The organism is Nocardia sp. NPDC051463, assembly GCF_040681975.1.
In the GTDB taxonomy this organism is placed as follows: Bacteria; Actinomycetota; Actinomycetes; order Mycobacteriales; family Mycobacteriaceae; genus Nocardia.
Genome location: NZ_JBFBAB010000040.1, coordinates 1 through 46,817 on the forward strand (window position 1 = coordinate 1; position 46,817 = coordinate 46,817).

Below are 46,817 nucleotides of genomic sequence, written 5' to 3' on the forward strand. Positions count from 1 at the left end.
GTGACTGCGTTCCTAGACAGCTCGCATCTCACTCGGAGGTCTTCGCCATGTCAGCTCGCCACGCCGTCACCAACGTCCATGGTCAGTACAGCTAGCCAACACCGGGACCAGATCCACCGTAATCGGACACTCCCGTACGCGTGCGTCAGGGAGCTGGCTCCGCACTTTCTCGAGCCGGTCGCGGCTTCGGGATGCCGACCGTGTGCTGGTCGCGGCCCGCGCTCGAGGCCCTCGACTAGCATTCGAGTCATGAGTGATGACGGGGGGACGCCCACTTCTGGCCAAAACCTTTCGGTGGTGCCCGAGAAGGTGCGCGAGGTCGGCAAGTATGTCTTCGAGCTGTCCGAAGCACTACGCAATGCACTGGACTCTGCTGCGAAGGAGGTCGCCTCGCTGACCGATGGCAGCTGGACCGGCGATGCGGCAACGGAGTTCTCCGAAGGCTGGACCGATGTCCGTGACGGCGGTACCCAGATCATGAGCGCCCTGACCGGGATGGCGGAAAAGCTGGGCGTCACAGCCGACAGCTACCAGGCCCGTGACGAGTCCAACGCCGCCGGACTGGATACCTCGAGTTTGGATCTACCATGAGCTCAGAGTTCACCGTCGACCTGGACCATCTCGACGAGATAGTGGCGAAGCTGTCTGGGCTGGCCGGGTTCATCGGAGAGCATCTCGATGAAATCGACGACCGCGTCACCGCCCTGACCGACACTGGATGGCAAGGTGTCGCCGCGCAGGCATATGCCGAAGCCCACACCCAATGGGTCACCGGTGCACGCGAATTCGTCGAAGGCGTGAAAGACATGAGCGACGCCGCCAAGGCCGCGCATACTCGCTACACGCGCGCGGTCGATACCAACTACAAAATGTTCAACCAGGGGTAAGCGGCATGGGCGAACTGGCCATCAACTGGCAGATCTACTAGGACGCAGCCACGAAATGCCACGCCCTCGCCGCCGATCTCCGCACCGCCGACAAACCGGTCCACGATGCACTCAAAGGCGAGTGCGCGGGCATGGCCGGTGACACCGCGGGCTGCGAGAGTTGGGGCAAGGAGTACGACCGAGCAGTTCAGGGAACGTTGCAGACCTGCACGAATCTGGCTGACGCACTGACCAATTTCGGCTATATGCTTTCGGCCGCCGGATACAACTGGGCGCTGTCCAACAAGTCCAACCCGATGCCCGACCGCCCCACCGTGACCGCGATGACCGAGTACAAGGTGTTGTTGCCGACCTCGGTCGGCAACAACGGTGACGGCATCACCGAAGGTGACAACAGCGTCCCTGGCTTCTATGACGCCCTGGTTGGGAAGATCCAGGAAGAATTCGGAAGCAAGCTGCCGAATGGCCACAAAGAAGATCTCGCCAAGGCCGCGTCCGTCTGGAGAACCTTCTCCGAACACGCCACCATCAAGGGCGCCCCGGGCAGGATCACTGAGATCAGCAACCTGTTCGCCGACATCAAGGACAAGAAAGGAGGCCTCGACGGACTCCTTGGACACCTGACTACCTTGAACGGCGGCGCCACTCAACTTGTGGCCGCATCGGCGAACATCGCCGCACCGGTGGCGGCATACAGCGAAGGCACTTCCGAAGTCCGCGACAAATTCAAGGAAGCGGTCACCAACGCTTTGATCGCGGCGGGAGCGACCGTCGTCATCGGCATCGCCGCCGCCTGGATCACCGCCGCCCTCAGCACGGCCGCCGCCGGGGCCGGCGTCGTAGTCATCGCCGGCAACACCGCCCGCGTACTCAAGACCACCTACGACATCAGCAAGCTCTACCGAATCATCGGTGCGGCAGCGGCCGTAGCGGGCGCCGGTGCCGCCGCGATCACCGCGTTCAAAGACGTGGACCTCACCCAAGAAGCCCTCAAGCTCGGCGTCATCATCATCGCGAAGATCTTCCTCGACGCCGATGACGCGGAGGACATCAACTCGAGCAGCCCGAGTGGTGCGTTTACATCTGCGTCGCTTACGACCAAGGTGAACAAGATCGCTAGCCATTACGGGGTTCCTGCGCAGGAAGTGAGAGAAGCCATCCACAAGATCAAGGCACAGGGGGCCTGGCGCGGGGATGGCGCCAACAAGAACCCAGATGTCGTCGTGGACTTGGATACTGGCGAGGTGTATGTGAAGCTCCCCGGTGGTGAAGTGTCCGAAGACAGCCTCGGAAACATTCTCGACGAGTTGGATGAGTGACGTGGACAAAAATCGGCGAGAGACGATAAAGGAGTACGAGGACAGGTGGATCATGCAGCCTCTGCGTGGAAGCCGTGTCGTTCGTACGACTTGGCTGCCCGAAGAGGTCGAATTCGAGACGGACACGCCATTCCGGATAGTTGTCGGATACGGAGCAGAGATGGCGCCACGCTCGATCGCCGAAGACTCGCCTGAACGTCACATGATCAGCCACTGGACAAGAGCCGAAGTCGAACGCAATGTCTCCGCGCCGATTCTCTCGCCGGTATTTTTCAAGTCTGGAAGCCTGCGGCTCGGATTAGGGAACGGATGGAACCTGTTCGTCTCCAACCGGCACCCTCAGGTGACAGCCACTGTCTTCTTCGGTGACATCCTGATGTGGAATCGATCCGGCATGCTCTCCCCGGCAGGATTTTCCGTGGTCACGCTCGACCCGTGGACCGGACAGCGAATCGACGCTCCACCGTGGCCGTCACGTCCAGAAGATCTCGACATCGACACAGACTCAGATGACATCAACGGGTGAACGATCCGGGTCGAACATCTTGAAACGCCTGCTCACCGAATCCGAAGTTGGACCGACGAACTCGCGCGACTGGACCTGGCCGTGACTTTCATAATTGCAAACGTGTCGCCAGGACTGGGTGGCACCCCCACCGGCCAATACAAAGTGGTGGCCTACCGATTCGGGGCGTCATCACCATGTATCCGATCCCTCAAAGGAGGATCAGTGGGAATTACCGTATTTATTCAGACCAAATCCATGAACAAGTTACGGAAGCTGTCGGATATGCGTCGAAGACGCTTGACGAGGTTATTTCGCACGCCCCGATAGGTTCATTGACGCGGGGAATAAACAAACACGCAGACACAATGTTCAACACCACCCAGCTCAATTCATTTATCGACGAAATTCCTCCTTGACGCCCAAGAACGACAGCGAGCGCGAACTGTTCACCGTCTTACGCGACGCCGCCGAATCCGCGATCCGGCAACGCGGATACCTGTGGTTCAGTGGAGACTGAGGGCCCCACGGTCCAGCTTCCAATGTCGCGCGCATCCTCCACGGTTCACCCGCTGCGGGCGGTCGCGTTGGGCCTCGACAGCGACATCTCGATCGCCTCGCAGATTCCGCTCAACTACCGAGGTGAGGGTGCGACAAAGATGAAAACCAACATCTTCGCCTACGGCTTCTCCGGCGGGCGCGCGGTGAGCTTCGGCGCCTCCCGCAAGGGACGGGTGTGGAGCCACGAGCAGGCCGACGATCTCCACCACTGGGTGCGTTGGGTGCGCCAGGTCGGGCCCGCGATCACCGACGAGTCGGTGACACTGGAGTCGGTTATGTCGGGATTCCTGCTACCCGAACCCGCCACGGCCCGGCCTCCGTATGTGCCCCTGGCCGTCGAATGGCCTCATCAAATCCTCGCCACCCTCAGCGAACGACATACGCTCGCCTACCAGGACGAGCAGTACACAATGCTGGACACCGAGTTCCGGCTCACCTGCCACGAGGCCGAGGGTCCGCTGCGCTTCGAAGTCGTGACGCCGTCGTGGAGCCTCCAGTTCGAATTCGCCTTCGATATCGAGTCCCCGCCCACAATCCGATCTGTAGCAGAGGACGGGCAACTGGTGAGTTCTGCCGGGACCACCAGCCTGGCACAGTTTCTGACCGACACCGGGTTGCTGGTGAGCTTCACCGATGAAGTTGTCCTGCTCGAGCAAGGTCTGATCCTTCGACCGGCCCGCGAGCGGCACCTGTTCGAGCTCGAATCGATCGAGGTGTTCGACTGGACCGGCATCAATCTGCGCCGCGAGTCGCGCAAATCCGACGACGACACCACCGCCATCGCACACCGGGTGATCGAGACTATCGCCGCCGAAGCCGAGTGGGAGGTCGCTATCGATGACGACGGTGCCGGTGAACTCGCGGATCTGGTATTTATGCGCCGGATCGGCGAGCAACTCGAAGTGCTACTGGTGCACTGCAAATACTCCAGCCAGTCGACCCCCGGCAAACGCATCGACGACCTCTACGACGTGTGCGGACAGGCGATGAAGATGAATCGAGCCAAGTCGATGCCCGAACTGCTGACCCGACGCCTGCTGCGCCGGGCACACAACCGCCAAGCAAAGGGCCGGACCGGGATCATTCACGGCAACCTGACGCTGCTGGCATCGATCGTCGAGCAAGCCCGGTTCCGGGAACTGCGCGTGCAGGTCGCGATCGTGCAGCCAGGAATGTCGCGGGCAATCGTCAGCACCGAGATGCGGGCCCTGCTGGGAGCGGTGCAACGATTCCTGATCGAAACCTACGCCATACCGTTGCGTGTCATCGCTAGCCCTTGACCGAAGTCGATGTGCACTCGCCTCGGCTGAGCAAGTCTCACAATGCATTCGAGGGCCCACCAAAACTGTCTCGGGGTGGACGGCCAACCTTGGCCGCCGCCGGCCGGGCCGACCAACACCGACCAGTGTGAGGCAACAGCGAGGCCTTGCCGGGCGAGACAGGTATCGCACAGCCCCGCGCACGGCGGAGGGCGTTCGCGACGATGTTATGCCAGTGCGGGGAAGGTACGACAGCTGGATTCAACCGGTCGTCGCAACACCTTGACCGTGGAGGTATTGGGTGGGAATTGGCAACCAGCAGAGGAACGTTCGTAAGTTCTGGGGCCGGGCATCCAAATCGACTGCGGTGCAAAAGATCTCGATCAACGCAGGGATCAGCATCGCTTTCATGTGCGCCGCGCTTTGCCTCGAGCGGTGTTCAATTGCTGTTGCAGCAGGGTGCGGTCTGCCCCTGACACATCAGGGTGCAGACACCTTGTGAAGGCTTTGAAGACGGACTCGCGCAGAGCTGGCCCGACAGCGACGAACAGCATTTCTGCCCAGCCACGTAGGCGGACAGGGTGGGGTGCAGATAGCGCAGGCCCTGGAAGTGGATGCCGTCGCGGTGTATGACACGCGGTGTGGCGACCTGGACCAGCAGCAGGTCGAGTTGATCGAGACCCTCGGGCCTACGCGGCAGCCACCCGTCGGCGACCCAGGCTTTGTGGGGTGAGACGCCGATTTCGGAATGGATGCGCCGGTGGTAGGCGGTGGTGATGAACTCCCCGATCGCCTCGTCGAGCTGTCGCAGCGACAACACCGGTACAGTGACCGGCTTGCCACCGACGAGGTGGCCGGGCAGTTCGGTGAGCAGTTCGGTGTTGATGGTGCCGAAGAACCGCTCGATCTTGCCGCGGCCTTGGGGTCGCGCCACGGTGGAGTGCACGATCTGAAATTTCAGGTCGGCGGCGACCTGGGCGACGTGGTCGCTGGTGAAGTCGCTGCCGTGGTCGACGTAAAGAATCTCGGGTATCCCACACATCGGCCACGCCGGATCGGATTTGGTCCAGATCGCCTGCCGTAACGCCAGCGAGGTGTTCAACGCCGATGGCGCACCCAGGTTGATGGTGTAGCCGGGCACCGCCCGCGAGCAGTCGTCGAGCACCACCGTCAACCAGGGCCGGCGTGCATTTCCGCCATCGAGCACCAGGATGTCGAGCTGGGTGTGGTCGACTTGCCACATCGCGTTCGGACGTTCGGCGCGGCGGCGGTAGACCAGTTCGTAGGTGTCGCGCAAGGCGACGGCACCGTCGTACGCCAGCGTGAGCATGGCCGGATCGAGCGCGGTGACGATAGCACGAACGGTGTTGTAGGACAACGGAATCCACCCTTGTTCGGTGGCGACGCGGGTGGTGCGGCGGGTGATCGCCGCCAGCGACGGACGGGGGGCGGCGCAACGCCATACCCTCGATCAGCTTCACCAAGTCCGGGTTGGTGCGTCGGCCGGTCGACCGGCGGCGGGCCGGGGCGAGCCCTGCCAGACCGGAGGTTCGGTAGCGGTGTAGCCGGCGTTGCGCGGTCCGCAACGGCACACCCGCCTGTGCCGCAGCGCGGGCTAGTGGCACTTCGTCATCGAGATGAGGCCGCAGCACTTCGAAGCGGCTCATCGCCTGGCGGCGGGCCGCGTCGGTCAATCCGGTCAGTCCGACGGCCGTCACGCCTCCATTTTCGCTGTGGCAGCGGACAGATGTCGGTGCCGCGCCAACTGCACCTGCCGCGGGCCGAGTTTGGGCTTCTGCCCGCCGGTGCGGCCACGGGCACGAGCCGCGGCGAGACCGTCACGGGTGCGCTCCGACATTAGGGCATGCTCGAATTCCGCGATTGAGCCCGGGATTTGGAAGAACATGCGGCCGACGGCGGTGGAGGTGTCGATGCCCTGGTCTAGGACCACCAGGTCCACGCCACGGTCGTGAAGCGTCTTCGACAGGTCGATCAGGTGCTCGAGGGAACGGCCGAGCCGGTCGAGCTTGGTCACCACCAGTTGGTCTTTGGGCCGGTTGGCCACCAGCAGCGCCTTGCTCAACTCCGGGCGGGAGGCGAGCTTGCCGGAGGCCTTGTCGATGAAGATCTCCTCACATCCGGCCGCGGTGAGCGCGTCGTGTTGGGCTTCGGGATGCTGGTCGCGGGTGGAGACCCGTCCGTAGCCGATTCGCATGGCGCGGAGTGGATTGCGAACCCCCGACAAGTGGACATTGGCGCGTACACGGCAAGCATTACAGAGGCGACCTGTGGGAACTCTCTTCGCCACAGAGTGTCTCGCGAACGTTCGTTTCTGATCCACGATGCCGCGCGGCCATGCGGCATTACCGGGTGTCTCGGGCCGCGTTTTGCACTGTTCGGTCACACACCCAGCCGCGAATCGCAGAACGTCCTGGTCCCCGGAGGTTCACGCGTCCTCGGGAAGTCATGGGTCCGTGCCGAGTGAAGGCCGTTCGCTGCCAGGAGGGTAGATCGGCTCCAGGCGGGTTCCGAGCAAGTAGTCGCGGAAGGCTCGCAGGTACTCCTCCAGGTCCCGCTGATCGGCGAATCTGGTTCCGGTCGGGTCGAACCATTCCTCCGGTGTCGGGCGCCACGCGATCATATGGTCGAGGGCTTCGCTCACCAGGACCCCGTAGGTCGGATCCTCGACGCAGGTGCCGCGCAGCTGCGCGGCGTGATGCCGTATTCCGCCGCCGTGCTCGGCTCTGTGCATATCCACCAGCGGCCACAGCAGAGCATCGATATGCGGGATTTCGTCCCACCAACCGGTTTTCGTGTACAGGGTCTGGCTGGCCCGCACCCGGCGCCGTGATGCTGTGACAGGTGTCGGATAGTCGCACGGCGCACCCCTTCGGTCGATACCGCGAATCGGGCCGGTTCGCAGGTTCACCGGTGGATACCAGACGCCGCGCCACACCGGGACCCCGAGATGACGAGGATTCAACGGCAGTGGCTCGGCCAGTGAGATGTCGGCCGTGATCCGGCGCACGGGCGGCAACAGTCCGTCGGGGACCAGATCCGCCACCATCGACAAGCAGTCCCGCACGTCGAACCCGGTCACGCCGACACCCTGCCCGAACCATGCCGCGTGCGGGTCGAACTCGATCCAGAACCGCCGCATCGTGGCCATTTACGATCTCCTCTCAGCGGCGCCGATGTCGACCGCCGACCCATGATCCCAGAGCTGACCGGTGCCAACCATTCGATAATTGCTACCGGACATTTCAAAAACTGCGACTCCAGGCCCGCGTTCGGTCTCATCAGCGCCACCTGGTGGTGCGAGAACACCGCCATCTACCGCTGCGAGTCACACCCCACTCCAACTCGATGTACGCACGCTCGAAGCCGTCCACGATCAGCCTCGCGTCGTCCCACGCCTCAACCACGCATATGCTGGCTGGGATTCGGACGGTGGGGCGACGCGCCAGGACTTCAGATTCCACCAGCGCCGGTGTCCCCTGATCGGTTATCCGACAAGCGTTTCCGCGACCGTCGCTCAGGAGTGGGGACATTCGATTCACCAAAAACCCGTACTACCGCTGGACGCTCGGACCGACGCGGTCAACGCGTGGGCTCACACTCCTAGTTCGTCACAGAGGTCGACGTAACGTTCGAGGTAGTCGGGTGTCGATCTGTGGTCCGGTAGTCCAGTTGTGTCGAATTCGTCTGATCCCGGTGCAGCGATGATTCCGATCGCGCGTAGCGCCTCGTTGATGGTGTTTACCGAGCGGACGGCTCTTCCGTCGTTGGACACAGCTGCCCACTGTTCTCCGACACCTCCGAAGTAGTCGGTGAACACCAAGGCGAACGTGGGATCGGTTCGAGCGGAAAGATCAGCTGCGATCGTTGCGATGACGCCTTCGCTGGGGAAGAGCCCCGGCGCCTGTCGCGGGAGATCGAAACGGTCCGTAACTCCATGTGCCGCTTGCCAATACGCGGTGTAGTAATGCGTCAGATGGAACAGTGTCAGGCCGTTGTTCAGCGGCACGGGTACCAGGTCCCACGTGTGGACCGCATCGGTATCGATAGCGCCCGGCAGAATGAGCGCGGTGATGGCATGTGGCACGCCAGAAGCCTATCGACGTGTCGACACAGCCTCCACCAGTGCCGGACGCCGACGCGCGATGGCGGCCCCTCAACGCACTGTCATGCCGCTGGGCGCGCGTTGGTCGATCGTCCAGATCTGTTGGTCGACATGGCTTCCCAGCGCGCGCAAATGCCGATGATCGTGCGGGTTCTTTGACCGTCCCAGGGCGGCTAGTTGTACTGACCACGGACGTTGGTAACGGCGTGGCGAGCTGACATGGCGAAGACCTCCGAGTGAGATGCGAGCTGTCTAGGAACGCAGTCACCTTCCGGAGGTCTTCGTGTCTCACCGTAATGCCCCGCTGTCGGAGTTGCCCGTAGCCGGTGCCCAACATTGCCCAGGCCCGACTCGCGTTGCTGCGCTGCATACGAGGCACCATTGTCGACCCTTTCGGGTATGCGCATGTTCGCAAGACCGAGAGAGCGCTCGTTGCAGAGTTCATAGAAGTCGTGCTCGAAGCAGTTTCGCAGGTCAACAATGACAACCACGTACTAGTATCGGCGATCGTTGCTCTGCCGGAGGAGATTCGGGGCTACGAGGAAGTCAAGCTTCGGAATGTAGCGACTTATCGGAAACGACTCGCCGAGTTGTCCTCAACGTTGCCACACTAGCTCGGCCATTCACCGCAATTCGTGACCAACAGGGCGCTGAAATGTCGAAAGGTGCTCTGACCTGTAAAAATTCGATTTGTCTAGGATCGAATGGCTGCAGTGTAGGAGCACTTTTCTGGTTGGCAGGTCTAGTGCCTCGTCCAAGTAGGGTTGCCTCGGTAACCGGGTGTCGGGTTGATCGTGTGGGTGTGGTCGGTGATGCTGCCCGGTGGAGATGGTGCCGGTGGCCCGGAAGCCGGACGTGTTTGTGCGGGTGGTGACCCTGGAGGAGGGTCGTCGGTTGCAGAAGATCACGAAGACGAGCAGACAACCGATGGGGATTCGCCGCGCGATCGTGGTGATGGCCTCGGCGCAGCGGCGGCCGGTTCCCGCGATCGCCCGGTTGATGCAGGTCAGCGCCGCTTATGTGCGGCAGGTGATCCACTAGTTCAACGAACGGGGGTTCGAGGCGTTGGACCCAAAGTGCGGCGGGGGCAGGCCGAAGAAGGTGGATCGGGCGACGTGTGAACACATCACCTGTATCGCCCGGTGCTGCCCCCGCGAACTGGGCTGGCCGTTCTCGGTGTCGAGTCTGTCGAAACTTCGAGAAGTACTGCGCAGCAACGAGATCGCCGATATCAGCCGAGAGACACTGCGCAAGATCCTCAAAGCCGAGGCGGTGTCGTGGCAGGCGACCAAAACGTGGAAAGCCAGTGCCGACCCCGAGTTCGCCGCCAAGCTGAACCGCATCCTCGATCTCTATGATCATCCACCCGCCGATGGGCGTGTGGTCTGTGTGGATGAGTTCGGGCCGCTGAACATGCAACCCTGCCCCAGCCGCGGCTGGTTCCCGCGGCGAAACCCGAAGCGGTTGCGGGCGACCTACAGGACTCTAATACCTGGCAGTCCCATTCATTGGGGACGGGCCACGGCCAACACGAACTACGTGGCGCCGAGCGCCTGGTGGAGTTCGGCGGCGGCGCGGCGAATCTGAAGCCAGAGCGTTGGGTACTGCTCGAAACGGCCAGAGGCCTCGTCCAACAGTGGCTGTTGGGGCAGCGTCTCCACGCTGCCGTTTGCGTGAGTAACGCTGAGCACATGGACCGCGTGCAGATGGCTGTACCAGCGTGCTGTTATGCCGTCGACGCGAGTGGTGTGTATTCCGGTCATGTGTAACCCCCGTGTCGTCGGAGGGTGTCACGGTCATAGGTGATGGTGGTGTTGCCAAGAGCGACTCTGCGGCACGGATGTCGGCACGTGTTGGGCGAGAGTGGTCTCGTGTCCGCCATGTTCAGCAGCCGCCGCATTCCGGCCAGTCGGCGACCACCTCGGCCACGGTCTGTCTGTGGCTGCTCATCGCGGGGTTCGCGGCCGGTGTCGACGACGTGGTTCATTGCGCACCTCCTACCGCCGTCGGTGCGGGTCTTCCAGTTGCGCCCACGCCTGTCGTGCGGCGGTAGGGGCGTGCTCCCACTCGGCGCGGATGGTGTCGACGCGGTCCAGCGTCGCATGCAGTTCGGCGGGGGTGAGGTCGTGCTCGGACGCGGCGGCGGTGAGCTGGGTGGCGAGCTGCCGGACGCGGGCAAAATCCGCGTGCAGGCGCGCCTCCCATGCCTGGGGGATGGTCTGATTGGTGATCATTGGGTACCTCCTGGGATCTGGTTACACGGATGGTCGTCGAGCTTTCGGCCCGTGACGTTCGGGCTGCGATCATTCCACTCCTCCTTGGCGGGGTCAGCGCGGCGTGCAATGGAATGAGCTGCGGTTTTGCCCCGCAGGACTGTGCGTGGCAGGCCATGCGGGTCTGCATAACCTTGCGGGTTGGCCGATGCCGTTGGGCCAGGCGACCGGGGCGCGTGTGTGATGCTGTTGCGGACTTGGTGCCGGGCGAAGGTTGCAATATCGTGGATGGCATTGCGGGCTTCGGGGAGTAGGTCTGAGGCGGCTTGGAATACGTGTGGTGCGCGGTCCCAGATTTGCAGCGTGCAAGGCACGTTGGCTTCAGCGCAACGTTGCGCGAGCCGTTCGGCGTCCGACAGCAGAGTTTCGGTGGAGCCGACTTGGATCAGTACCGGTGGCAGATCGGTGAAGTCGCCGTTGATCGGTGACCAGCTCGGGTCGAGTGTGTTGTTACGTTGAAATCCCCAGCGTGCAATCACGCCGAGAGCCTCCGTCGGGATGTAGGCATCGCGTCCGGCGTTGGGGTGGGTAAGCCGGTGGGTGTTATCGAGGTCGGCGAATGGTGACAGAGCGACGATTCCTGCGGGCATCGGCAGGCCGTGTTGTCGTGCGGTCATTGCCGTCAGTAGCGTGAGTCCGCCGCCCGCCGAGTCGCCTGCCAGGATAATTCTGTCAGCGGGAAAGCCTTTGTCGAGTAGGTAGCGATAGGCCCTGACACAGTCGTCGATGGTGTCGGTGATATGCGCGTGGGGCAGTTGCCGGTAGGCGATATTGAGCACGGGCATGTCGGCGGCTCGGCCGATTTTGGCGGCGAGTCTGCGGTGGGTGTTGAGGCCGCAGGTGATGAATGCGCCGCCGTGGATGTAAAGGATCGCTGACGCGGCTTCCCGTATGGTTTCGGGATTTTGATCATGCCATAGCCATTCGCCATGGAATTGGTCCTCGAATGTGACGGGTGTCCGTTGGGTGCCGCGTGGTGGTGCCAGCGGTGCGGCGTAGCCGTCGGTGTAGCCGGTGACTGTGAATACCCGCCTGGTGGTGATCGGGCTGAGCTTGCCCGCGACAGTGAGCGCGGTCAGTGCCCACCGAAACGGGGTCAGGGCGGTGGGAGCGAGCCGAGTTGCCAGACTCGCTGTGCTGAGTGACTCGATCCGTACCGAACACTCGATCGAATGGCTACTTGCGACTGGGGCGTTCTTCGTTGAACTCCGGAGTGCCGAACGGCTAGCACACTGCCTGGGATGAACGGGCCGCTCGGGGCCGGCATCTGTCACACCAGGTATTCCCGAGTGGTGCTCGAGCTGGGCCGGGTTCGTAGGCGCCGAGTCGGTCGGCGCGGCGAGGTCGCCCGACATCGCCACTTCGGCAGGCCGGCGCGCCTGCTCGGGACGCTGATCGCATCCTCGCAGTGCCCGGAAGAGATCAAAAGCATTGCGGGGCCCCACTCGGACCAGCCCCGCCAGCAACGCATCGCGGACCATATCGTTCCTACCTCACGGTCGGTTACGATGAAGCCTGGCCGACTAGGTACATATGCCCGCATCGGTAGAACCAACGATTCAGGTATTGCGCCACCGAAACTGCCTACTTAACCTGACGGTGCTCGCCGAAATCGACTTCGACGCATTTTTGGTGACCCCATTGCTACTCCGACACCGAACTCGGGGCGATCGCCGATTTCCTATGTCGAACCTGCGCGGCAGCGCACGAGTCGGCTGAGGCCCTTCCGAGGACGTGTTCCCCGCGCACGCGGGGATGATCCGATGCTTCGCGTCCAAGTTCAGCTCGTAAAGGTGTTCCCGCATGCGCAGCGATGAGCCCGGTTACCGCCGTCCCCGCATGCCGGCCCGTGCTTCCCCGACACGCGGGCGGTTAAGCAACAGGACGATTCATCAAGAGGTCCCGGTGATGGTGAGGGGTTGATTCGAGCGTGCCTAGAGCGTGCCAAGACGGGCCAATACAGCACGGATAGGGCAGCACCAGCCGGACGTTAAAAATCCTCTGACCTGGACGGGAGCGTGCCAGCCGGACCCCCAGGGGCGAAATCCAGTTCCCTGGGGGTCAAGTGGTCGCAGGTTCAAATCCTGTCATCCCGACAAGTAAACCCCTTCTGAACTCGGTCGGAAGGGGTTTTTCTATGTCCGATTCGGGAGTGGATTCGACCCGATCCCACAGAAATCTCACATTTTCGGGCCTAGTCGCCCCGGGGGTGATCCACGCGAAGCTATTGCCGCGGGCGGTACGCCAGGGCCTGCCGAAGTTGTTCGGACTACGCAAGTCCCGACCCGGGAGGGAAACAGCAACCCCATCGGATTCGGGTGCCCCGAGGTCTTCAGGTACTTGATGGCCTCGTGGATCCACTCGATGGTGTGCGGGGGCAAGAGGGTCCTGCGCCACCCGTTGTCGCGGGCTTGCAGACCCACCCGCCGGTGCCCTTGCCCTTCTCCTCGACCAGTGTCCCGGTGACGTCCAGATATGGGTCGGCGGCCTCGGGATCGATGTCGTCGAGCAGCAGCGCGAACACCTCGTGGGGGCGCATGCCTGTTCCGGTGATCACGTCGATCACCCAGACCACGGCCCAGTCTCGTGCGGGCCCGGTCGTGTAGGCGCGGGGGTTCCGGGAATCGCGTCGCCGCGGGCCCACGGCCGAACCTGAGCGCGGAAGGCCGGCAAGGCCTGCTGGTCCTTGACCTTCATCCGACAATCGCAGTGGGAAAATACCTGGCCGGTTTGGGGCACCCAACCGGAGGAATGACGTCTCGTACCGGGGATGAAGCTTCATCCTGCCAGTGGGTCGGCGGAGTACTGTGTGGCTGTCCACGGTGGCGCGCCGGGTGTGGGCGCGAGTGTCACCGTGATCTCGGCTTTGCCGGCGGTTGTCGACTCGGGCAGCAGGTAGGCGTCTTCCAGCCACCGGTGGATGTCGTTGCTGCGGGATTGTAGCCAGGTTCCGGCGGGTTTGTCGTCGACGAGTACCTGGGCGGACTGGTTGCCGGCGATCTGGTCGGAGATTCGGCGCACCACAACGCCGTGGTTGCCGGGATGTATCCGCAGCCGGAACGTGATCCGGCCGCTTCCCACCTGGACCGTGCCGGGTACCGCGACCGCGTCCTCGGTCCCCTCGTACTGGCTGACCAGGTGGTACTGGGTGCTCTCGGCGTCCTGATAGTTGTGCTGGGTGCGGCTGGCTGGGTCGGCAAGATCGATGCTGTCGCTGCCGGTCGTCACGGCGTCGGGCTGGGTGTAGAGGAAGGTGGTGGAGCTGTAATCGGCGTCGATGAGGTTCCGTTTACCGTGTTCCATCCCGAACCGTATCCCGGACCGGTAACCGATGGCGTCGGCGAGCATCACCCGGTAGACGGACAAGCAATATTCGGGGCAGCCGGGACCGGCGTCGCGGTGGGCCGGCATCCCAGTGAACGGGGCGCTGTAGCTCGTGCCGCCGACCGGGAAGTGATCGGTCTCGGCCGGGTTGTCGGGATACCACTCGATATGCGCCAGGTAGTACCAGCCGCCCTCGTAGAAGTCCTCGGTCCCGGTGCCATACAGCTGCGGCGAACGCAACCCGTCCACATAGACCCGGTCGGCGCCTTCGAGGAAGGTCGGGACTCTGGGCGAGAACGAGGTCGGGGTGCGGGTGCCGCGCATAGTCTCGTTGACGCCGACGACCTTGCCGTGCCCGTGCTGATCGGCGAATTTCCAGTCTTTACCGGATGTGGTCGGCTCGGCGCGAGAGACGGTGGTGAAATAGCCGACGCTGCGGCTGTCCAGCGCCTTCGCCCAGCGGGGATCCGGCGCGGATGCGACATCGGTCTGTACTCCGGTCACCGGATTCTTCGTAGTGTTGACCAGGCTTACTTTCGCGTCGCGCCCGTACGGCATGGGCCACCAGCTCGACATCCAGCCGTTCGGATCGGCCGCGAACAGCACCGACCGCACCGGCGCGGCACCCAATCCCGAGCCGAAGAATTCCCCGACCGGGGCATCGACGGTCTGGTGCCCGTCGAACGTGATCCGCAGCCGCAGACCGGCTCTGACCTCATCGCTGTCGGTCGGCAGGCGCAACCGTAGCGCAACTATACTGCCGGATCCGGTGGGCGTGGCGACGGGAACCTCGGCGCCGGGTGGGAGGTCGACGGTGTGGATGTCGTTGCGAGTGTCCGGCATCGCGGGTTTGGGGTCTCGGGTCCCGGCCGCCCGAAGGAGCGTCACCACGTCGTCGGCGCGGTCGGACGGATCGAAAGTCCGCACCCCGTTGGCATCCGGAAAATGACGATAGTAGACGTGGTAGTACTTCAACTTCGCTTGGACACTGATGCGCATCGAGTCGCGGTAGGCCATCGGCACTTTGAGATACACCCCGCCTGCCGCCTGCTCGGCATTCGCTACGAGCGGGAACACGTATGGTGCGCCCAGCCGGCCGTCCACCACCGACTGCAGCGGAGCGTCCAGCACCGTTCGACCGTCGAGCTCGATCCGGATGTTCCCCATGGCCGACACATCACCCCGGACACCGTTCACATCGTTGGTGAACCAGATCGAGGAGATCTCGCCCGCCCCCGCGTCTTGGGCGATCACACATCCCGCACCGCCGGTGCTCAGACATCCCCCGCTGCCGTTCTGATTGCCGGTGTACGCCTCGTACGTGCCGCCGGAGCGATCGAAACTGGAGAACTCGAGTGTCCGAGATCCGCCCGGTAGATACGGCAGTCGATCCAGTCGGCGGTAGGTGTCCCAACCGACCAGCGGCGCTTCGGTTTTCGTGCGTTCCGTTGTCTTCCTATCGGGCGTGCCGGCACTCGGTGCACTGCATCCGGCCAACAGCACAGCACCGACGGCAAACCCGGGCAACATACGCCACCACCGACTCCGCCTCGACATCATTGCCATAACTTTCGCTACTTCCTTCCGACGCATCAACGTGATCGAAATACTTCAATTCGACCGGGGGGCGGTACCATCACCGTCGGGAAGCCGCACCGTGCAGGCGCCGCACCCCGAAAGTCACAGCAGCACACAGTGATCCGACATCCTGGTGTGCGGTACCACAGTCGGAACCACAGAGGCCGAAAGATCTATAGTTTCGTCGCCTGCGGGTCCGACGCAAGCGAACTCCATGTGCGGCTATTTGACCGCTCCCTCCACAAGTCCGGAGATGAACTGCTTCTGCGTCAATAGAAATACGACGAAGATCGGGATCGTCGCCATGGTCAGGGCCGCAAACAACTGCGGATAGTTTGTCTGCCCCATCTGCTGACTGAAGTTCAGCAATCCGACCGGGATTGTTCGGACGCTGTCGGACTGGGTCAGCGTGAGGGCGAGAATGAATTCGTTCCATGTGTTCAAAAAAGTGAGAACGACAATCGTGGCTATCGCAGGACGTGACAGAGGCAGGCATATCTGTACGAATATCTGTCCTGAGTTGCAGCCATCCAACCGCGCGGCCTCGTCGAGTTCGGCTGGCAGGCCCTGAAAGAATGAAGTCGCGAACGCCACAGAAAAGGGAAGCGCCCCGGCAGCATACGGAAGGATGAGTCCCCAATAAGTGTTGATGATGCCGAGGTTCGCTTCGAGCTCGTATATGGGGATGATGAGCATTTGCAGCGGCATGAACAGGGTGATGATGAACAACCCGAAGATCACTTTGCCCCCGATGAACCGGGTCCTCGCCAAAGCGAAGGAAAGAGGAAGCGAGAGAACGAGGACCAGGAGCACGCTGGACCCGGTGACAACCACGCTGTTCAGCAGATAGCGGCCGATGTTGCCGACCGACCATGCATCGATGAAGTTCTGGAAGTCCCACGTGGAGGGCAGGCCCCAAAGGTTCGCGAAGAAGGTGCTCTGCGTTTTGAATGCGCCGAGCGCCATCCAGACCAGCGGATAGGCGAATAGGACGCACAACAGGATCAGCGCGACCGCTCTGGGGATCCCCAATGCAAAGCTGCGCTCGCGAGGGGGTTTCCGCGTCCGTTTGTTCGCGGCGGTCGCCGAACCCGCGGAGGGAGCGGCGGTGTCGACCATCAATTCGGCCCTTTCACGCGTTGTAATCCGAACGAAGCAGCCGGATCTGGATGAGGGTGACGACGGCCACGACTACGAACAAGACCGAAGCAAGAGCGGAGGCGAACCCGTATTGCTGCACGTTGAATGCCTGCCGATACATGAATGTCATGACGGTGTCGGTCGATCCGTCCGGGCCGCCCTTCGTCATGACGTAAACGAGATCAAAGACATTGAAGCCGCCCGCGATTGCGATGATGAGGTTCAAACCGATGATTGTGCGCATGGACGGCACCGTCACGTCGAAGAACAAGGCGATTCGCCCCGCACCATCGACCTTGGCTGCTTCGTAGAGTTCGGGTCGCACGGCCTGAAGGCCGGCGACGAACAGGACGACGTGATAGCCCAGCCACTTCCACACGTCCACGGCCATCACCGAGAACAGAGCCAAGCCAGGCTGTCCGAGCCACGGCGTGGTGTGCGGCAAACCGAGCGTGCCGAGCGTTTCGTTGAGAAGGCCCTGGTTCGGGTCGAGAATGAAGGTCCACAGTACACCGACGGCCACGAACGACATCAGGACCGGTATGAAGATGACGGAGCGGAATAGGGCCACACCACGAGTACGTCGTGCAACGAGTAACGCGATGAGGAACGCGAGCACGACCTTGGCAACGCCCGTCCCGATCGCATAGATCGCCGTGTGCTCGAGCGTCTGGTAAGTCTGCGATGATGTGAAGACTTGCTTGTAGTTCTGAGCGCCCGCAAATACCTTGGGACCGAGGCCATCCCAGGAGAACAGGCTGTTCGCGAAGACGTTGACCAACGGCCACAGCATGAAGATCGCAAAAAGCGTGAGGCCGGGCAGCACCATGATCAGCGCCCAGGGGTCGAAACGGAACCGGCGGGATCGTCGCCATGGTAAATGCACAGCTTTCGTCTGCGCTGCCACCAGGTCCTTCCTGAGGTTGTTGGTGTCCGGGTCGGATCCCCGAATGGCCCAAGACGGCGAGCTGTCCATCGGCGCTGAATCTCGGTGAGGAGACGGTAGTGGCGCTGCGCCAACGGGTTTGGATCGGCATCGACGTCGACAAGACGTCGCATCACGTGTGCGCGGTCGACGAGAACGGCAAGGTGTGCCCGTCGCAGAAGGTCGGCAACGACCAGCAGTCGATCGAGGCGGCCGTGGAGCGGATACGCGCCGCCGGCGCGGAGGCGGTACAGATCGTTCCGAGGCGGCTGCACGGCCTTGCGCAGCCGTGCATCAATTGAATTTCCATCCGCCTGACTTGGCTTGGGCGAATGCGTTCTGCACATCTTGCGACGCCTGCTGCGGCGTCCTCGATCCGGAGACCACACCGACCATGTTGTCCTGGTAGACGGCGGTCACCTGCTTGGGCCAGTACCAGTCGAGGAAGGTGCTCGCGGTCGGGACAACCTCGTTCACGAGCTGGGTCTGCAACGCCGTGGATGCCGGCGGCTCGACGGATTTCACTGTCGGCAGCGAGATAGCCTCGCCTCCGGAAAGGAGCTGCCTGTCGACAGCGGCCGAAGCCATGTACGTCACCAACTTGTCGGCGAGAGCCTTACGGATTGGGTTGATCTTCCCGTATCTGGCGGCGACCACACCGGCTCCGCCGAATCCTGTCGACGTTACGCCGGGGACGAAATTCGGGAAGGGGAACGCCTTGACATCCATCGACGGCGCCTGCTGCACGATGGTCGATATGTCCCAGGAACCACCGAAGAACATCGCCGCCTTGCCCTGAGTGAACAGTGAGACCGCAGCTGGCCCCTGCAGACCCTGCCACCCGTTGGCGAAAACATCACCGGCACCGAGCCTGGCCATCTGGGCCAGGGCCTGGGTGTACTCCGTCGAATCAAACGCGGGGCTGCCGGTTTGCAACGTGCTGAACGTCGTCTCCATCGGGGTGTTCTTCGTGGTCTGCTGAAGCATCTGCATCATCCACATCGGCCAGAGGTATGTCTGGCCGCCCGGCACGCTGACCGGTGCCACCCCAGTGCCCTGCAGTTTTTTCGCATCGGCAATGAGGTCGTCGATCGTCCTCGGCACTGTGAGTCCATACTTGTCGAAGATCGCCTGGTTGTAGACGAACGTCGTCACGTTCACACCACCGACCCCGACCGCATAGAGGTTCTTGTCGATGGTGAAAGGCTCATAAGCCGCCGGAATCAGGTCACTGGTGTCGAAGTCACCTCCGAGAGAGCCCACGAGCCCGCGGCTCTGCAAGTAGCGGATGTCCTGCCCGTTGGCGAGCAGGACATCGATCTGGCTCTTGCTGTTGACGGCGGGGGTGAACTGCTGGATGAAACTCGAGCTCGGATAGCTGACGACAGAGATCGAGGCGCCATTCTCCTTGCCGAACTCGTTGAGGACCTTCTGATAGTTCGGGTTCCCCGGATCTGTGCTGTAGACCACGAGGTGCTTGTCGTCGCCGTCCGACGAGGAACACGCTGCGACACCGACAAGCGCTGCGACGCTCGCGACAAGCGCAACCACCGCACGGAACCTGGATTTGACCATTACTGAACTCCAGCATCAGGGGCATACAACTACCCGATAGTCCAACTGGCAAACGTTTGCCAAGAAGTTTGGCCTACTCCTCACAGCTTTGCCGAAGGTGCCATGCCCAGCCTTGGGGAGACTGGCGGGTCAGCCGGTAACCGTGCGAACCCTGCTGGAGTCGCGGATGACGAGCTCGGGCTCGAGGACTGCGTGCAGTGGATCGTCGTCGCTGCGGACGCCGGCGATGGGGTCCGGCACGGCGATCTCGGCCATGTCGTCGACCGGCTGCCGCACGGAGGTGAGCCCGCTCACCTGGGCGATAAGCGTGTCGTCGAAACCCGAGATCAAGATGTCGCGGGGCACGGACAGGCCCTGCGCCGTGAACTCCTGAAGTGCGCCCAGGGCGATGAGATCGTTCGCGCAGATCACACCGTTCACTTCCGGCCAGAGGCGCCGTACCTTGTGGGCAGCCTCGCGGCCCCACTCGACAGTGAAATCTCCAACCAGGATGCGTCCTGTCGCGGCGGGATCCTTGTCGGGCGCGATCTGCAGAAATGCCTCCTGGCGTTCCCATGAGGTGGCGACGGTGGGATCGGAGCCGAGGAACGCCAGGTGGATGCGGTTCTGGGCCACCATATGATCGACCAGTAGTTCAATCGCCGCACGTTGATCCATGCGCACGTACGCCTTCTGCTCATCGACGACGCGGTCGATTTGGATGACCGGAACTGTCTGCGACGCCATGTCGATCGTTGCTTTGCTCAGAAATCGGTGGCTCGCCGAGATCAACAGCGCATCGATCCGCTTGTCGAGCAGAAGTCGAACACTTTCGGCCTCGAGGTCGGCGCTGTTCTGCGAGTCGACCAGGAGAAGACCGAAGCCGGCGCCACGCGACCGTTCCTCGACAGCCTGCACGAGCGACGGGAAGAACGGATTGGTGATGTCGGGGACGACGAGGCCGAGAGTTCCGGTCTCCTGCCGTCTGAGGGACCGGCCGACAGCATCCGGGCGGTAACCGAGCAGCAGCGCGGCCTCCTTCACGCGCGCGGCCACATCGGGGTTCACGCGACGGGCGCCCGTCAGGGCTCGCGACACGGACGACGTGGACAGGCCAGCGACCCGCGCCACGTCGTGGATCGTCACCCTGCGTTGCGGCGTCATGACACTACCTTTCTGTCGCCCGGGCATTGTCACGAGCGCTTGGCTAATACTACTGTTCCGAAGCACATGGGGAAACGTTTGCCCAGTGCAACGAGGCTACGAAATCGAGGCTACGAAGGAGCCACCGTGGAACCCGAACGTCGCTCTCTTGCGGGCACGGTCGTCGCAGTTACCACCAGCCAGTTCCGGAATCAGCCGCGCCCCGCGACGACTGTCTCGCGGGCCGCTGTGGTCCGCGGCGGAAGCCGGTTGAGCGGATGGCTGCTCGGCAATATCTTGGCGACCATTCGGCGTGGTCGTGCAGGATGGGAAAGAAAGATATGAGCGGCGATATCCGCTGGCTGGAGCGCGACTCGACGAGAGTGGGAATAGCCGCTGACACTGGGGCACTGGTGGCGTACATCGACATCGGCTCAGGGTGGAGCGTAGTCGGACGGGAGTCGCTCGGTGCCTCGTTCCGCCTGCTCCTACCGCTCGAAGGACGACGGAACAACTCCGTGTTCGGCGTCCACCAACGACCGCCGTCGATCGAGGCGGATGGATCATCGATCGAACTGCGCTGGAACGGCGTGCGGTCGCAGTTCGGCGGAGAGCATGACATCCGGATCGTGCAGCGATACCGTCTTGATGGCCGTCGGCTCACGGTCGAGACAAACGTCGACAACAGGTCGGACCTGATCGTCGAGAACGTCTACTCGCCCTATATCGGTGACCTCCGGCCCGCGCCGGGTGACACCCGGCTCGAATCGATCGGTCATGACTACGGCGCCGGGAGCCTGCAGCCGCTGTGGCCCACCTATGAGAACAACGTCGGCTATTTCGGAGTCGATGTGCCGACTCAGCTGCCGGAAGGCAACTACGGAACGCCGGCCGCGCCGTACCGACTCATCCAAGGAGATACTCACGGTCTGTACCTGGGTGTGGCGAACAGCAGCACCGAACTCGTCGCCTGGCATTCCGAGCTGTGGCCCGGCTACGGTGACTCGCTCGAGGCGACGGTACCCGAAACCGACGAGATCGACGGTCATCCCGTGGCGATCACCTACGCGGCAGTGCATCTGCCATTCATCCGTCCGGGAGAATCGCGCGAGCTGACACCGCTGTGCCTGGAGGTCTACGACGGCGACTGGCACGTGGGAGTCGATATCTACAGGAAATGGCGAGACACCTGGTTCCGGCGTGCGTCCCCGCCCGAATGGGCGGGGGAGCCGCACTCCTGGCTGCAGATTCAGATCAATTCACCCGAGGACGAACTACGCCTGCCGTTCGAACGGCTCGCCGAGCTGGGGCGTGAATGCGCCGCAGCCGGTGTGGCTGCGATTCAGCTCGTGGGGTGGAACGACGGCGGCCAGGATCGCAACAACCCGTCGCATCAACCGGAGCCTCGGCTCGGTGGTTTCGATGCCCTCGCGGCCGCGATCGCCGAGGTCCAGGCGCTCGGTGTAAAGGTCATCCTGTTCGCCAAGTTCAATTGGGCAGACCGGTCGACGACCGCATTCCGTGAACACTTCATCGACCACGCCGTCAAGGATCCGTACGGCGACTATTACATGCACCCCGGATACAGATACCAGACGGTCACGCAGCTACTCGATATCAGCACGCGACGCCTGGTTCCGATGTGCTTCCTCTACGAGGCCTATCTCGAGGAGTGCGCGCGACAATTCCAGATCATCGTCGACCTGGGCGCTGACGGAATGCTTTTCGACGAGTGCCAGCATCACTCGCCGACACTGCTTTGCTTCGATGAAGAGCATGGTCATCGCTATGGTGCGCCGACATACGCGAACGATCGTGAGCTGATTCATCGCCTCGACACCCAGGCGCCAGAGGGTTTCCTCTATGCGGGCGAAGGGATCTACGACTGGGAGTTCGATGCGTACGCGGTCTCCTATCACCGCAGCCAAGACCGGCACCATCTTCCGCTACACCGCTACGCCCAGCCGTACGGGCAGTTCATGACCGCTGTCACAGGCTTCGACGACCGCAACATGATCGCTCAGTGCCTGCTGTACCGCTACATCGTGAGCTATGAGCCGTTCAACTTCAAAGGGCGGCTGCCCGACTTCCCGAGCACCGTGGCGTACGGCGGTCGGATGGATGCATTGCGTCGGGAAACGCGGGCCTGGATGTGGGACGGCCGCTTCACCGACACCGTCGGAGCGAGTGTCACCGACGCGAACGGGCGAGCGCACCACCCGTACACGGTGTTCGAGGCCCAGGACGGCAGCCGCGCGGTTGCTGTCGCGAACTACGACCGCAGCCCAACTTCTGTCACTGTCCGCGTCGAAGGGCATGACGGGTTGCTGTTCGCCAAGGCGGTCGATGCAGACGAGTGGCTCGAACTCAGCGGTGGAGGGTTGAATCTCGGTCCTCGCTCCGCCGTGGTTGTTCTGCCGCGGATGCCGTAACGATCGGCGCGAACCTGCTATGACCAGACTCGTCCCAAGAGCAGTTGAAGTGAGAACCCGATGAACACCAAAAACGGCGCACTTCAAACGAGGCACCGAGCCGACAAGCCGCTATCGAAGCAGTTCAAATGAATCCGTGCAGGCTTCACCATCTCATTCCAACGGCTCTTCCCAGGCCGGGAGCACGGCCCATGAAGCAGATCAAACGAGACAGGACAACCGGCTCCCCGGCACTGCGTCGAGTGATCGAACCCGCACTGCGGACCTATAGCAAAGCTCGAATGGCGACCAAACCCGGCGGACTGCGAACAAGTTTCGGGCCGGAGAACGTGCCGCAATGGCCTCCCGACGACATCTTCGATCATCACCTCAGCCACCTCACCGGACTACCGCCCAGCGCCATCCGACGATATGCCGCCGCGCGGCTGATTCAACTCGGTTTCGGCGGCTCACTCGGCGCTGCGGCCCAATACCTCGGAATCCCCGTCCAGACCGCCCCAACGGCCACAGCGTCTTCGCTGCCAGTCACGACATCAAACGCTGGACCGACAACCTCGACAACCCCGACGAACTCGACACCGCGATCGCCGGCATCGCCGAGCACCTCGACAACCTCGACAACCTCGACGAAAGAACCAACCATAGGAACCGGCGCCTCGCACTCGCGGAATGGTCCATCCCCGCCGACCAATGGCGTGACCTCATCAACCACCTCGCTCCCCGCGCCAAAGTGATGCACGGCGACTTCAGTCGCCTATTCGCATCCACCATCGTCTGGAGCAAAGCGACATCCAGCGAACGCCGATACGCACCAGCACAGACCTGCCAACCAACCGGGCTCGGCCTCCAGGAGAAACCCTTCACTCTCAACGCCATGGCAGTCCGACTTGCAACCCAGGTCGACGCTGCGACCCCCAGCTATAGATGGCGGCTGGGAGACGGTCGAACAGCGGGTTCTCCCGAATTCCCAGGCATAGTCGGCGGGAGTCCCCAGCTCTTCCCACAGACCACGGACTGCGTTGGGCGTCACGCGTTCAACGGAACTCGTGCACGACCTTGATCGGTCCGACGATATGAGAGTTGAACTCGTCCAACTCCTCGGCCGGAACCCACAGCTCCAAGATTGTCCGGCCTCCGACTTGTTGGACGGGATAGCGCGATAGGAAGTCCGACTCGACCTCGAAACGAGTGACGAAGCCCGCCCCGTCGTTCTCGACTTTCCAGTCTCTCGCGATCTTGATCGCGTAGTCCTCGTTGAGCACGGGATAGAAGATCGGCTGCTCCGGCAGCCGGGGCGGCCAAGCGCGCCACTCCAGCGCACGAACGAGCTCCAACTCCTTCGGGCCAGTCGGGCGCCACAGAGTTGTCGTCACGATGTCAGTGGTCATGAACATGGACCGCCTTCTGGAGAGATGATCTGCCGAAATACCGGCCAGAACGGCGGACAATAACTGGTGCAGCGAGCCCGGCCAACCAGTTTCCAGTGAGGCCCGAACGCCGCTCCGCAGCCAGGCTGGCCAGAACGATGGACACCGGCCGCCAACAACACCTGGGAACCGCCATCTATAGCTGGGGGTCGCAGACGCGCAAACAGGAGACACCCGGGTGGTGACAGATAGCGTGATTGTGACAGATAAGCTGGTCAGCCACCTGTGCTCGGCCCAGCTGAGATTCGTCATCACGATGTCAGTTGGCGACCTCGGGCTTCGCAGTGGAACTGCCATAGGCATGGCGGGCGCGCCCAGCTTCCGGTCGTCCCAGCTGAGGTTCTGCGTACGTTTTCGACTCACATGCTCGCGCTTCAAATCCGGTGCTTGACCAGGTCTTTACTGAAGTTTCGTGACGAAATCTACTGACACGAATGACGAATCCCCAGACCCGTCTTGACCACACCGGCGCTATCGTGGAGGTACCCGTTGGGGGAGGAACACGATGGTATCGGTGACGCTGTACCACTATTCGTTCAATTTCCGCTATGCCCTGAACGACCGGCAGATGGCGGGTTTCGACCCGGGCAGGGCATTCGTCGAGATCTATGCCGTCGACACGCCCGAAGGCAGGGACGAGCGCGGGTGGACCTGTCTCGACCGGAGGACTGCGACGCGGAGTATCCGGGTCGAGGCCACCGACGGGGAATCCGCCGCGTGGGCCCGGGCCCAGACCGCCGCGCTGGATGCACTGTGGACCGCCGAACAGCAGCTCGTCCACGATCTCGGCATGCGGATCGAGGGCGGTTTCTCACCCGGACTGCGGCGTGGTTCCGGCTGGTCGGCGGCCCGCCGCCGCAGCCGGACCGCGTCACGGCAGGCATTCGACGGACTCGAACAGCGGCTGGACGACATCGCCGAGCGCTATCGCCTCGTCCGCGAGCAGATCGAGCCCCGCGTGCACGAGGCCGACGCACGCGCACAGGAAGAACAGGCACGACTCTGGAAAGCCCAGCGCGAGCGGGAAAAACGCGATGACCGCTTCACCGAGCTGGCGGCCCAGACCCGATGGAGCTACCGCGTCACCGAATCCGACCGAACCGTCCACGCCTTCCGTGCCGACGACTCGACCCTGACCACCGGCGAACTGATCGACGAGCTCCAGCGCCCCACGCACCACCTCACCGGCTACACCGTGCACTGGGCCGCCGCCGATCGCGCCGAGATCGAGCACGTCAGCGGCGCGGATTTCACAACCTGGTGGGCCGTAGTAGCTCCCGGCCACTGGAACGATTCCCGGCGCATCCCGTCCCGCCCGCCGACCCGTTCCGGCCCATACATCGGCGGCCACTCCAGCTACGGCGGCGGAACTTCCTGCGGTGGCGGCTTCTCCTCCTGCGGTGGCGGCTTCTGACGCGACGGCGTGCAGCTGGCGCACACGATGATCCACCTTGCACCCCAACCGATTCCGGTACCGGCACGATTGGAACATCACACCAGGTCGGCGTGGGCCGTTTCCGCTGGCTCTAGTGACATCCTCGTGACAAGACATTCCCGCGACAAGTCTCACCAGCTCGACCGGACGAACTATTCGCCGTCTGCCCAGGTCAGAATGGTCAGTAGTGCCAGCAAGGTAGTCTCGGTTCATGGAGAGGAACCAGTCCGAGCTGGAGGCACTGCGGGATGCTCTCGCGGCTGGCGAGGACAGCGGGCCGTCCACCGAGTTCGATGTCGGACGCCGCATCGACGAGTTCGTCGCGCAGGCAACCGACACAAATCTCATCAGCAATTTCCGGGCGGGTCGGCTGATTCGCAGCTGCGAACCAGCCGACGTGTCCGAGCTGCCGTGATCGCTCCTTCAGATGTGGTCGAACTAAGGTCCCGGTAGCACTGACGAATTTTCGGTCGGATATAGCTGCGACTTGCGGTGATGTCGAGGTGTAGGTCTTGGTTCGTGGGCTGGTGATCGTTGCCGCTACGTTCTGATCCGGTTTGTACGGGTCGAACGTTGGGGTGGTTGGTGTCTGCTCGTCCAGCGCGGGGTATACCCCCAGCGGAAGACCCGGCAGGTCCACCTCCAGCGCCGTGGCCAGGGCAGGTGATCCGATAACGCTGCCGCGGGAGCGGGGTTTGTGACGGATCTTGTGAGCCATCAACACATTTCAGAGGCACACCCGCGCTGTTCTGCCAGTAGTGAACACCGGCCCGGCCGGGCTCGACGATCACTACAGTCCAGCCGCATGACGACGGTTACAACGCGCACGGTCGAGTACCCGGCCGACGGCCTGACGATGATCGGGCACCTCGCGCTCCCGGCCGGTGTCGACCGCCGGCCCGCGGTCCTGGTCGGACCAGAGGGCATGGGGCTCAGCGACGTCGAGCGCCGCCGGGCCGATTCTCTCGCCGAGCTGGGATACGTAGCGCTGGCCTTCGACGTCCACGGCGGGCGCTATTTGGGCGACCCCGAGGAGATGCTGGCCCGTTGCATGCCGCTACTCGCCGACCCCGACCGGATGCGGGGCATCGGCCACGCGGCGCTCGACGTGTTGCGAGCCGAACCGCGGACCGACCCCGACTGGATCGCCGCCGTCGGCTACGGCACCGGGGGCGCAATCGTGCTGGAACTCGGACGCGACGGCGTCGACCTGCGCGCGATCGGGACAGTCAACGCACTGACCACGGGCCGACCGGGCGAGGCGGCGCGCATTCGCTGCCCGGTGTGGGCCGGGGTCGGGTCGGAAGACCCGATCATGCCGCCCGCGCAACGGGACGCGTTCACCGCCGAGATGCAGGCCGCGGGCGTCGACTGGCGCCTCGTGGTCTACGGCGGCGCCTTGCACGCCTTCCACCACCCGCCGGTCGACCACCCCGCGGTCCCTGGCGTCGGCTACCACCCACGGCACGCGCAGCGAGCCTGGCGCGACGTCGTCGACCTACTCGCCGAGTGCCTGCCCGTAACGGAGTGACCTGGTCGGCAATCGCGATTTCGGGCCGCGAACCAGGCCGGTCGAGGGGCACCGGCTCCGGTTTGTGGGACATCACCGCAGCTCAGAGAGACTGTGACGAAGGTGCTCTGCGAGGGCGTCACGACCGGTCACACCGCCCCGACAGATCACGACCGCGCAGCCCGACATCACGCCATCGCTCCCAGGCTGCCGGATCCAGCCACTTCACCGACGCTCCCCGCTTCGCCATCGGGAACTCCACCTCAGCGAATACGTCCGCCACTTCGGCGTGGCGTTTGGCTGCCCACGCATGCGTGGCTTTGCGGTCGTAACGGATGTTGAGCCGGTGGTAGCCGGTCAGCCAGGAGATCGTCTTTCCATCACCCACCGGTGCCTGCCGAGGCGGTCGCTGGGCTCGATGCCTGTGCGGGCGATCCGAACGGCGATGCCCGGTGGCCACCCATTCGCGCAGCTCGGAGCGGTCGTATGCCTTGTCGGCGTGCAGCTTTGCCGGTTTGCGCCGATGTGGTCCGCGGCGCGACCGCACCCGCCGGAATCGCTTTGACGAGCGGGCGTAACGCTTCGGCGTCGTTGGTGTTGGCGGCCGAAATCCCTACCGACAGAGGGATTCCCGCCCGATCGGAGAGCACGTGGCGCGGCGGGCGGTAGAGCGTGACGAGGCTGCGGTGGCGAACTGGGTGAAAGCTACATCGCCGCAGGTAACCACGCGGCGGATCTCGATCGCCGCGCTGGCCTGCTACAAGCCCGGTCCCGGCTGATCTACCAGCCCTACCGGCATGATCGAACCCGTTCAGCGCGAGAAAGTTTCGGTTGGACCGACTACCGCGACCTGCTCGCCGACGCCCACCAGCAGCTACCCGGCGGGAAGATCATGCTGATCTGGGACAACCTCAAGGTGGCCACGAGGTGCTGGTGCGCCGTGAGGCGCCAGGAATCGAAGGAGGTGAGAGACCTTCTCGCCGGGCTGTCGCAGCAGCCCGGTAGGAGCGAAGCGCAGTCCGACCCGGGAGACGCCGGGGAGGGCGGGAAGCAGCGCTGCTGTAGCCGGTACGGTTCGGAACTGCGAGACGGGCCGGGTCCGGCGAGCGAGATCGGACCGCATACTACAGGTACCAGTGGCAAAGCTTGGTAAGCGAGGCACCGGCTCAAACCTGGCGGATATGAGCCGGGATGCAGTGCACGGCAACCTGATTCAGGTTGTCGACTCCGAAGCCGGTTAAGCGTCCGGTGGGGCGGCCACGATGAAGAACTGCGGCGTAGTCGTGGCGATGCTGCCGTGGGATATCGCCCGGCGCGCGGGCGCCGGGCGATACACGCCCTCGCGAAGATCACGACGCAACTCACGCAATATGCGTTCCATGCCGTACTTTTCGACCGCGACCCGGCTTTGACGAGGCTGCAATGTTCGCTTCACGCTGTGGCCAGCGCGCTTGCTCCCTCCACAGAGGCTCTCGACACCCCACTCGGCCCGACACCACTCGACGACGAACCGGGGCCCGCTCCCCGGCGCTCCGGTGCCTATCGGGACGGGGCTTCCACCTGCAAGTCTGCTCCAGCATTCAGGACGTAACATTCGGCAAGCCTGGTACCGTGTGCGACACGGATCTACGGGCCAAGACGTTTCTGACCGGGGTGATCCATTCCCAACTTGCCGTGCGGGGGCTGCTTTTCGGCGGCGCGGATGACAGGATGGAGCGATATCGCAAGTCGTAAGTAATTTCTGCCGATTGCTGCCTGAGGAGGGGACATGGTCACGTCGGGTGATCTTCCGGGCCTGGATCTACCGCACATCGACGCGCACTCCGAATTGGGCGGCCTCGGCGCCGTCGAGCTACACCACCCCACCCAGGACATCGACGGTGACGGCCTGCTCGACAGCGTGACCACCACAGGCGACCAAGCCATGCAGGTGTGGACCGACATCGACCACGACGGCTACGCCGACCACGTCAAGGTGGTGGAAAAGGACGGCGACTACGCCGCCTGGGAATTCCACCACCGCCCAGACGGGACATCGGAGTGGGTGCGGACCGACCGGGGGCACTTGGGCAATTGAGCTGAGCCGGTCGGCTCATCGCACCTTGTGGTGTGAGAGAGATCCGCCGGAGCTTTTGCCTGTCTCGGCTCTGCTAACTCGTTGTGTTCGCGGTGATTCCGACCGGGTGCGTCGACCAGCCTCGGCCGGGTTGTCCCTGGAGTCCAACGCGGAGTAGGTTCCACCGCATAACGTCCGACCAGTATCCCGGACTCGGTGGAACCTTGCTCGGGCCGGCCGCGTCGAAGGAAGTAGGGTGAGCACCTGCTTCCAAAAGCTGCTGCTCAACCGGCTTTCGGCATGGGCAGCCGCCCTGGTGATATTTCACGCGCCGCAGGCTGTGGATAACCGCAGACGTGTGGACGACATCCACTCGCTCCCGTAGGGCCACGTCACCCGTAGTGCCCGCGCGGTCGGAGACCATGGAGCGGTGAAGATGTTGGAGTCCTAGCGATGGAGATCGGATCGCGGGGGTCAGGTCCGGCGAGCACCGAAAGCAGCAGCGCCACATCGGAAACCGAACGTTGCGCCGACCAGTCGAACTTGGGACCTACACGCCCGATCGGATTCGCAAATCGATTGGCCGACAATGGTATTGCGCAATCGATGGGGTCTGTCGGCGATTCCTACGACAACGCGTTGATGGAGAACTTCTTCTCCTCCCTGAAGACCGAACTGGTCTACTGGCGCGCGTGGCACACCCGCGACGAGGCCGAGAACGCGCTGTTCGCCTACATCGACGGCTGGTACAACTCAGGGCGAAGCGGTGCTGCGACCACATACCGAGTCTCCTGGAGCGAGTCGAGCGCCCCTCGAGGAACCGCCGCGCCGCTGAACCACTGCTGTGCAACCCCAGCGGTCCCTATGGACTTTGCCTCGCACAGCCCAGGTTTTCGTGGCGGCACTGACAGTGGGCGACTCGGGCACGGGTATCAGCATCGGTGGCTGCGGCCTGTTGCCCAGGTTGCTGGTTTGTGCGCTCAGGGTCTGGTGTGGCGAGAATTCGGTCCCACCGTCGACGGGGCCGAGGTGGAGGACTGCATCGCGTTGGGCTTCGCGGGCGGTGGCGCGTGCTGATTCTCGGGCGTACGAGAGGAGGCACAGGTGGAAGACGCGGTCGGCTTCGGTGTCTGCGACGAGGTTGCCCTCGTTTGCGCAGTCCACGATGACCTGCGCGAGCTCGCGCAGCACGGGCAGATCCTCGGCTGGGATATGGCGCGGGACCAGTCGCACCACAGGCGGCTCGATCAGCAGTCGCAGCTCGGTGATCTCGTCGAGGTCCGACTCCCCGATCTCGGTGATCCGGAAGCCCTTGTCGGGTACGACGTCGACGAGGCCCTCCTTGACGAGGTCGAGCATGGCTTCGCGCACGGGAGTTCCTCGAGGTATGTCGTCACGTGGCACCAAGTTCTGGGTCCCCCGAACGGCGTGGCCGGGCAGATGTCCGGCCACGCCGAGAGCAACCAACGACAGCAATTCCTCGCTTCATCTGAGGGCCTCGCCGGTGGATTTCGAGGTGACCTGGGCCAGAAGTTCCAAGGCTATGGGGGCGCAGAGGGTCTGCTTTGCCAGCGGTCGCAGATCCTCCACGGTGAGGGGTCGGTCCTCGGCGGCAGCGGCCAGCTTGGCTGTGGCGAACCCGCACACGTGCCCCTGGCACCAGCCCATTCCGGGCCGTGCCATCAGTTTGACAGTCCGTACGTCGGTGGCGCCGAGCTCGTCGCGGGCCCGACAGACGCTGTCGAAGCTGACCTCCTCGCACCGGCAGATCGTAGTGTCCGGGGTGAGCCACTCGTGCCAGCGCGCTGGGATCGGGTGCGCCTGGTGCATGGCGGCGGCGAAGGCACGGAGGCGCTGAATACGCGCACGCAGCCGACGAATACGCAGAGCATGGACCTCGAGCGTGTCGGCCGCGGCGATCCCGGCCAGTTCACCCTCGGCTACTGCAAGCAGCGCCCCGCCGACTCCGGTTGCCTCACCGGCGACGTACACCCCTGGCGTGGTGCTGCGCTGCGAGTTGTCGACGACGGCGACGAGAGACTGGTCGACGTCGATCCTGGTTTGGGCGCCCACCGCGGTGATGAGCTCCATCGAAGGGGTGAAGCCCCAGCCCAGGGCAACCAGGTCAACGTTGAAGGTCGTCGTGGGGCCGACAACCCGCCCCGCGGCATCAAGCTGGGCCAGTTGGACCGCCTTGGTGCCGGTGGGATCGGCATCGATGCTAGTCACCGCGGTACGAGTCCGGTACGGGATCCGGTGGCGGGCCAGCGCCAGGGCGTACTCCGCACCCTCGGCGACCTTGGCAGGAACGGCGGCCACGGCGCGGGCGTGGCGCGCCCACCCGGTCAGGGCATTGGCCTCGCACACGGCCACGACTGTCGCTCCGGCATCGGCGAGCTGCTTGGCGACCGGAAGGAGGAAGGGGCCCGTTCCCGCGACGACAGCGCGCTGGCCGGCGAGAGTGCGGTGTCCCTTCAGCAGGGCTTGTACGCCGCCGGCAGCCATGACTCCGGGCAGGTCCCAACCGGGGACGGGCAGCTGGCGATCGTACCCACCTGGACAGAGAATCAGCCTGGCGGCGACGACGAGCCTGGGCGTCGCCGCAGCGGTGTCGACGCGCACGATCGTCGGAGTCAGGTGGAGGGTCCAGCCCCCTTCCCGGTCGTCGGCGTCGGCAGGTGCCGTGGACTCCACGAACCACACCTGAGCATGGGGAAGGTGAACCACCGCGCCCAGCTGCCGGTGCCGGCGCAGCTTCTCGCGAAGCTCGGTGAACAGCTTCCAGTCGTGATGGCCTTCCGCCTCCGGCCCACGTGGGGCGCGCTCGTCCGGATGACGCCAGTATTGGCCGCCGATCTGGGCACCAGCGTCCACCAGTACGACGGTCTTGCCCTGGTCGGCCGCAGCTGCGGCGGCCGCCAGGCCGGCTGGGCCGGCACCGACGACGGCTACGTCGAACACTCCGACCGTTTGTCCAGCAGGGGTCGGGTTGGTGCTCATCGCTTGGTCCCTCCGTCGTGGGGATCGTCAGTTGCCGCATAGACCGGCGCGGCGGTCGTGCTCAGCTGCATGCCTTCGCAGACGGGGACGATGCAAGCGCGCTGGTTGGGTACGCCGTCGACGGTGATCAGGCAGTCGTAGCAGATTCCGATGCCACAGAAGAGGCCTCGGGGGCGGCCGTTCTTCCGGGTGGTGCGCCAGGACTGGATCCCGGCGTCGATGAGTGCCGAACCCACGGTCTGGCCGGGGTGGGCAAGGAGCTCCTGGCCGTTGAGGGTGAGGTGTACGACGGACGTGCCGCCGTCCTCGACTGTCCGCGGACCGGCCTCGGTTTTCGGATGTCTGGTCATGTGTGGTCACCAGCCGAGAAGCGAGCGGGGGCGAAGGGGGAGAGGTCCAGGTCGGGCGACTCGCCGGCCATCGCCTGAGCCAACAGCTTCGCGGTGCCGACCGACAGCCCTATGCCGGCGCCCTCGTGCCCGGTCGCGTGCCACATCCCGGTGAGGCGAGAGTCGTGGCCGATCACGGGCAGATGGTCGGGGCAGTACGGCCGGAACCCCATGTAGGTGCGCATGATGCGGACACGGGCCAGCGAGGGGAACAACGCCAGTGCCTTGGCTGCGATCTCGCGCAGAGCCGGCAACGACACGGTGCGGTCGAACCCGACCCGCTCCCGCGAGGACCCGATCAGGATGGTCCCGGCCTGCGTTCCCTCGATCACGGTAGAGGTCTGCAGGCCTTCGTCGGAGGAGTGCGTCGAGGCGACGTACTCGCCGGCATACACTTTGCGGTTGATCGTGGGCGGCAGCGGCGCGGTCACGAGCACGAAGCCACGCCGGGGAAAGACGGGTACGTCGACCCCAGCCATCGCTGCGATCTCGCTCGCCCAGGTGCCGGCGGCGTTGACCACGTGGTCGCAGGCGATCGTTCCTCGACTCGTGCGGACGGCTTTGATCCGCCGTTCGCCACCCAGGTCACGGTGTTCGATCCCGGTGACTTCGATACCTGTGGAGATGACAGCCCCCATGCCTCGTGCCAGCCGCAGCAGATGGGCCGTGAGAAGCATGGGTTGCACTTGGGCGTCTTGCGGGTAGTACGCGGCTGCCGCCAGGCCGATGCGGATGTTCGGCTCGTACTGGCGGATGTCGGCTGCGTCGACGTCCACGGTTTCGATGCCTGCCCGGCGCTGACGGGCGCCGAGTTCCCGTAGCGCGTCAGCGCCCTCGGGGCTCGACGCGACGACGAAGCCGCCCTTGGACTCGAACTCCCATAGCTGACCGAACTCGGCCAGGTCGTTGTGCCACACCGAGTTCGAGTACAGAGCCAGGTCCAGCTCGTGGCCTGCCTCCTTGTCCGACACCAGCAGGTTGCCCTCACACGCGCTACTGGTCCCCGACGCAACCTGACCCTGCTCGAGCACCTGCACGCGGAAGCCTTCCCGGGCCAGGAAGTACGCGCAGGCCGCGCCGACCGCTCCCGCGCCGATTACCACGACTTCTGCGCCCTTGGGCAGGTGATCGCTCATGCCACCCTCCCGGGAGGCCCCGGAAAATGCGGTCACAGGAGGAACCCTGCAGGGAATGGGTCGGTGGGATCGAGCATGTACTGCGCGGTGCCGGTGACCCATGCCCGTCCGGTGATGGTGGGTACGACGGCACGGATCGTTTCGCCGTCCTCGGTGCCCGCAAGCTCGACCTCCTCGACGAGCCGGCCGACGAACGTGGACCCGATGAACGACTCGTTGACGAAGTCGGTGTGGAGGTCGAGCTCGCCTCGCGCGTGCAGCTGTGCCATCCGGGCACTGGTGCCGGTGCCGCAGGGCGACCGGTCGAACCAACCGGGGTAGATCGCCATGGCATGCCGGGAGTGCTGGGCGGTGGCACCCGGCGCCTTGAGGTACACGTGGTGGCACCCGTTGATGTCCGAGCGCTCAGGGTGCACGGGCCTGGCCTGCTCGTTGATCGCGTCCATGATGGCCAGCCCTGCGTCGATCAGCCGCTGCTTCGCTGCCCTGTCGAACGGCAGCTCGAGGTCGTCGAGGTCGACGATCGCGTAGAAGTTGCCCCCGAACGCGATGTCGTAGCGGACGTCGCCGTACCCCTCGACCTTGACGACCTGGTCCAGAGCGAGGCTGAACGACGGCACGTTCGTGATAGTGACCGACTCCGCGTGCCCGTCTCGTACGGCGACCTCGGCGACGACGAGACCGGCCGGGGTGTCGAGGCGGATCGTGGTCACCGGCTCGACGACGGGGACCATCCCGGTCTCGACCAGCACCGTCGCCGTACCGATGGTGCCGTGGCCACACATCGGAAGGAGCCCCGAGACCTCGATGAAGAGCACGCCGTAGTCGGCATCAGGCCGGGTAGGGGGCTGGAGGATCGATCCGGACATGGAGGCGTGGCCGCGCGGCTCGAACATCAACAGCGTGCGCAGTTCGTCGTTGTAGTCGATGAACCATTGGCGGCGCTGCGCCATCGTGGCGCCCGGGAAGACTCCGACGCCGCCGGTGATGACGCGCGTGGGCATGCCCTCGGTGTGTGAGTCGACAGCGTGAATTATGTGTGTTGTCCTCATGTTGCCCTTTCTCGGATGCTCCGGCTGTGCGGATCAAGTCAGCTTTCCGTCAACTCTGCGCGGCACGTCGGCGTCGTCGCGCAGCTCGCTCGGAAGCAGGAAGTCCGGGAATCCTTGATACGCCACCGGCCTGGTGAACCGATCGATGGCGGCGGTGCCGACCGAGGTGGTCCCGGCGGCGGTGGTTGCCGGGTAAGGGCCTCCGTGCTGCTGGGCGTAGGTCACCGAGACGCCCGTGGGCCACTCGTTCCACAGCAGTCGGCCGGCCTTCGAGGCCAGGATGGTCGTCAATTGCCCGACGATCCGGTCGTCCTCGTTCGCCACCAGGGTCGCGGTGAGCTGTCCCTCCAGCTGCTCGGCGACCTCGACCAGCTGCTGCTCGTCGGCGTACTCGACGATCAGGACGGTCGGGCCGAAACACTCGGCCAGCAGCGCTTCCGGGTCGGCCAACAGGTCCTGCACCGAGGTGGACAGGACCGTCGGAGCAGGCGGGTCGTTGAGCGGATCCTCCCCCTCGGCGACCACGGTGACAGCGGGATGTCGGCGCAGCTGCTGCTGCCCACTCAGGTAGCCGGCCGTGATCTTGTCGTTGAGCAGCGGCGCGGCCGACGGCAGCGCGCCGGCGCGCAACGATGCCAACAAGTGGGAGTCGCCGGGTGCGAGGACTACGCCCGGCTTGGTGCAGAACTGGCCCGCGCTCAGCGTGAAGGACCCGACCAGCCCGGCGGCGATGTCCACGCCGCGCTCGGCATCCGCGGAGGCAGTGACGAACACCGGGTTCACCGACCCGAGCTCGCCGTAGAACGGGATCGGCTCCGGGCGCGAGGATGCCAGGTCGAACAGCGCTCGCCCGCCAGGGATGGAGCCGGTGAACGCCGCAGCCCTCACCTGCGGGTGCGTCAGCACGAGTACCCCGGCCTCTTGGCCGTAGACGATCTGCAGGAGCCCGCTCGCTGCGCCGAGCTCGTTGAACGCCTCGGTCAGCACCTGCGCCGTCGCGGCGGAGAGCTCGACATGGCCTGGATGTGCCTTCACGATCACGGAGCATCCGGCAGCGAGGGCAGAGGCGGTGTCGCCGCCGGCCACGGAGAACGCGAAGGGGAAGTTGGAGGCGGCGAATACCACCACCGGGCCGTAGGGGACGCGGGTACGCCGCAGGTCCGGACGCGACCCCATCGGCCAGTTCGGGTCCGCGTGGTCCACGCGCGCGTCCAGGTAGCCGCCCTCGTTCACCGTCTCGGCAAACAGCCTCAGCTGGAACGTCGTACGCGCCAGCTCGCCGCGGAGCCGTTGCTCGGTGAGGTGCGTCTCCCGGATGGCCAGCGGGACCAGCATGTCGGCGGCACCATCGAGCCGGTCCGCAACGGCCCGCAGCACTGCGGCGCGCTCGGTGCGGGTTCGGCTGAACCACTGCGTCGCGGCCCGTTGCGCGCCTAGGACGATTTGGTCGATGCGGTCGGTGCTGGTGTCATACATCTTTCCTCCAACGTGGACAGAGATTTTGGTGCGTCACGCGCGTTGCCGGTAGCGGTCGTAGGCGTGCTGCGCCACGACCAGGTCCTCCCAGGCCATGCCCACTCCGGAGAAGACCGCCGGGCGACCGGGCGACGGGGTGAAGCGGCCGGTCACCAGTTCGGCCAGGTTGGCCGGCCGGCGTCCTCGCTCGGCGTCCGCGACCCACTCGGTCGCCGGTCGGGCAAGGAGCAGGTTGCCCGACTCACGCATCGCCGCGGCGCGGCTCTCCACCACGACGTCGGCGTTGAGCACCAGCTCTGCGGGGAGTTCGCGCTTGTCGGGGCCGTGTACGCCGATCGCGCAGACGACGGCATCGGCGGGTACGTCGCCGGCGTCGAAGAGGGGAGTGCGGGAGGACGTGGCACAGACGATGAGGTCCGCCCGCGACAGGTCCCGCGCGGCGTCGGCGGGTCGGACAGGAGCGCCGAGAGCGGCCGACCGTGCGACGAGCGGGTCTACCCCCTCAGGGCGGCGTCCCACCACGGCGATGTCGTCGGGGTGCAGGACGGCGTTGAGGTACGCGATGTGGCGCTCAGCCTGCGGGCCGGTGCCGAAGACCACCACCCGCTGTGCGCGAACCGCGGATTCAGGGTCGACGCCGCGGTGGGCGGCGATGAGGTGTTGCGCGGCCATCACCGTGGTGGCCGGGGTGCGGACCAGTGTCAGCTCCGCAGCGTCGAGAACCGCCAGTGGCGCGTGGTGCTCGGTTTCGAACAAGACGTAGACGCCTTGGACGTTCGGGTGTCCGTCCTCGGGGTTGCCCGGCGCGAGGGTGAGGACCTTGACCCCCGACGCGCCGCCCGTAGCGCTGGGCATCATCAGGAACTCGGCGCCCGGCCCGGCGGGAGCAAAGAGCCTCGGGGTGTCCTGTTCGGGATCGACGCGCCCTGACACGAGAGCCTCGGTGAGGACACGGACCGCACTGGGTCCGTCGACGAGGTCCGCGATGGCAACTGCACTGAGGTGGGCGGGTGCCACCATGATCTCTTCCTCTCCGAGGCTCTCGCCCCTCATCAGCAACACGGGATCGTTCGACTGTGATCCCGGGCTGCTCGCCGAGGGCGTGTCTCTCAATGCCGGTCGGCTACTCCATGGCATGAGATCGACAGACACGCCCAGCTGACGATCAGCGGTATCCCTTGGCCAGAGCGGCCTCGGTGTCGCGGCGTATTACCTCGGCCTGCTCGGCGGTCAATGGGCTGCGCGGCGGGCGGCACTGACCGCCCTTGCGGCCGGCGATGTCCATCGACAGCTTGATCGCCTGGACGAACTCGGTCTTCGAGTCCCACCGCAGCAGGGAGTGCAGGTCGCGGTAGAGGGGCATGGCCACCTTCAGGTCCTCGACGTTGCCGGAGGTTGCCAGCTGGTACAGCTTGGCCGTGGCCTCGGGAATCGCGTTGGGGTAGCCCGCGATCCAGCCAACCGCGCCGGCCAGGCCGAATTCGACCACGACGTCGTCGGAGCCGATGAGGATGTCCAGATCCGGCGCCAGCTCCCGGATCTCGTATACGCGCCGAACGTCGCCGGAGAACTCCTTGACCGCCTTGATCAGACCCTCCGAGTGGAGTTCGGCCAGCAGGTCCGGGGTCAGGTCGACCTTGGTGTCGTAAGGGTTGTTGTACGCCACGATCGGAAGCCCGACCTTGGCGGCCTCGCGATAGTGGTCGAGCACCGACTGACGGTCCGCACGGTAGATGTTCGGCGGAAGCATCAGCACCGACTGGGCACCGACCTCGGCCGCCTGCTCGATCCAGCGGACGGTCTCCTTCGATCCATACGCCGCCACGCCGGGCATCACGCCGAACCCTTCGGGTGAGGCCTGCACCGCCACCTCGACCACGCGGGCGCGCTCTTCGGGGGTCAGCGTCTGGTACTCGCCCAGCGAGCCGGACGGGCACACGCCGTCGGTGCTGTTGGCGGCCAGCCATGCGACGTGCCTGGCGTAGCCGTCGTAGTCGACGCTGAGGTCGTCGTTGAACGGGAGTGCGGTCGCGGTGTATAGGCCGCGCCAGGGGTTCTCTTTCGAGATGGTCATGTTGTGAAGTCTCCTGGATCAAGGTTTCGCACGAATAGAATGTGATATTGCACTGCGATTCGCAAGAGGCTTGGTCGGTTGGCCTCAGGGTCGCCGGCTTCAGTCTGCCTCCCGCGAGAACTTTATGCAATGTGCTATTGCACTAGCTGAATTCGGTCTCTACGCTAGGCCTCGGTTCCGGCAGAGTCACACCGCAGTGGCTTAGCGCGGATCTGACGCCTGAGGCGTTGACCAGGAGTGGAGATACACATGATTCGTAAGACGCTGATCGGCGCCACGGCGGCAGTCGCTCTGACCTTGACCCTGTCTGCCTGTGGCGGGGGCGGTCTGGCCGCGGGCGGCGGAGGTGACGGCGGAAAGGGCGACATCCGGCTGGGCATGGCAGCGCCGCTGAGTGGCAGCAGCGCCGCGATCGGGCCGTACATGAAGAACGGCGCGCAGCTCGCGATCGACGAGATCAACGACTCCGGTGGTGTGCTCGGCCGCAAGCTCGAGCTCGTCGCCGAGGACGATGCGTGTGACCCGAGGACAGCAGCGTCGGCGGCCGCCAAGCTCGTCACGGAGGGCGTGACCGTGTCGGTCGGCGGCTACTGCTCGTCGGCGACCCTACCGACGCTCTCGATCTTCAACAAGGCCGACGTCCCGATGATCATCCCGGCCGCGAACTCCAACGACCTGGTCAAGAGCAAGCTGTCGAATGTCTTCCTGCTCAACGGCACCGGTGCCCAGCAGGCCCAAGCGGCGGTCGATTTCATCAAGTCCTCCGGCGCCAAGGCCGTCGCGCTGGCAGACGACAACACGTCGTACTCCAAGGACATCAGCACCCGCACCGGGGACAAACTCGGCGCAGTAGGTTCGGTCAAGGTCGTGGACCACGAGTCGGTGACCGCTGGCGAGTCGGACTACTCCGCTGCGGTGACCTCGATCCTCAACGCGAAGCCGGACTTCGTGTACTGGACCGGCTACTACCAAGAGGGCGGGCTACTCATCAAGCAGCTTCGCGCGGCGGGTTACACCGGCAAGATCATGGTCGCGGACGGATCCGTCGACGAGCAGATGATCTCCATCGCCGGTGCCGCAAACGCCCAGGGCGTGTTGGCGACCATGACGCAGACGCCGCAAACGATTGCTGGTGGCGAGAAGTGGATCGCCGACTACAAGGCCGCCTTCAATGCCGACCCCGGGCCCTACTCGACACAGTCGTACGACGCCGTGCGCGTGGCGGCCGAGGCGATCAAGAACGCCAACTCGACCAAGGGCAGCGACATCATCGCCGCGCTGGAGAAGATCGACGGATTCCCGATCTTCAGTGGCAAGCTCGAGTTCACCCCGGAGCACACCCTCAGCGAGGGCGGCTTCGGCATCCTCGTGGTCCAGGGCAACACCTTCGCGCTCAACAAGTGACCCTCGGCTCGTGGGCGCCAATGGCCCCGCCGGCTCCCGGCATTTAGGAGTGCCATGGACCTGCAATACCTCATCCAACTGATCCTGAACGGCCTGTTCATCGGCTCGTTCTACGCTCTTGTCGCGCTCGGCTACTCGATGGTCTACGGCATCATCAAACTGCTGAACTTCGCGCACGGTGACATCTACATGCTCGGTGCCTTCGGAGGATATGCGCTGCTGACCGCGGCAGCCGGCTCGCTGGGCGGGGGCGCCTCGATCGTCGTACTCGTCCTGATCATGGTGGTGGCAATGGTGGTCACCGGCACCGTGGGGCTCGTCCTCGAGCGGGTCGCCTACCGACCGCTGCGCGGAGCACCGCGATTGTCGGTGCTGATCACTGCGGTCGGCGCCAGCTTCGCGCTCGAGTACGGCATCGCCGTCGGGTTCGGCCCGAACCCGCGTGTCTATCCAGTCGGCTTCGGCAACGGTGCCATCTCCGTGCTGGGCGCCCGGGTCACCTACGCCCAGCTCGCCATGATGGTGATCGCCGTCGGCCTCATGATCGCCCTCGACCAGCTCGTCAACAGGACCCGGGCGGGTCGCGCGATGCGTGCGATCTCGCAGGATCCGAAAGCCTGCCTGCTGATGGGCATCAACGTCGACCGCGTCATCTCACGCACCTTTTTCATCGGCTCGGCGCTGGCCGGTGCGGCCGGAGTCATGGCTGGCGCGTATTACGGAAAGGTGGACTTCCTCATGGGCTTCACCATCGGCCTCAAGGCGTTCACCGCGGCTGTGATCGGCGGCATCGGCAACCTGCGGGGTGCGGTTCTCGGCGCTGTCGTTCTCGGGCTGCTCGAGTCCTTCGGAACCGCCGCGCTCGGCAGTGAGTGGCGAGACGTCTTCGCCTTCGGCTTCCTGATCCTGTTCCTGACCGTCCGACCCACCGGTCTACTCGGCGAGAGAATGACGGAGCGGGTCTGATGAGCAACGATTCCTCGATCCCGGCCCGAGACGGGGCCTTCGATGCCCCCTCCGGCTTCGTGCACGCCGTCGACGGGGCTGGCCGCTCCACGATCGGTCACATCGGCTCCGGCCTCGCGCCCGCAGAGGCAGCTGGCCGTGCTACGCCGGTAAGCCGCGCGATCAGCCACCCGCTGTTCGGCTGGATCGTGATGGCCCTTGCCATTGCGCTGCCGTTCGTCAATTCCTCGTCCTACAGCATCCGGATCGCAACAGACGCGCTCATCTTCGTGATGCTCGCGGTCGGCCTGAATATCGTCGTGGGCTACTGCGGTCTGCTCGACCTGGGCTTCGCCGCCTTCTTCGCGATCGGCGCCTACACCTCCGGCATCCTCACAACGTCGCTGGGGTGGCCCATTCCGCTCACGATCCCAGTCGTCGTGATCGCAGCCGTCATCGGCGGGGTGGTGATCGGCGGCCCGACCTTGCGACTGCGCAGTGACTACCTCGCCATCGTCACCCTCGGATTCGGCGAGATCATCCGGATCACCGCGAACAACCTCGATGTCACGGGTGGTCCGAACGGGATCTTCGGTATCCCGGACTTCGGCGACTTCGGCCTGCGTTCCGACATCACGACGTACTGGATCATCGTCGCTGTCGTTGCAGCAGCGGTGTTGGCTTCCGCGCGGCTCGGCAAGGGGCGGCTGGGCCGGGCCTGGCGGTTCGTGCGCGAGGACGAGGACGCCGCGGAGGCGATGGGCATCCACACCTACCGGGTGAAGTTCGCGGCGTACATCACCGGAGCGATCTTCGGCGGGATCGCCGGTGTGCTCTTCGCGGTGCACCAGACGGCGATCTCGCCAACTAGCTTCAACTTCCTCTGGTCGGCGCTCATTCTCATGGCGGTGGTCCTGGGCGGGATGGGCTCAACACCCGGCGTCGTCGTCGGCGCGCTCGTCATCTCCCTGCTCCCCGAACTGCTACGTGGAGCGGAGAACTGGCGCTATCTCGTCTTCGGCGTCCTCCTCATCATCGTGATGCTGTTCCGCCCCCAGGGCATTTGGCCGCACCGGGGCGACGAGAAGCCGTCGCGGATCGAGAAGCGACGAGCCCGCACAGCGGCAAAGGAGGTCGCACCGTGACCGTGACATACGGCGAGGTGGCAAGGAACGGCTCATCGGCCACAGGGCTGCTCCAAGTCCGTGACATGACAGTGGCCTTCGGCGGAGTCACGGCCGTCAACGGCCTGACCTTCGACGTGCACGAAGGGGAGGTCCTCTCTGTCATCGGCCCGAACGGTGCCGGCAAGACCAGCGCCTTCAACTGCATTACCGGCTTCTACAAGCCGTCGGCCGGGCACGTCACCTTCGACGGCAGCGACATCACGGGCAAACGTCCCGCGGTCATCGCCGCGCGCGGGGTCGCCCGCACGTTCCAGAACCTGCGCCTGTTCGGCGACCTCAGCGTCCTGGACAACGTGCGCGCGGGGATGCATGTGCGGATCCGGCAAAACGCCTTCGACGCCGTCCTGCACACCCCCCGGTACCACCGCAGCGAGCAAACCGCGACCGACGAGGCGCACCGCTGGCTCGACTTCGTCGGAGCGCGCGGGAGCCGGGTCCACGAAGTGCGCAACCTGCCGTACGGCGAGCAGCGCCGCGTCGAGATTGCCCGGGCCCTGGCCCGTGAACCGAAGATGCTCCTGCTCGACGAGCCCGCGGCCGGCCTGAACCACAACGAGAAGGAGGAGCTCCTCGCCCTACTGCGCCGCATCAGCGACCTCGGGACCGCGGTCGTGCTCATCGAGCACGACATGGGCCTGGTCATGGAGGTCTCCGAACGCATCGTCGTCCTCAACTACGGCAAGGAGATCGCGGACGGCACACCCCACCAGATCCGCACCGACCCCAGGGTCGTCGAGGCTTACTTGGGCACCGACGACGCCGAAGTCCACACCGAGGCCGAAGCGGTGGCCGCTGCCACCGACGAGGAGTTTTTCAGCGATCACACCGCGGCACCGAGCGAGAAGGGCTAGTCGTGAGCACAGTTACCCCTGTCCTCGAGGTCGAGGACCTCGTGGTCAACTATGGACGGGTCGAGGCGCTGCGCGGTCTGTCGCTGACGGTCGGTGAAGGCGAGACGGTGTCGCTGCTCGGCAATAACGGCGCCGGCAAGTCGACCACCGTCTCCACGATCTCCGGTCTGGTGCGTGCGACGTCGGGACGGATCAGGGCGTTCGGCAAGGAGATCACAGCAGCCAAGCCCTGGGAGCTCGTCGAGATGGGCATCGTCCACGTGCCCGAAGGCCGACGGATCTTCCCTCGGCTCAGCGTCCACGAGAACCTGCTCATCGGTGGATACACCGTCCGTGACAGCAAGGCGATCGAGGAGCGCATCCAGGAGGTATACGAGCTTCTACCGCGGCTGCGCGACCGCCGCAACCAGCACGGCGGCACCCTGTCCGGGGGCGAGCAGCAGATGCTGGCGATGGGGCGCGCGATGATCGCTGCGCCGCGCCTGCTCATGCTCGACGAGCCGTCCATGGGCCTGGCCCCCCTCATGGTCGCCCAGATCATGCAGGTCGTGCGAACCATCAACGAGCGCGGCACCGCCGTACTCCTCATCGAGCAGAACGCCCGGTCCGCGCTCACCGTGGCCACCCGCGGCTACGTACTCGAGGCGGGCGTGACCAGCCTCGAGGGGTCCTCGGAGGAGCTGCGGACCAATCCCCGAGTAGTGGAGGCCTACCTTGGCGCCTGAGATGTCGTTCAGCTTCGAGACGGTGGACTACCACACCGGCGGTGAGCCGTTCCGGATCGTCGCCCACGGAGCGGTCCGGCTCGAGGGCGCCACCGTGGCGGACAAGCGGGTCCGTGGGATCGCGAGCCCGGAGGTGCAGTATGCCCGCGCGCTCCTGTGCAGCGAGCCACGCGGCCACGCGGACATGTATGGCGGCTTCGTCACCGAGCCCGACGACGACGGCGCCGATCTCGGGGTGCTCTTCTGGCACAAGGACGGCTTCTCCACCGCGTGCGGCCACGGCACCATCGCGCTGGGTGTGTGGGCCGTCGAGTCCGGCCTCGTGCCGCGACTCGAGCGGGGCACTCGCGACGTACGGATCGACGTACCCTCCGGGCGGGTCACCGCCCGCGTTGCCTTCGAGGCGGGCGAGATCATCCACGTCTCGTTCGTCAACGTCCCGAGCTGGGTGCACTCCACCGGTGTCGACGTCGAGACCGACCGTGGCCGCGTCACGTGCGACATCGTCTTCGGCGGTGCGATGTACGCCGTGGTGTCCGCCGCGGACCTCGGCCTGGCTGTTCGCCCCGCCGACCTGCCCGACCTGATTCGGACCGGTCGCCAGATCCGGGATGGTCTCAACGCCGCCCGCGCGGCGGAGCACCCGAGCGACCCGCGTCTGTCCGGCGTCTACGCAACGATGTTCACCGAGGACGTCGACCCCGACGACGCGACCGCCTCCCAGGAGTTCGAGGGACTCAGTGCCGAGGGTGCGCTGCACCAGCGCAACGTCGTCGTGTTCTCCGACGGCGAGGTCGATCGGTCCCCGTGCGGGTCCGGCACCGCGGCCAGGGTCGCGCATCTGACCAGCCAGGGACGTCTCGCCGATGGTGAGGTCCTGGTGCACGACTCTATCGTCGGCAGCAGATTCCGTGCTCGGGCCGTGGCGCGGGTCCAGGCCGACGGTCACGATGCGCTCGTGCCTGAGGTCGTCGGCACGGCGCACAGGTTGGGAGACAGCCGCTTTGTCGTGGACCCGCGCGACTCGCTGGTTCCCGGCTTCATCCTCAGGTGAGGATCCACAGACCGATGAGTGTTTCCGGTGGGAATGTTGAAGAGACTGCGTTTCCGTCTGGTTGATCAGCCGCCTCGCACCGGGGGCACCTGGGTTCGGTTGCTGCTATGGCTGTGGCTGGGCCTCGTGGTGTATGTGGGCTTCAGCTACCGGCATTCGGAACTGAACGACCTGGAATCCTGACATCCGTGACTTGCGGCGGACCAGATCGCTACGCCGCCCGCCCGGCGATTTGGCCCGTCCCCGACGGCGCACATAACATGTGATATGTCACCGACCGTCTCGCTTGTACGATAGCAACTGACCCAGATCACACGGGCCGATCCCGCGGTCGTCGCTTCCGCCCACCTGCAACAAGAAGGCAATGATGTCCGCCACCAATACGCCGGTCTCGACACTGACGTCGTTCCTTCCCCGGAAGAGCATGCGCGACGAGATCATCGAGAAGTTGCGCGGGGCGATCATCACCGGCGAGTTGCGCCCCGACGTGGTGTACTCGGCCCCCGGACTGGCCGAACAGTTCGGAGTGTCCGCGACTCCGGTCCGCGAAGCAATGATCGACCTGGCCAAGGAGGGCTTGGTCGAAACCGTGCGCAACAAGGGCTTTCGCATTCGCGAGCCATCCGAACAGGAGCTGGACAACCTCGTCGAGGTCCGCCTGCTCATCGAGGTCCCGACCATACGCAAGGTCGCCGACGCCGGTATCGATCCCCAGCAGCTCGCCGAACTGCGCACCCTGGCCCTCAGCATCGAAAAGGCCGCGACCGAACACGATTTCATCACCTACATCTCCATCGACACCGAATTCCACTGCCGCCTCCTCAGCCTCGCGGGCAACAACGAGTTGGTCGAAACGGTGCGGTCGCTGCGCTCCCGCTCCCGCCTCTATGGCGTCCGCCCACTCGCCGAACGCGGTGAGCTCATTCATTCCGCCCACGAGCACGTGGAAATCCTGAATCTCATCGAACAGGGAGCTGCGGAATCGGCCGAACAGTTGATCCGCCGCCACATCGGTCACGTCCGAGGCATCTGGGCTGAATAGATCGGACTCGACGGACGGTCTGCCCGCGTCGATCGTATTCGCTCGAATATCGAGTGGAGGTGGCAACTGGTGGAGCGGATCACCGCCAGCAGCGCCACCATCGCCGCATGCCTCGACCGCTACGACGGCCTCCACATCCTGATGTTCGCCTCGCCCGACATCGACGCAGCCGCCGCCCGCCGCAGCGCGGCGGGCATCGGACACGGCGCCGTGAATTCCGTCCAGCGGCCAGTGCGGACCGGCGGCGAGACCCTGATCGAAACGGTCCGCTATCTCGAAATCGACAGTGCCGATCCGGACGCCCCGCGCGGTGCGGTCGCGGAGGGCCGGGTCGGAGTCGTCGCGAACATCGACCCGCGATTCCAGAACACGCGCCGACTCGAGCATCCCAACGGAGCGTTCGACCTTGTCGAGGTTGTCGTGTGCGCAGCCGCGGCCGATCTCGCCGCCGTCCGTGCCAGATACGAGAGCTACCTTGGCTACCCAGCACACGCCGAGGGAGCCACGCAAGTCTTCGATTTGGACGATGCTCGACTGGTGTTGGTACCCGACTCTGTTCTCGCCGAACGGCTTCCAGGGGAACGCGCACCCGCCCTACCCTCGCTCGTCGCATGCGCCGTCGCCGTCCGCGATATCGAAGCAACCCGAGAGCTCTTGCAAAACAATGGATTCCACCTCGGGATAACTGACTCTGGTGATCCTTTCGTGCCTGCCGATGCGGCGCTCGGCGCGGCGATCTTTTTCCATCAGGGCGAACCGGACCAGCGAACGGCTCCCGGTCTCGGCTGCCGTCCGGCTTTGTGTCGACATCGACCTGGAACCAGAAAGTCACCTTGCCGTTCCTGAAGACGCGTTTGGTGATCGGTTCCGCACGTCTGGATCGCTTGTTGGCGGTCTCGTGGCTCGGTTGTGTGGTTCAACGGTGAGTTCGGGTCCAGGGGGACTGCCCCCGGTTCGGTTGACTCCTGACCTGTGAGGATTTCCTTGCAGTGGAAGGATCATCGATATGCCCAAGGCCTATCCCGAGGAGT

General features: G+C 64.6%; 47 protein-coding genes and 3 pseudogenes. 24 read left to right on the top strand and 26 right to left on the bottom strand.

Annotated features, from left to right (window positions below):
* Positions 1-249: 249 nt before the first annotated feature.
* From AB0M74_RS32325 to AB0M74_RS32345, 5 genes are all read left to right on the top strand, one after another.
* Positions 250-591 (top strand): ESX-1 secretion-associated protein, encoded by a 342-nt coding sequence (locus AB0M74_RS32325; RefSeq protein ID WP_366530101.1) that lies wholly within the window; start codon positions 250-252, stop codon positions 589-591.
* Positions 588-887, top strand: coding sequence for a WXG100 family type VII secretion target (locus AB0M74_RS32330; protein WP_366530102.1), 300 nt, complete (start codon positions 588-590; stop codon positions 885-887). The genes AB0M74_RS32325 and AB0M74_RS32330 overlap by 4 nt, the downstream gene beginning before the upstream one ends.
* Before the next feature lie 131 nt (positions 888-1,018).
* Complete coding sequence (locus AB0M74_RS32335) at positions 1,019-2,206, top strand: hypothetical protein (RefSeq protein ID WP_366530103.1); 1,188 nt, start codon at positions 1,019-1,021, stop codon at positions 2,204-2,206.
* Positions 2,199-2,732, top strand: coding sequence for a hypothetical protein (locus AB0M74_RS32340; protein WP_366530104.1), 534 nt, complete (start codon positions 2,199-2,201; stop codon positions 2,730-2,732). Before AB0M74_RS32335 ends, AB0M74_RS32340 begins: the two co-directional genes overlap by 8 nt.
* A gap of 521 nt (positions 2,733-3,253) precedes the next feature.
* The gene (locus AB0M74_RS32345; RefSeq protein WP_366530105.1) at positions 3,254-4,552 is read left to right on the top strand and encodes a hypothetical protein; all 1,299 of its coding nucleotides are present in this window, start codon (positions 3,254-3,256) and stop codon (positions 4,550-4,552) included.
* A gap of 418 nt (positions 4,553-4,970) precedes the next feature.
* Here AB0M74_RS32345 and AB0M74_RS32350 read toward each other — a convergent pair whose 3' ends face one another.
* The 5 genes and pseudogenes from AB0M74_RS32350 to AB0M74_RS32370 all read right to left on the bottom strand — a co-directional run bounded on the left by AB0M74_RS32350 (position 4,971) and on the right by AB0M74_RS32370 (position 8,636).
* Entirely contained in the window at positions 4,971-5,909 is a 939-nt protein-coding gene (locus AB0M74_RS32350) for a DDE-type integrase/transposase/recombinase (protein WP_366530106.1), read from the bottom strand.
* Between the two features lie 157 nt (positions 5,910-6,066).
* Positions 6,067-6,198, bottom strand: a pseudogene (locus AB0M74_RS32355) (helix-turn-helix domain-containing protein); the annotation flags it as partial.
* A 47-nt stretch (positions 6,199-6,245) separates the two neighbouring features.
* A complete protein-coding gene (locus tag AB0M74_RS32360) occupies positions 6,246-6,746 on the bottom strand; it encodes a recombinase family protein (protein ID WP_366530107.1) in 501 nt (166 codons plus the stop codon).
* 249 nt (positions 6,747-6,995) lie between these two features.
* Complete coding sequence (locus AB0M74_RS32365) at positions 6,996-7,700, bottom strand: hypothetical protein (protein ID WP_366530108.1); 705 nt, start codon at positions 7,698-7,700, stop codon at positions 6,996-6,998.
* Positions 7,701-8,144: 444 nt separating this feature from the next.
* On the bottom strand, positions 8,145-8,636 hold the full coding sequence (locus AB0M74_RS32370; RefSeq protein WP_366530109.1) for a hypothetical protein: 492 nt from the start codon (positions 8,634-8,636) through the stop codon (positions 8,145-8,147).
* Positions 8,637-8,980: 344 nt separating this feature from the next.
* On the opposite strand from AB0M74_RS32370, the gene AB0M74_RS32375 reads away from it, so the two are divergent.
* The 3 genes from AB0M74_RS32375 (at position 8,981) to AB0M74_RS32385 (ending at position 10,241) form a co-directional block, all read left to right on the top strand.
* Entirely contained in the window at positions 8,981-9,268 is a 288-nt protein-coding gene (locus AB0M74_RS32375) for a DUF6537 domain-containing protein (protein WP_366530110.1), read from the top strand.
* A gap of 223 nt (positions 9,269-9,491) precedes the next feature.
* Positions 9,492-9,695 (top strand): hypothetical protein, encoded by a 204-nt coding sequence (locus tag AB0M74_RS32380; protein ID WP_366530111.1) that lies wholly within the window; start codon positions 9,492-9,494, stop codon positions 9,693-9,695.
* A 135-nt stretch (positions 9,696-9,830) separates the two neighbouring features.
* Positions 9,831-10,241 carry a hypothetical protein gene (locus AB0M74_RS32385; RefSeq protein WP_366530112.1) on the top strand — a complete coding sequence of 137 codons (411 nt, stop codon included), beginning with the start codon at positions 9,831-9,833 and terminating at the stop codon, positions 10,239-10,241.
* A gap of 410 nt (positions 10,242-10,651) precedes the next feature.
* On the opposite strand, the gene AB0M74_RS32390 is transcribed toward AB0M74_RS32385, so the two are convergent.
* From AB0M74_RS32390 to AB0M74_RS32415, 6 genes are all read right to left on the bottom strand, one after another.
* Positions 10,652-10,888, bottom strand: a complete 237-nt coding sequence (locus tag AB0M74_RS32390; protein WP_366530113.1) for a hypothetical protein — start codon at positions 10,886-10,888, stop codon at positions 10,652-10,654.
* The gene (locus AB0M74_RS32395; protein ID WP_366530114.1) at positions 10,885-12,408 is read right to left on the bottom strand and encodes an alpha/beta hydrolase; all 1,524 of its coding nucleotides are present in this window, start codon (positions 12,406-12,408) and stop codon (positions 10,885-10,887) included. Before AB0M74_RS32395 ends, AB0M74_RS32390 begins: the two co-directional genes overlap by 4 nt.
* An 851-nt stretch (positions 12,409-13,259) precedes the next feature.
* Positions 13,260-13,571: a hypothetical protein gene (locus tag AB0M74_RS32400; RefSeq protein WP_366530115.1), complete on the bottom strand. Its 312-nt coding sequence runs from the start codon at positions 13,569-13,571 to the stop codon at positions 13,260-13,262.
* A gap of 134 nt (positions 13,572-13,705) precedes the next feature.
* Positions 13,706-15,781 carry a glycoside hydrolase family 172 protein gene (locus tag AB0M74_RS32405; protein WP_366530116.1) on the bottom strand — a complete coding sequence of 692 codons (2,076 nt, stop codon included), beginning with the start codon at positions 15,779-15,781 and terminating at the stop codon, positions 13,706-13,708.
* Positions 15,782-16,051: 270 nt separating this feature from the next.
* The gene (locus AB0M74_RS32410) at positions 16,052-16,948 is read right to left on the bottom strand and encodes a carbohydrate ABC transporter permease (RefSeq protein ID WP_366530117.1); all 897 of its coding nucleotides are present in this window, start codon (positions 16,946-16,948) and stop codon (positions 16,052-16,054) included.
* Positions 16,949-16,961: 13 nt separating this feature from the next.
* On the bottom strand, positions 16,962-17,945 hold the full coding sequence (locus AB0M74_RS32415) for a sugar ABC transporter permease (protein WP_366530118.1): 984 nt from the start codon (positions 17,943-17,945) through the stop codon (positions 16,962-16,964).
* A 29-nt stretch (positions 17,946-17,974) separates the two neighbouring features.
* Here AB0M74_RS32415 and AB0M74_RS32420 point away from each other — a divergent pair, with 29 nt between their 5' ends.
* Positions 17,975-18,196 carry a transposase gene (locus AB0M74_RS32420; protein ID WP_366530119.1) on the top strand — a complete coding sequence of 74 codons (222 nt, stop codon included), beginning with the start codon at positions 17,975-17,977 and terminating at the stop codon, positions 18,194-18,196.
* Here AB0M74_RS32420 and AB0M74_RS32425 read toward each other — a convergent pair.
* Both AB0M74_RS32425 and AB0M74_RS32430 read right to left on the bottom strand, forming a co-directional pair.
* A complete protein-coding gene (locus tag AB0M74_RS32425; RefSeq protein WP_366530120.1) occupies positions 18,189-19,469 on the bottom strand; it encodes an extracellular solute-binding protein in 1,281 nt (426 codons plus the stop codon). The two genes, AB0M74_RS32420 and AB0M74_RS32425, sit on opposite strands and share 8 nt — an antisense overlap.
* Positions 19,470-19,598: 129 nt before the next feature.
* Positions 19,599-20,612, bottom strand: a complete 1,014-nt coding sequence (locus AB0M74_RS32430; RefSeq protein ID WP_366530121.1) for a LacI family DNA-binding transcriptional regulator — start codon at positions 20,610-20,612, stop codon at positions 19,599-19,601.
* Positions 20,613-20,917: 305 nt separating this feature from the next.
* On the opposite strand from AB0M74_RS32430, the gene AB0M74_RS32435 reads away from it, so the two are divergent.
* Positions 20,918-23,023 (top strand): DUF6259 domain-containing protein, encoded by a 2,106-nt coding sequence (locus AB0M74_RS32435; RefSeq protein WP_366530122.1) that lies wholly within the window; start codon positions 20,918-20,920, stop codon positions 23,021-23,023.
* Positions 23,024-23,453: 430 nt separating this feature from the next.
* On the opposite strand, the gene AB0M74_RS32440 is transcribed toward AB0M74_RS32435, so the two are convergent.
* Positions 23,454-23,666 (bottom strand): hypothetical protein, encoded by a 213-nt coding sequence (locus AB0M74_RS32440; RefSeq protein ID WP_366530123.1) that lies wholly within the window; start codon positions 23,664-23,666, stop codon positions 23,454-23,456.
* A gap of 391 nt (positions 23,667-24,057) precedes the next feature.
* On the bottom strand, positions 24,058-24,411 hold the full coding sequence (locus tag AB0M74_RS32445; RefSeq protein ID WP_366530124.1) for an ADP-ribosylation/crystallin J1: 354 nt from the start codon (positions 24,409-24,411) through the stop codon (positions 24,058-24,060).
* 553 nt (positions 24,412-24,964) lie between these two features.
* On the opposite strand from AB0M74_RS32445, the gene AB0M74_RS32450 reads away from it, so the two are divergent.
* The 3 genes from AB0M74_RS32450 to AB0M74_RS32460 all read left to right on the top strand — a co-directional run bounded on the left by AB0M74_RS32450 (position 24,965) and on the right by AB0M74_RS32460 (position 27,416).
* A complete protein-coding gene (locus AB0M74_RS32450) occupies positions 24,965-25,864 on the top strand; it encodes a hypothetical protein (protein WP_366530125.1) in 900 nt (299 codons plus the stop codon).
* A gap of 232 nt (positions 25,865-26,096) precedes the next feature.
* A complete protein-coding gene (locus AB0M74_RS32455; protein WP_366530126.1) occupies positions 26,097-26,300 on the top strand; it encodes a type II toxin-antitoxin system ParD family antitoxin in 204 nt (67 codons plus the stop codon).
* Between the two features lie 390 nt (positions 26,301-26,690).
* Complete coding sequence (locus tag AB0M74_RS32460) at positions 26,691-27,416, top strand: dienelactone hydrolase family protein (RefSeq protein ID WP_366530127.1); 726 nt, start codon at positions 26,691-26,693, stop codon at positions 27,414-27,416.
* 118 nt (positions 27,417-27,534) lie between these two features.
* On the opposite strand, the gene AB0M74_RS32465 is transcribed toward AB0M74_RS32460, so the two are convergent.
* Both AB0M74_RS32465 and AB0M74_RS32470 read right to left on the bottom strand, forming a co-directional pair.
* Positions 27,535-27,783, bottom strand: a complete 249-nt coding sequence (locus tag AB0M74_RS32465) for a hypothetical protein (RefSeq protein WP_366530128.1) — start codon at positions 27,781-27,783, stop codon at positions 27,535-27,537.
* Positions 27,768-28,048 (bottom strand): annotated as a pseudogene (locus AB0M74_RS32470) (transposase); the annotation flags it as partial. The gene AB0M74_RS32465 and the pseudogene AB0M74_RS32470, both read right to left, overlap by 16 nt.
* On the opposite strand from AB0M74_RS32470, the gene AB0M74_RS32475 reads away from it, so the two are divergent.
* The gene (locus tag AB0M74_RS32475; RefSeq protein ID WP_366530129.1) at positions 28,046-28,174 is read left to right on the top strand and encodes a hypothetical protein; all 129 of its coding nucleotides are present in this window, start codon (positions 28,046-28,048) and stop codon (positions 28,172-28,174) included. The pseudogene AB0M74_RS32470 and the gene AB0M74_RS32475 sit on opposite strands and share 3 nt — an antisense overlap.
* Before the next feature lie 458 nt (positions 28,175-28,632).
* On the opposite strand, the gene AB0M74_RS32480 is transcribed toward AB0M74_RS32475, so the two are convergent.
* Positions 28,633-28,830 (bottom strand): hypothetical protein, encoded by a 198-nt coding sequence (locus tag AB0M74_RS32480; protein ID WP_366530130.1) that lies wholly within the window; start codon positions 28,828-28,830, stop codon positions 28,633-28,635.
* 333 nt (positions 28,831-29,163) lie between these two features.
* On the opposite strand from AB0M74_RS32480, the gene AB0M74_RS32485 reads away from it, so the two are divergent.
* Complete coding sequence (locus AB0M74_RS32485) at positions 29,164-29,472, top strand: DUF6802 family protein (protein ID WP_366530131.1); 309 nt, start codon at positions 29,164-29,166, stop codon at positions 29,470-29,472.
* Positions 29,473-30,078: 606 nt separating this feature from the next.
* Positions 30,079-30,204 (top strand): annotated as a pseudogene (locus tag AB0M74_RS32490) (IS3 family transposase); the annotation flags it as partial.
* On the opposite strand, the gene AB0M74_RS32495 reads toward AB0M74_RS32490, so the two are convergent.
* The 8 genes from AB0M74_RS32495 to AB0M74_RS32530 form a co-directional block, all read right to left on the bottom strand.
* Positions 30,205-30,822: a GntR family transcriptional regulator gene (locus tag AB0M74_RS32495; protein WP_366530132.1), complete on the bottom strand. Its 618-nt coding sequence runs from the start codon at positions 30,820-30,822 to the stop codon at positions 30,205-30,207.
* A 114-nt stretch (positions 30,823-30,936) separates the two neighbouring features.
* The gene (locus tag AB0M74_RS32500; protein ID WP_366530133.1) at positions 30,937-32,451 is read right to left on the bottom strand and encodes an FAD-dependent oxidoreductase; all 1,515 of its coding nucleotides are present in this window, start codon (positions 32,449-32,451) and stop codon (positions 30,937-30,939) included.
* Positions 32,448-32,801, bottom strand: coding sequence for a (2Fe-2S)-binding protein (locus AB0M74_RS32505; protein WP_366530134.1), 354 nt, complete (start codon positions 32,799-32,801; stop codon positions 32,448-32,450). Before AB0M74_RS32505 ends, AB0M74_RS32500 begins: the two co-directional genes overlap by 4 nt.
* The gene (locus AB0M74_RS32510) at positions 32,798-33,976 is read right to left on the bottom strand and encodes an FAD-binding oxidoreductase (RefSeq protein ID WP_366530135.1); all 1,179 of its coding nucleotides are present in this window, start codon (positions 33,974-33,976) and stop codon (positions 32,798-32,800) included. The genes AB0M74_RS32505 and AB0M74_RS32510 overlap by 4 nt, the downstream gene beginning before the upstream one ends.
* Before the next feature lie 32 nt (positions 33,977-34,008).
* Positions 34,009-35,028: a proline racemase family protein gene (locus AB0M74_RS32515; RefSeq protein WP_366530136.1), complete on the bottom strand. Its 1,020-nt coding sequence runs from the start codon at positions 35,026-35,028 to the stop codon at positions 34,009-34,011.
* Between the two features lie 33 nt (positions 35,029-35,061).
* On the bottom strand, positions 35,062-36,504 hold the full coding sequence (locus AB0M74_RS32520; protein ID WP_366530137.1) for an aldehyde dehydrogenase (NADP(+)): 1,443 nt from the start codon (positions 36,502-36,504) through the stop codon (positions 35,062-35,064).
* Between the two features lie 33 nt (positions 36,505-36,537).
* Positions 36,538-37,557 (bottom strand): ornithine cyclodeaminase family protein, encoded by a 1,020-nt coding sequence (locus tag AB0M74_RS32525; RefSeq protein ID WP_366530138.1) that lies wholly within the window; start codon positions 37,555-37,557, stop codon positions 36,538-36,540.
* A 112-nt stretch (positions 37,558-37,669) separates the two neighbouring features.
* Positions 37,670-38,578, bottom strand: coding sequence for a dihydrodipicolinate synthase family protein (locus tag AB0M74_RS32530; RefSeq protein WP_366530139.1), 909 nt, complete (start codon positions 38,576-38,578; stop codon positions 37,670-37,672).
* Between the two features lie 249 nt (positions 38,579-38,827).
* Here AB0M74_RS32530 and AB0M74_RS32535 point away from each other — a divergent pair, with 249 nt between their 5' ends.
* From AB0M74_RS32535 to AB0M74_RS32570, 8 genes are all read left to right on the top strand, one after another.
* Entirely contained in the window at positions 38,828-39,982 is a 1,155-nt protein-coding gene (locus AB0M74_RS32535) for a branched-chain amino acid ABC transporter substrate-binding protein (RefSeq protein WP_366530140.1), read from the top strand.
* A 54-nt stretch (positions 39,983-40,036) separates the two neighbouring features.
* A complete protein-coding gene (locus AB0M74_RS32540; RefSeq protein WP_366530141.1) occupies positions 40,037-40,948 on the top strand; it encodes a branched-chain amino acid ABC transporter permease in 912 nt (303 codons plus the stop codon).
* Positions 40,948-42,072 carry a branched-chain amino acid ABC transporter permease gene (locus tag AB0M74_RS32545; RefSeq protein ID WP_366530142.1) on the top strand — a complete coding sequence of 375 codons (1,125 nt, stop codon included), beginning with the start codon at positions 40,948-40,950 and terminating at the stop codon, positions 42,070-42,072. The genes AB0M74_RS32540 and AB0M74_RS32545 overlap by 1 nt, the downstream gene beginning before the upstream one ends.
* 65 nt (positions 42,073-42,137) lie before the next feature.
* Positions 42,138-42,965 carry an ABC transporter ATP-binding protein gene (locus AB0M74_RS32550; protein WP_366530143.1) on the top strand — a complete coding sequence of 276 codons (828 nt, stop codon included), beginning with the start codon at positions 42,138-42,140 and terminating at the stop codon, positions 42,963-42,965.
* 2 nt (positions 42,966-42,967) lie between these two features.
* On the top strand, positions 42,968-43,690 hold the full coding sequence (locus AB0M74_RS32555) for an ABC transporter ATP-binding protein (protein WP_328412083.1): 723 nt from the start codon (positions 42,968-42,970) through the stop codon (positions 43,688-43,690).
* Positions 43,680-44,744, top strand: a complete 1,065-nt coding sequence (locus AB0M74_RS32560) for a proline racemase family protein (protein ID WP_366530144.1) — start codon at positions 43,680-43,682, stop codon at positions 44,742-44,744. The genes AB0M74_RS32555 and AB0M74_RS32560 overlap by 11 nt, the downstream gene beginning before the upstream one ends.
* A gap of 364 nt (positions 44,745-45,108) precedes the next feature.
* On the top strand, positions 45,109-45,786 hold the full coding sequence (locus AB0M74_RS32565) for a GntR family transcriptional regulator (protein WP_366530145.1): 678 nt from the start codon (positions 45,109-45,111) through the stop codon (positions 45,784-45,786).
* A 69-nt stretch (positions 45,787-45,855) separates the two neighbouring features.
* Complete coding sequence (locus AB0M74_RS32570) at positions 45,856-46,632, top strand: VOC family protein (protein ID WP_366530146.1); 777 nt, start codon at positions 45,856-45,858, stop codon at positions 46,630-46,632.
* Positions 46,633-46,817 lie beyond the last annotated feature (185 nt).

What these genes read in the sequence shown, in the direction of transcription:
- AB0M74_RS32550 (WP_366530143.1), top strand. Translation starts at nt 42,138, where the DNA reads ATGACAGTGGCCTTCGGCGGAGTCACGGCCGTCAACGGCCTGACCTTC.
- AB0M74_RS32520 (WP_366530137.1), bottom strand. Translation starts at nt 36,504, where the DNA reads ATGTATGACACCAGCACCGACCGCATCGACCAAATCGTCCTAGGCGCG.
- AB0M74_RS32340 (WP_366530104.1), top strand. Translation starts at nt 2,199, where the DNA reads ATGAGTGACGTGGACAAAAATCGGCGAGAGACGATAAAGGAGTACGAG.
- AB0M74_RS32430 (WP_366530121.1), bottom strand. Translation starts at nt 20,612, where the DNA reads ATGACGCCGCAACGCAGGGTGACGATCCACGACGTGGCGCGGGTCGCT.
- AB0M74_RS32485 (WP_366530131.1), top strand. Translation starts at nt 29,164, where the DNA reads ATGGTCACGTCGGGTGATCTTCCGGGCCTGGATCTACCGCACATCGAC.
- AB0M74_RS32390 (WP_366530113.1), bottom strand. Translation starts at nt 10,888, where the DNA reads ATGATCACCAATCAGACCATCCCCCAGGCATGGGAGGCGCGCCTGCAC.
- AB0M74_RS32525 (WP_366530138.1), bottom strand. Translation starts at nt 37,557, where the DNA reads ATGAGGGGCGAGAGCCTCGGAGAGGAAGAGATCATGGTGGCACCCGCC.
- AB0M74_RS32435 (WP_366530122.1), top strand. Translation starts at nt 20,918, where the DNA reads ATGGGAAAGAAAGATATGAGCGGCGATATCCGCTGGCTGGAGCGCGAC.
- AB0M74_RS32410 (WP_366530117.1), bottom strand. Translation starts at nt 16,948, where the DNA reads ATGGTCGACACCGCCGCTCCCTCCGCGGGTTCGGCGACCGCCGCGAAC.
- AB0M74_RS32500 (WP_366530133.1), bottom strand. Translation starts at nt 32,451, where the DNA reads ATGAGCACCAACCCGACCCCTGCTGGACAAACGGTCGGAGTGTTCGAC.
- AB0M74_RS32505 (WP_366530134.1), bottom strand. Translation starts at nt 32,801, where the DNA reads ATGACCAGACATCCGAAAACCGAGGCCGGTCCGCGGACAGTCGAGGAC.
- AB0M74_RS32460 (WP_366530127.1), top strand. Translation starts at nt 26,691, where the DNA reads ATGACGACGGTTACAACGCGCACGGTCGAGTACCCGGCCGACGGCCTG.
- AB0M74_RS32395 (WP_366530114.1), bottom strand. Translation starts at nt 12,408, where the DNA reads ATGGTCCGCGATGCGTTGCTGGCGGGGCTGGTCCGAGTGGGGCCCCGC.
- AB0M74_RS32415 (WP_366530118.1), bottom strand. Translation starts at nt 17,945, where the DNA reads ATGGACAGCTCGCCGTCTTGGGCCATTCGGGGATCCGACCCGGACACC.
- AB0M74_RS32360 (WP_366530107.1), bottom strand. Translation starts at nt 6,746, where the DNA reads ATGCGAATCGGCTACGGACGGGTCTCCACCCGCGACCAGCATCCCGAA.
- AB0M74_RS32335 (WP_366530103.1), top strand. Translation starts at nt 1,019, where the DNA reads ATGGCCGGTGACACCGCGGGCTGCGAGAGTTGGGGCAAGGAGTACGAC.
- AB0M74_RS32345 (WP_366530105.1), top strand. Translation starts at nt 3,254, where the DNA reads ATGTCGCGCGCATCCTCCACGGTTCACCCGCTGCGGGCGGTCGCGTTG.
- AB0M74_RS32535 (WP_366530140.1), top strand. Translation starts at nt 38,828, where the DNA reads ATGATTCGTAAGACGCTGATCGGCGCCACGGCGGCAGTCGCTCTGACC.
- AB0M74_RS32440 (WP_366530123.1), bottom strand. Translation starts at nt 23,666, where the DNA reads ATGGTTGGTTCTTTCGTCGAGGTTGTCGAGGTTGTCGAGGTGCTCGGC.
- AB0M74_RS32325 (WP_366530101.1), top strand. Translation starts at nt 250, where the DNA reads ATGAGTGATGACGGGGGGACGCCCACTTCTGGCCAAAACCTTTCGGTG.
- AB0M74_RS32515 (WP_366530136.1), bottom strand. Translation starts at nt 35,028, where the DNA reads ATGAGGACAACACACATAATTCACGCTGTCGACTCACACACCGAGGGC.
- AB0M74_RS32565 (WP_366530145.1), top strand. Translation starts at nt 45,109, where the DNA reads ATGATGTCCGCCACCAATACGCCGGTCTCGACACTGACGTCGTTCCTT.
- AB0M74_RS32530 (WP_366530139.1), bottom strand. Translation starts at nt 38,578, where the DNA reads ATGACCATCTCGAAAGAGAACCCCTGGCGCGGCCTATACACCGCGACC.
- AB0M74_RS32510 (WP_366530135.1), bottom strand. Translation starts at nt 33,976, where the DNA reads ATGAGCGATCACCTGCCCAAGGGCGCAGAAGTCGTGGTAATCGGCGCG.
- AB0M74_RS32365 (WP_366530108.1), bottom strand. Translation starts at nt 7,700, where the DNA reads ATGGCCACGATGCGGCGGTTCTGGATCGAGTTCGACCCGCACGCGGCA.
- AB0M74_RS32545 (WP_366530142.1), top strand. Translation starts at nt 40,948, where the DNA reads ATGAGCAACGATTCCTCGATCCCGGCCCGAGACGGGGCCTTCGATGCC.
- AB0M74_RS32425 (WP_366530120.1), bottom strand. Translation starts at nt 19,469, where the DNA reads ATGGTCAAATCCAGGTTCCGTGCGGTGGTTGCGCTTGTCGCGAGCGTC.
- AB0M74_RS32540 (WP_366530141.1), top strand. Translation starts at nt 40,037, where the DNA reads ATGGACCTGCAATACCTCATCCAACTGATCCTGAACGGCCTGTTCATC.
- AB0M74_RS32455 (WP_366530126.1), top strand. Translation starts at nt 26,097, where the DNA reads ATGGAGAGGAACCAGTCCGAGCTGGAGGCACTGCGGGATGCTCTCGCG.
- AB0M74_RS32330 (WP_366530102.1), top strand. Translation starts at nt 588, where the DNA reads ATGAGCTCAGAGTTCACCGTCGACCTGGACCATCTCGACGAGATAGTG.
- AB0M74_RS32445 (WP_366530124.1), bottom strand. Translation starts at nt 24,411, where the DNA reads ATGACCACTGACATCGTGACGACAACTCTGTGGCGCCCGACTGGCCCG.
- AB0M74_RS32405 (WP_366530116.1), bottom strand. Translation starts at nt 15,781, where the DNA reads ATGTTGCCCGGGTTTGCCGTCGGTGCTGTGCTGTTGGCCGGATGCAGT.